Below are 55,840 nucleotides of genomic sequence, written 5' to 3'. Positions count from 1 at the left end.
CGTTCCGGTGCTCGCCTTGGCCTTGTAGCGGGCGTCCTCGAAGGGTGTCATCGAGGTGTCCGCACACAGATCGCCCGTGTAGGCGTAGCCCGCGAGGTCGGGGGCGGGCTCGGAGGAGAAGCCCCCGGTGGCGAACAACACCGAGGCCCAGATCGCGGACGCGGCGACCACCCCGCCGACGGCCCAGAGCCAGCCGGACGTGCCACCGCCCGCGCCACCGGGTGCGGCGACGGGAGCCCCCGCGGGTGGTCCCAGGGGCGGGGCGGGTACGCCGGGCGCCGGATAGCCGTAGCCGCCGGCCTGCCCTGGAGGTACGGCCTGCTGTGCGTAGGGATTCTGTGGTGTGGGCACCGGATTCTGGAGTGCGGGCACCTGACCGTATGGGTTCGGCTGCGGCTGGGCGTACGGATTGTTCTGGTCCCCCGAATGAGACATGGCCGCAGCGTAGCGGACCCCGCGGAAAGCGAACCCGGCTCTGCGGCACAGAATTTCCCCCATGGTGAGCAGGCCGAAATGCGGCCGATCTGCCCCACCGGCAAGCTCACGCCACGTCCGCCACCTTCGCCCCCTGTCGCGAGCCGGGGAGCTGCTGCCTCAACTGCCCCGAAGCGATATCCCCGCAGCAATGGCACCGCAAGTCATGGCCGCACATGGCCGCACAGTAAAGGCCCCACAGCAGGAGCCTGGCGAGGGAAAGCCGCAACACATTCCGCCGTCCACGCCTCTTTGCAACAGAATCCCACAAGCATTCCCGCAATGAATCCCGCAATGAATCCCGCAATGGAACTCCACAACGAAGGCCCCGTGGGAAAGCTCCCGCACCAAAAGCCCCACGCAAACCCGCCCCACGCAAACCCGCCCCGCACAAAACCCGCCCCACGCAAACCCGGCCCACGCAAAACCCGCCCCGCCCAAACCCACCCCGGCCAGGCCTGACGAAAGAGAGAAGGCCCCGCCTCACCCCTGGGGAAGGGGTGAGGCGGGGCCTTCGTATCAAGCTGTTGCGGCTTGGTCGGCGGGTTACGCCGAGTGGGCCGGGTGTGCCGCACCCGCGTGGCGAACGCAGGCCGTGTGCGGCACGGTGGTGCATCGGTCAGGGAGCGGAGAGAGGGGCCGCTGGGTCCCTGTCGACAGGGGTACTACGGATGCTGCGGTGGAGGAAGGTCAGACCGGGACCGGCCGATGACCTCCTCCGTAGGAAGGTCAGGCCTTGAGGGACGCGACCTTCTTCGCCAGCGCCGACTTCTTGTTGGCGGCGGCGTTCTTGTGGATGACACCCTTGCTGACGGCCTTGTCGAGCGTCTTGGCAGCGGCGGCCTGGGCGGTGGTGGCCTTCTGCAGGTCACCGGCCTCCACAGCCTCGCGGGTGCGACGGATCGCGGTCTTCAGAGTGGACTTGACAGCCTTGTTGCGCTGACGAGCCTTCTCGTTGGTCTTGATCCGCTTCATCTGGGACTTGATGTTCGCCACGAAAGAGCCTTTTCAGGTTCGTTGGAGTTTCGAGTGGCGCCTCGTACGTGAGAGGGCACGAAGCGCAGTGGACCAGGCTACCAGCAGGGTCTACGGCCGCCCAAACCGGACCGGAGCCCCCGCCCGCGCCGGACCACCCCGCCCGAGCCCCCGGACCCACCTCGCCCCGCCCAAACCGGACCGGGCCCCCGGGTCATGGGACGATGGGGGAGACGTCATATACCCGAGTCCCGCCTACCCGCGTTCACTGAATGGACCCTGCGTGCCCGCGACCCCTACGAACGTGCCGGAGCCGAGCCGTACCGATCCGGCCCTCCTCCGTAACTTCTGCATCATCGCGCACATCGACCACGGCAAGTCGACGCTCGCCGACCGGATGCTCCAGATCACCGGTGTCGTCGACCAGCGGCAGATGCGCGCGCAGTACCTCGACCGCATGGACATCGAGCGCGAGCGTGGCATCACGATCAAGTCCCAGGCGGTCCGGCTGCCCTGGGACCCCACCGAGGGTGAAGAGGCAAGTGGGACGACCCACATCCTCAACATGATCGACACCCCGGGCCACGTCGACTTCACCTACGAGGTCTCGCGCTCGCTCGCCGCGTGCGAGGGCTGCATCCTCCTCGTCGACGCCGCTCAGGGCATCGAGGCCCAGACCCTCGCCAACCTCTACCTGGCGATGGAGCACGAGCTCACGATCATTCCCGTCCTCAACAAGATCGACCTGCCGGCCGCCCAGCCCGAGAAGTTCGCCGCCGAGCTGGCCAACCTGGTCGGCTGCGAGCCCGAGGACGTGCTGCGGGTTTCCGCCAAGACGGGCGTCGGCGTGGCCGAGCTGCTGGACAAGGTCGTCCGCGAGGTGCCGGCCCCCGTCGGCGTCAAGGACGCCCCCGCCCGCGCGATGATCTTCGACTCGGTCTACGACGCCTACCGCGGCGTCGTGACCTACGTGAAGGTCGTCGACGGCACGCTCAGCAAGCGCGAGCGCATCAGGATGATGTCGACCGGCGCCGCACACGAGCTGCTGGAGATCGGTACGAACTCACCCGAGATGAAGGCGGCCGACGGGCTGTCCGTGGGCGAGGTGGGCTACCTGATCACCGGCGTGAAGGACGTCAGGCAGTCCAAGGTGGGTGACACGATCACCCAGCTGAACAAGGGTGCCGAGGAGCCGCTGGGCGGCTACAAGGACCCCAAGCCGATGGTGTTCTCGGGGCTGTATCCGCTGGACGGCTCCGACTACCCCGAGCTGCGTGACGCCCTCGACAAGCTGCAGCTCAACGACGCGGCGCTCGTCTACGAGCCCGAGACCTCCGCGGCCCTGGGCTTCGGCTTCCGCGTCGGCTTCCTGGGCCTGCTGCACCTGGAGGTCATCCGCGAGCGCCTGGAGCGCGAGTTCGGCCTCGACCTGATCGCCACCGCGCCGAACGTGGTCTACCGCGTCGACATGGAGGACGGGGTCGAGCACGAGGTCACCAACCCGAGCGAGTTCCCGACGGGCAAGATCGACAAGGTGCACGAGCCGGTCGTCCGGGCCACGATCCTGGCGCCCAGCGAGTTCATCGGCGCGATCATGGAACTGTGCCAGAACCGCCGCGGCAACCTCCTCGGCATGGACTACCTCTCCGAGGACCGGGTCGAGATCCGCTACACCCTCCCGCTCGCCGAGGTCGTCTTCGACTTCTTCGACCAGCTCAAGTCCAAGACCCGCGGCTATGCCTCGCTGGACTACGAGCCCACCGGCGAGCAGATCGCCGACCTGGTGAAGGTCGACATCCTGCTGCACGGCGACAAGGTCGACGCGTTCTCCGCGATCTGCCACAAGGACAAGGCGTACGCGTACGGCGTGCGGCTGGTCGCCAAGCTGCGGGAGCTGATCCCGCGGCAGAGCTTCGAGGTGCCGATCCAGGCCGCCATCGGCAGCCGGGTCATCGCCCGTGAGACGGTCCGCGCCATCCGCAAGGACGTCCTCGCCAAGTGCTACGGCGGTGACATCTCCCGTAAGCGGAAGCTGCTGGAGAAGCAGAAGGAAGGCAAGAAGCGGATGAAGATGGTCGGCAGCGTGGAGGTCCCCCAGGAGGCCTTCATCGCGGTGCTGTCCTCGGACTCCGACGGCGACGCGAAGACGAAGAAGTAGAGCGTCTCGCCCGCGAAGACGAAGAAGTAGAGCGCGTCGCCCGCGAAGATCAGGCGTGTCGCGCTGCGCCGTCCGTGACGGCCGCTGCGGAAGGCAGGGCGCCGGCCCCCGGGGAGGGGGTCGGCGCCCGCCGGCTTTCCCCGGTCGCCGGAGACAGGGAAGGCGAAGCACGGGGCGGGCGCGGCGGACGTGGCGGCCGGGGCGGACGCGGCGGCCGGTGCGGCCGGGGTGAGGAAGCTGTGATTCATCCCACCCGCAGCGATCCGGAGCGATCCGCAGCGATCCGGAGGGGGCCGTTCCGGAGTGGTTCGCAGTGGTCGCGGCGGGTCGCGGCGGTCGGTGGCGGGCCGGAGTGCCCCGGGGCGGCCCTGTGCGGGCGATCGGCGCGGCTCGCTATCGGGCGTTGCGCGTGCTACGTACACCTATCGCACTGGTCACATCCTTAACCAGTCGGCCGTAGCCTCTTACGCGTCGGCGTCTCGCGCCTTAGTCTGATCACTGCTCAAAGGTTACTCGCGAGTCACCAGCATCGAAGCGGGCCCCGGAGGACGCCGTGACGGACACCCACACGCTGATCGAAAACCGGCCGCCTTCGGTGGCGCATCTCTTCCTGGAACGGGTCGCGGCCACGCCCGATATCGAGGCCTATCGCTATCCGGTCCCTTCCCCCGGACCGGGACCGGACGACTGGAAGTCGATCAGCTGGGCGCAGGCCGCGGGACGGGTCTACGCCGTGGCCGCCGGGCTCATGGCGCTCGGCATACTGCCCGAGGAACGGGTGGCGCTGGCCGCCAATACCCGCGTCGAGTGGATCCTCGCCGACCTCGGTGTGCTCTGCTCGGGCGCCGCCACCACCACGGTCTACCCCAGCACCAACGCCGAGGAGACCGCCTACATCCTGGCCGACTCCGGAAGCCGGGTGCTGATCGCGGAGGACGCCGGACAGCTCGCCAAGGCGCGCGAGCGGCGCGCGGAGCTGCCCGGGCTGGCGCATGTCGTCGTCATCGACGAGGCGGGCGCGGAGCCCGCCGAGGGCGATCCGGAGGGCTGGGTGCTCACCCTGGCCGAGCTGGAGAAGCGCGGCACCGCCTATCTGGAGGACCACCCGGAGTGCGTCAAGGAGCGGGTCGCCGCACTGCGCGCCGACCAGCTGGCCACGCTGATCTACACCTCCGGGACCACAGGCCGCCCCAAGGGCGTACAGCTCCCGCACGACTGCTGGGCGTACATGGCGCGGGCCATCCCGTCGACCGGCATGGTCACCGAGGAGGACGTGCAGTACCTCTGGCTGCCGCTGGCGCATGTCTTCGGCAAGGTGCTCACCGCGGGCCAGATCGCGGCCGGCCATGTGATCGCCGTGGACGGCCGGGTCGACAAGATCATCGAGAATCTGCCGGTCGTCCGGCCCACGTACATGGCGGCGGTGCCGCGGATCTTCGAGAAGGTCTACAACGGTGTCGCGGCCAAGGCCCGGCAGGGCGGCGGCGCCAAGTACAAGATCTTCCAGTGGGCGGCCGAGGTGGCCCGCGAGTACGCCAAGGTCTCACAGGACAACTTCCGCCGCACCGGCAACGCCTCGGTGCCGTTCGCGCTCGGCGCCAAGCACAAGATCGCCGATGCCCTTGTCTACGCCAAGCTGCGGGAGGCGTTCGGCGGGCGGCTGCGCGCCGCGGTCTCCGGCTCGGCCGCGCTCTCGCCTGAGATCGGCTACTTCTTCTCCGGCGCCGGTATCCACATCCTGGAGGGCTACGGCCTGACGGAGTCCAGCGCCGCCAGCTTCGTCAACCCCGGCGAGGCCTACCGCACCGGAACGGTCGGCAAGCCGCTGCCCGGCACCGAGGTGCGGATCGCCGAGGACGGCGAGATCCTGCTGCGCGGCCCCGGCATCATGCAGGGCTACCACGGCCTGCCGGACAAGACCGCCGAGGTGCTGGAAGAGGACGGCTGGTTCCACACCGGTGACATCGGTGAGCTCTCCCCGGACGGCTATCTGCGGATCACCGACCGCAAGAAGGACCTGATCAAGACCTCGGGTGGTAAGTACATCGCGCCCGCCGAGGTCGAGGGTCAGTTCAAGGCGGTCTGCCCGTTCGTCTCCAATGTGCTGGTGCACGGCGCCAACCGGAACTTCTGTACCGCCCTGATCGCCCTCGACGAGCCGACGATCATGACCTGGGCCAAGGAGCACGGCCTGGAGGGCAGGACGTACGCCGAGGTCGTCGCGACCGCACAGGTCCGCGAGCTGATCGACGGCTATGTCGAGCGGGTCAACGAGGGACTGCAGCGCTGGCAGCAGATCCGCAAGTTCCGGCTGCTGCCGCGCGACCTGGACATCGAGCACGGCGAGGTGACCCCCAGCCTCAAGGTCAAGCGGCCGGTGGTGGAGCGGGTGTTCAAGGACCTGCTCGACGAGATGTACGCGGGGACGCGCGAGGCGTAGCCGCAAGGACACGGCGGTACGGGGCGGGTCGGCGCGTCCCGTACCGCCGCGCCCGTACGGGGCGGCGCGCACGCGGTCGCGTGGCGTCGCGCCCGTACGGGTGGGCGCGTCCTCGTATCGCACGCGCTCGTACGGGCCGGCGCGTCCCCGTATCGCCGCGTTCCTACGGGCCGCCGCGTCGCGTCGCATACCGCTGCGCCCGTACGGGTGAAGCCGGCGGGCGGCAGGGACCGCGGCTGCCGCCGGGATGGTCCGTACAGGCCCCCCGGGTGCCGCTTGGTGCCCGTCGGCCAACTCCCTCGGCGCGTCAGCCGAATTGGCCCCCGTGACCACCTACTTCTGTGACTCCGTGCTTATGTCCGCGCTCGTTCTGTCACTCTGTCGTTGGCGCATCCGGCGCTGTAGCGGAGCTGCTCGGGAGTTGCTCAATGCGGACGACAACTTCGTCTCCACGGGACGACGGCGTCACGGCGACGCGCATGGCGAGGGCGGGCGGGTCGCGTGGCGCGACCGCGGCCGGGCCCGCGACGGGACCCGCGGCCGGGACCGGCTCGGTGACCGGACCCGCTGCCGGGCCTGCCGAGGGGGCCGCGGACCGTTCCCGGTGTGCCAGCCTGCCCGGTGATCCGCAGGCCGCTGCCGCCGCCCGCCGCTTCGTCCGGGCCGCGTTCGCCGACTGGGCCGACCAGGGGCTGGCCGGCGCGGAGAGCCTGACCGGCCGGCTCGCGGACGAAGCCGTGCTGCTGGTCAGCGAGTTGGTGACGAACGCGGTCGTGCACGCGGGCACCACCGTCGAGCTGCGCTGCCGGCTGGAGCCGGAGCGGGAACCGGGCGCGGAATCCTCGGGGAGCGGGAACGGGGAGCCCCTGGAGGGCCGGAACGGGGAGCCCCCCGAGGGCCGGAACGGGGAGCCCCCCGAGGGCCGGAACGGGGAGCCCGACGGGAGCCGGAGCGGCCGGCCATACCCGGCGCCGCCCGCGTACGCCCCCGGCGCAGGCCTCGACCGCGCACCCGGTACCGGCCCCGACGGCGCACCCGGCACCGGTCCCGACGGCGCACCCGGCCCCTGCCCCGGCATCGTCATCGAGGTCTCCGACCACCACCCCGCCCAGCCGGTCCGCGCCCACGAGGACAGCGCCGCCTCCGAGAACGGCGGCCACGGCCTCCAGCTGATCAGCGCCGTCGCCGAATCCTGGGGCATCACCTACCGCCGGGCCATGAAGACCGTCTGGTTCCGGCTGCCCGTCGGCGCCCGGGACGGCGCCGGGCCCGAGCCGGAGCTCGCCTGCGACGACCAGTTGCTGCAGCGCGGGCTGCGGGCCGCCGAGCTCCTGGCCCCGGCGCCGCGCCGGTCCGCCCGGCCGGACCACGAGGCCGACCGGGTCGACAACGGCGCCCTCTCTTTCCTCGCCGAAGCGTCCGACCTGCTCTCCGGCCAGCTCGACGCCGATCAGGTCACCTCGCTCGCCGCCCAGTTGATCGTGCCGCGGCTCGCCGAATGGTGCGCGGTATGGCTCTACGACGGCGACAGCGGCGCCCCCGGCCGGGGCATCGCGGCCGACGGCGAGGAACAGCGGCTCGCCCGCGTCTGGCACACCTCAGAGAGCCGGATCGACGCGCTGCGTACGGCCCTGGAGAAGCAGCCGCCGGAGCTGCCGGCCGGCAGCTCGCCCAGCGGTGCGCCCGGCGCGGTCCCCTGGCCCTGGCCGTACGAACCGGGCGGCTACGGGCCGGGCGGCGCCGCGCTCGCCTGCCCCCTGGTCGCGGGGGGCCGCCGCCTCGGCACCCTGCTGCTCGGCCGGGGCGGGCTGCTGCGCTTCCCCGACGAGGTGGTCGGGCTGATCGAGGACCTGGGCCGCCGGGTCGCCCGCGCCGTCGCCACCGCCCGGGCCTACAGCCGCCAGGAGCGCATCAGCCAGGTCCTTCAGCGCCGGCTGCTGCCGCGGGGCCGGGCGCAGGTACCCGGCGTGGAGTCGGCGGTGGTCTACGAACCGCGCGAGGGCGCCTGGGCGGGCGGCGACTTCTGGGACCTCTTCGACGCCGGGGACGGCCGCTGGTGCTTCGCCCTCGGCGACGTCTGCGGCAGCGGGCCCGAGGCGGCCGCGGTGACGGGGCTGGCCCGCCCGGTGCTGCGGCTGCTGGCCCGGGACGGCTTCGGGGTGGCCGCGGTGCTCGACCGGCTCAACAAGACCATGGCACGGGAGGCCGCGGACTCGGTCGCGGCGGTCGCGGCGGCGGTCGCGGCGGCCGGCGCCGGGGCCGAGTCGCCGGTCGAGATCCGCGAGGAGGGCGAACAGGCCCGCTTCCTGTCCCTGCTCTACGGCGAGATCGTCCCGTACCCCGGCGGCTCCGGCGGCGCCCGCTGCACCCTCGCCAGCGCCGGCCACCCGCTGCCGCTGGTGCTGGGCACGGACGGCACGGTCCGGGTCGTCGCCGCGCCGCAGATGCTGCTGGGAGTGGTGGAGGACGCCGCGTACGTCAGCGAATCGTTCGACCTCTGCCCGGGGGAAACGCTTCTGTGCGTCACCGACGGGGTGACCGAGCGGCGCTCGGGGCGGCGGCTCTTCGACGACGAGGACGGCCTGGCCGTCACCCTCGCCGCGGGCGCGGGCCTGGGCGCCACCGCCCTCGCCGACCACATCCGCAACACCGTCCACGCCTTCGGACCGGTCCCGCCCGACGACGACCTGGCCCTGCTGGTCCTCCAGGCGGCGGCCGGGCCCGTGGCGCCGTAGGTGGCGCAGGTGGCGCAGGTGGCGCAGGTGCCGTAGGTGTCGCAGGTGCCGTAGGGCACACCGCGTCCGGACCGGCACCGCCCCGCCATGACGGACAATGGTTCCCATGCCTTCCGCACTGCCCGATGGTGAGCCGATGCCCGAGGACGGGGCGCTGCCCGGTCATACGCCGGCGGCCGCCGCCGGCCGGCCCCTGGGCTTCTACCTGCATGTGCCGTACTGCGCGACCCGCTGCGGCTACTGCGACTTCAACACCTACACCGCAAGCGAGCTGCGCGGCTCCGGCGGCGCCCTGGCCTCCCGCGACAACTACGCCGACACCGTCGTGGACGAGATCCGGCTGGCCCGCAAGGTGCTGGGCGACGACCCGCGTCCCGTCGAGACGGTCTTCGTCGGCGGCGGGACCCCGACCCTGCTGCCCGCCGCCGACCTCGCCCGGATGCTGGCGGCGATCCGCGAGGAGTTCGGCCTGGCGCCCGGCGCCGAGATCACCACCGAGGCCAACCCGGAGTCCGTCGGCCCCCGCTACCTCGACGGGCTGCTCGCGGGCGGCTTCAACCGGGTCTCCTTCGGCATGCAGAGCGCCAAGCAGCACGTCCTGAAGATCCTCGACCGTACGCACACCCCCGGCCGCCCCGAGGCCTGTGTCGCCGAGGCCCGCGCGGCCGGCTTCGACCACGTCAACCTCGACCTGATCTACGGCACCCCCGGTGAGACCGACGACGACTGGCGCGCCTCCCTCGACGCCGCGATCGGGGCCGGCCCCGACCATGTCTCCGCCTACGCCCTGATCGTCGAGGAGGGCACCCAGCTGGCCCGCCGGATCCGCCGCGGCGAGGTCCCGATGACCGACGACGACGTGCACGCCGACCGCTACCTCATCGCCGACGAACGCCTCGCCGCTGCCGGTTTCACCTGGTACGAGGTCTCCAACTGGGCCACCACCGACGCCGCCCGCTGCCGCCACAACGAGCTGTACTGGACCGGTGACGACTGGTGGGGCGCGGGCCCCGGCGCCCACAGCCACGTCGGCGGCGTGCGCTGGTGGAACGTCAAACACCCCGGCGCCTACGCGCAGGCCCTCTCCGAAGGCCGCTCCCCGGGCGCCGGCCGCGAACTCCTCTCGGACGAGGACCGCAGGGTCGAACGCATCCTCCTGGAACTGCGCCTCGCGGACGGCTGCCCCCTGGACATCCTCGCCCCGGCGGGCGCGCGGGCGGCGTCCAGCGCACTGGCCGACGGCCTCCTGCAGCCCGGTCCGTACGAGGCGGGCCGCGCCGTCCTGACCCTCCGCGGACGGCTGCTGGCGGACGCGGTGGTGCGGGATCTGGTGGACTGATCACTCGGCTGAGGGATCTCAGTCGCCCGCTGCGTACTGCTGACGGAACCGGCTGGTGCGGGAGAGGACGCCGACTACGAAGTGCGGCGCACCGTCCCCTTCGGTGTCCCTCTCCCCGTCGATGCCCTCGGCATCACGCCGGACACCTCCCGGTTCGGCACTCTTCCTGCCGTCACCCGTCACCCGTCACCCGCCACCGCCGGCCGTGACGAAGTCGATCAGCTCCTCCACCCTGCCCAGCAGCGCCGGCTCCAGGTCCTTGTAGGAGCGCACGCAGGACAGGATCCGCTGCCAGGCGGCGCCCGTGTTCTCCGGCCAGCCCAGCGCCCGGCACACCCCCGTCTTCCAGTCCTGTCCGTGCGGGACGGACGGCCAGGCCGCGATCCCGACCGAGGACGGCTTCACCGCCTCCCAGATGTCGATGTAGGGGTGGCCCACCACCAGCGCATGGTCCCCGGTCACTCCGGCCGCGATCCGCGACTCCTTCGAGCCGGGCACGAGATGGTCGACGAGGACGCCGAGACGGGCGTCCGGCCCGGGGGCGAAGCCGCGGACGATCGCGGGCAGGTCGTCGATGCCCTCCAGGTACTCCACGACCACGCCCTCGATGCGCAGGTCGTCGCCCCACACCCGCTCCACCAGCTCGGCGTCGTGCCGGCCCTCCACATAGATGCGCCCGGCGCGGGCGACCCGTGCGCGGGCGCCGGGCACGGCGAGTGATCCCGATGCCGTACGCGCCGGAGCGGTGGCCGCCGGCCTGTCCTGGGGGCGTACGAGGGTGACCACCCGCCCCTCCAGGAGGAAGCCGCGCGGCTCCATGGGGAAGACCCGGTGCTTGCCGAAGCGGTCCTCCAGGGTGACCGTCGGGCCCTGCGCCGTCTTCTCGCAGCGGATCACGGCGCCGCAGAAGCCCGAGGTGACCTCCTCGACGACCAGATCGGGATCGGCGGGCACCTCGGGAGCGGGCCGCTGCTTCTTCCAGGAGGGGGTGAGGTCGGGGCTGTAGCGCTTGCTCTGCATGGGGCCTGTTCCGTCGGGGAGGGCGGGCGGTGGTCAGGAGGGGGCGACGCCGAAGTGGGCGGTGGTCAGGAGGGGGCGACGCCGAAGTGGGCGGTGGTCAGGAGGGGGCGACGCCGAAACGGGCGGCCAGGGCGTCGCGTTGGGCCCGTACGAAGCCGGCGTCCACCACGGCGCCATGCCCGGGAACGTACCGCGCGTCCTCGCCGCCGAGGGCCAGCAGGCGGTCCAGCGCGCCGGGCCACTGCTGGGGCAGCGCGTCGGGGCCCGCCTGGGGTTCGCCCGACTCCTCGACCAGATCGCCGCAGAAGACGATCTCCGCCTCCCCGCGCCGGCCCGGTACCAGGACGGCCAGATCGTGGGCGGTGTGCCCGGGGCCGACGTTGGCGAGCAGCACCTGCCGGTCGCCCAGCTCGACGGTCAGCTGGCCGTGCACATGGTGGTGCGGGGCGACCAGCAGATCGGCGGCCTCCGCGGCGGCGTCCCGCGCGACGCCGTGCCGGATCGCGTCGTGCCGCAGCTCGTCCTTGCCGCGGCGCAGCAGCTCGCCCAGGCCGGCCGCCCCGAACACCTCGACGCCCGCGAAGGCGGCCGTGCCCAGCACATGATCGAAGTGGGGGTGGGTGAGCGCGATATGCGTCACTTCCCGGCCCAGCACACCGCGGATCGACCGGCGCAGGTCCGCGCCGTCGCGCAGGGTCGCGCCGGTGTCGACGATCATGACCCCGGTACTCCCCGCGATCACTCCGATCGTCTCGTCCCAGCCCGGCATCCGGCGCCTGGCGACACCGTCACCGAGTCGTTCCCAACCGGCCTCTTCCCAAGCAGTGTGCATACCGAGACGCTAGCGCCATCGCGATAGCGTTGCCCGGCAGATCGGCCGAACACGGTCATCGGGCGAGTACTCCGCGCGCCCGCCCTTGCCGCGCCCGTGCTACCCGGCCGTACACTGGCTCAAGGTCTGGCACTCGGCCCGTGTGAGTGCCAGGGAAGACGAAGCGGCGGACGGCCGGACTGGAGGTGCGCGGGATGCTCAGTGAACGCAGGCTGGAGGTGCTGCGCGCCATCGTCCAGGACTACGTCGGGACGGAGGAGCCGGTCGGCTCCAAGGCGCTCACCGAACGCCACCGGCTCGGGGTCTCCCCGGCCACCGTCCGCAACGACATGGCGGCCCTGGAGGACGAGGGGTTCATCGCCCAGCCGCACACCAGCGCCGGGCGGATCCCGACCGACAAGGGCTACCGCCTGTTCGTCGACAAGCTGGCCGGCGTCAAGCCGCTGTCCAGCCCGGAGCGGCGGGCGATCCAGAATTTCCTGGACGGCGCCGTCGACCTCGACGACGTGGTGGGCCGCACGGTCCGGCTGCTGGCGCAGCTGACCCGGCAGGTCGCCGTCGTGCAGTATCCGTCCCTGACCCGGTCCACGGTCCGGCATGTCGAGCTGCTGGCCCTGGCTCCGGCCCGGCTGATGCTCGTACTGATCACGGACACCGGCCGGGTCGAGCAGCGGCTCATCGACTGCCAGGCACCGTTCGGCGAAGCCTCCCTGGCGGACCTGCGGGCCCGGCTCAACAGCCGGGTCGTCGGCCGCCGGTTCGCGGATGTGCCGCAGTTGGTGCAGGATCTTCCGGAGTCCTTCGAGCAGGACGACCGCGGCACGGTCTCGACAGTGCTGTCGGTGTTGCTGGAAACTCTGGTGGAAGAGACCGAAGAGCGGCTGATGATCGGCGGCACCGCCAATCTCACGCGCTTCGGGCACGATTTCCCCCTGACCATCCGGCCGGTGCTGGAGGCCCTCGAGGAGCATGTGGTGATGCTCAAGCTGCTCGGGGAGGCCAAGGACTCGGGCATGACCGTACGCATCGGGCATGAGAATGCCCACGAAGGCCTGGCGTCCACATCGGTCGTCACGGTCGGCTACGGTTCGGGCGACGAGGCAGTCGCCAAACTCGGCGTGGTCGGACCGACCCGCATGGACTACCCCGGAACGATGGGAGCGGTACGCGCAGTGGCACGTTACGTCGGACAAATCCTCGCGGAGTCGTAAGTGGCCACGGATTACTACTCGGTCCTCGGCATCGGACGCGACGCCTCGCAGGACCAGATCAAGAAGGCTTTCCGCCGGCTGGCGCGCGAGCTGCACCCGGACGTGAACCCGGATCCGAAGACCCAGGAGCGGTTCAAGGAGATCAACGCCGCTTACGAGGTGCTGTCGGACCCGCAGAAGAAGCAGGTCTACGACCTCGGCGGGGACCCCCTCTCGCAGGCCGGCGGCGGCCAGGGCGCGGGCGGCTTCGGCGCGGGCTTCGGCAACTTCTCCGACATCATGGACGCCTTCTTCGGCACCGCGTCGCAGCGCGGACCGCGCTCGCGCACCCGCCGTGGCCAGGACGCCATGATCCGGCTCGACATCGAGCTCAACGAAGCCGCCTTCGGTACCACCAAGGACATCCAGGTCGACACCGCCGTCGTCTGTACGACCTGCAGCGGTGAGGGCGCGGCTCCCGGCACCTCGGCGCAGACCTGCGACATGTGCCGCGGCCGCGGTGAGGTCTCCCAGGTCACCCGGTCCTTCCTCGGCCAGGTCATGACGTCCAGGCCGTGCCCGCAGTGCCAGGGCTTCGGCACGGTCGTGCCGACGCCGTGCCACGAGTGCGCCGGCGACGGCCGGATCCGCTCGCGCCGCACGCTCACCGTCAAGATCCCGGCCGGTGTCGACAACGGCACCCGCATCCAGCTCGCGGGCGAGGGCGAGGTCGGCCCCGGTGGCGGCCCCGCCGGTGATCTCTATGTGGAGATCCACGAGGTGGCGCATCCGGTCTTCCAGCGGCGCGGCGACGATCTGCACTGCACGGTCACCATCCCGATGACGGCGGCGGCGCTGGGCACGAAGTGCCCGCTGGAGACGCTGGACGGGGTGGAGGAGATCGATGTCCGGCCCGGTACCCAGTCCGGCCAGTCGATTCCGCTGCACCAGCGCGGTGTGACCCATCTGCGGGGCGGCGGCCGGGGCGATCTCATCGTCCACGTCGAGGTGATGACGCCGTCCAAGCTCGACGCCGACCAGGAGGACCTGCTGCGGCGGCTGGCCAAGCTCCGCGGGGAGGAGCGGCCCACGGGGCAGTTCCAGCCGGGGCAGCAGGGTCTCTTCTCGCGTCTGAAAGATGCGTTCAACGGGCGATAGCCCCAGGTGAGCCCGGGGGCCGCAGCCGTTCCACCCGGCGGCGCGGCGGCCTCGGCCCCGGTTCAGAACGGCGCGGTGGGCGTGACACGATGTGCGCATGCCCACCGCACCGACCGATCTCTGCCGCCATCCGATCGTGCAGGCCCCGATGGCGGGAGGCGGCTCCGGACCCGAGCTGGCCGCCGCCGTCTGCGGCGCCGGCGGGCTCGGCTTCCTCGCCGCCGGCTACAAAACCGCCGACGGCATGTACCAGGAGATCAAACAGCTGCGGTCGCTGACCGACCGGCCCTTCGGCGTCAATCTCTTCATGCCGCAGCCCTCGCTGGCCGACGGCTCCGTCGTCGAGGTCTACCGCGAGCAACTCGCGGGCGAGGCCGCCTGGTACGAGACCGAGCTCGGTGACACCGACGGGCCCATCGACGACGGCTACGAGGCCAAGCTCGCGATCCTGCGGGACGATCCGGTGCCGGTGGTGTCCTTCACCTTCGGCTGCCCCTCGCGCGCCGTCCTGGACTCCTTCGCCGCGGTCGGCACGTACACCGTCGTCACGGTCACCACCGCCGCCGAGGCGCAGGCCGCCCAGTGGTCGGGCGCCGACGCGGTGTGCGTGCAGGGCGTGGAGGCCGGCGGCCACCAGGGCACCCACCGGGACGATCCGCATGCGGACGGCACCGGCTCGGGGCTGGGGCTGCTGGCACTGCTCGGCCAGGTCCGTGAGGCCGTGCAGATCCCGGTGATCGCCGCGGGCGGGCTGATGCGCGGGGCGCAGATCGCGTCGGTGCTGGCCGCCGGGGCGAGCATGGCGCAGCTGGGCACCGCCTTCCTGGCCACCCCCGAATCGGGCGCCAACCCGCTGCACAAGCAGGCGCTGACCAACCCGCTGTTCACGCATACGGAGTTGACCCGGGCGTTCTCCGGGCGGCCCGCCCGCGGACTGGTGAACCGCTTTTTGCGCGAGCACGGCCCGTACGCCCCGGCCGCCTACCCCGCCGTCCACTACCTCACCTCCACGGTGCGCAAGGCCGCGGCCAAGGCGGGCGACGCGCAGGGCATGAACCTGTGGGCGGGGCAGGGGCACCGGCTGGCGCGGGAGCTGCCCGCCGGGCGGCTGGTGGAAGTACTGGCGGGTGAACTGGACGCGGCGCGCGCCGCGCTGGGCCGGCCGGGCGCCGGTGGCGCCGCATGACCGCTCCGGTGTTCCTCGTCGACTCGCTCGCGGACGTACGGGCCGGCGGCACGCTGACCCTGGACGGTCCCGAGGGCCGGCACGCGGTGTCGGTGCGCCGGCTGCGGGCCGGTGAGGAGGTCGTCCTGACGGACGGCCACGGCGCCGGCGCGTACGGCGCGGTCGCCGCCGTCGAGGGCAAGGACCGGCTCACCGTCGCGGTCGCGGAACTGCGGACCGAGGCGTCGCCGGACCCCACCATCACCGTCGTCCAGGCGCTCCCCAAGGGCGACCGCGGCGAGCTGGCCGTCGAGACGATGACCGAGACCGGTGTGGACGGCATCGTGCCCTGGGCGGCGGCGCGTTGCGTCACCCAGTGGAAGGGCGAGCGGGCCGCCAAATCGCTGGGCAAATGGCGTGCCACGGCCCGTGAGGCGGGCAAGCAGTCGCGCCGGCTGACCTTCCCCGAGGTCGCGGACCCGCTGACGACCAAGCAGGTGGCCACCCTGCTCGCCGACGCCGACTTCGCCGCCGTCCTCCACGAGGAGGGCAGCTCCCCGCTCGCCACCGCCGAACTCCCCGCCGAGGGCAAGATCGTGCTCGTCGTCGGGCCGGAAGGCGGTGTCTCCCCGGAAGAGCTCGCCCTCTTCGCCGAGGCGGGTGCGGGGCCCTACCGCCTGGGGACGACCGTGCTGCGCACCTCCACGGCGGGCACCGCGGCCACGGCGCTGCTGCTGGGGCGCACGGGGCGCTGGAGCTAGGGGGTGTCTTTCCGGTCTCCGTGGGCCTCCGGCGCGCCCGGGCCCTCCCGTGCGGTGTGCGGCCGGGGCGGCGGGGACCGCGCGGCGTGGGGTGGGGTGGACGCCCGGCTACGGCCCGCCCGGTAGCATCCGAGGCCGTGCGCACCGTGCGCAGGACGGATGACCCGGGAGGAGCCACCGGTGGCGGGAGAACCGCAGGCCGACTGCCTGTTCTGCAAGATCGTGGCGAAGGAGGTTCCGGCGACGATCGTCCGGGAAACCGACACCACCGTCGCGTTCCGCGACATCAACCCCCAGGCGCCCACGCACGTCCTGGTGATCCCCAAGGTGCACTACCCGGACGCGGCGAGCCTGGCCGCCGCCGAACCGCAGATCATCGCCGACATACTGCGCGAGTCCCGCGAGGTCGCCGCCGAGGACAAGGCCGAGGACCGGGGCTACCGGGTTGTCTTCAACACCGGCGCCGGAGCCGGCCAGACCGTCTTCCACGCCCACCTGCACGTGCTCGGCGGCCGCGGCCTCCAGTGGCCCCCCGGATAACGCACCGTGTCCGTACGTGAATTGGTGGTCCTCGGTACCGCGAGCCAGGTCCCCACGCGGCACCGCAACCACAACGGCTACCTGCTGCGCTGGGACGGCCAGGGGCTGCTCTTCGACCCCGGCGAGGGGACCCAGCGGCAGATGCTGCGCGCCGGGGTCGCCGCCCACGACCTCCACCGGATCTGCATCACGCACTTCCACGGCGACCACTCGCTCGGCCTGGCCGGGGTGATCCAGCGGATCAACCTCGACCGGGTGCCGCACCCGGTCACCGCCCACTACCCGGCCAGCGGCGAGCACTTCTTCGACCGGCTGCGCTATGCCACCGCGTACCGGGAGACGGTCCGGCTGGTCCAGCGGCCGGTGGCCGTCGACGGTGAGCTGGAGCGCTCGGCGGCGTACGTCCTGGAGGCGCGCAAGCTCTCGCACCCGGTCGAGTCGTACGGCTACCGGCTCATCGAGCCGGACACGCGCCGGATGCTGCCGGAGCGGCTGGCCGCGCACGGCATCGCCGGACCGGACGTCGGGCGCCTCCGCCGGCTCGGCGAGCTGAACGGCGTCACCCTCGACGAGGTCAGCGAGCGGCGCCCCGGCCAGCGCTTCGCGTTCGTCATGGACACCCGCCTGTGCGACGGCGTCCATGCGCTCGCCGAGGGGGCGGACATGCTGGTGATCGAGTCGACGTTCCTGGACGAGGACGTCCAACTGGCCACCGATCACGGACACCTGACCGCCGGGCAGGCGGCGCAGGTCGCGGCGTCGGCGGGGGTGCGGCACCTCGTGCTGACGCACTTCTCGCAGCGCTACGACGACCCCACGGAGTTCGAGCGGCAGGCCCGTGCGGCGGGCTTCACGGGCGAGCTGACCATCGCCAAGGACCTGACGCGGGTGCCGGTGCCCAAGCGGCGCTGAACGCCCGGCGGAGATCCGTCCGCCGGGCGTGCGCCGCGCCGCTTCGGGCGTGCGCGCTGTGCTTCCGCGGGCGTGCGCCGCGCTCCTACGGCAGGTAGTACATCGGGTTCGGCAGCTTGAACGTCCGGTCCCCGGCGCCGCCGTTCAGATCGCTGTACTGGTCCCCGAAGTTGGCGACGAGGCGGTAGCCGAGGGATTCGATGTGCTTGCGGGTGCCCGACTTGTACTCGACCGTCGTGCAGGTGGCGCCGCAGGGCAGGTAGGCCGGCGGGTGTTCCTTGTTCTTCAGGTAGACGTGCCGGCTGTCCAGGGGCACGTCGTAGCCCACGTTCTTGAGGTTGCGCACGCTCCAGTCGCGCTGCGCCTCCTTGCGGCCGGTCAGGAAGAACACCTCGGCGCCCTTGGCGTGCGCCCAGTTCACGAGCCGGTTCATGCCGAAGACCGGGTCCATGTCGTGGTGGGCCAGGTACTTGTCCTGGCTCTCCTCGGTGTAGTGGAAGCCGACCTGGAGCTCGTAGTTGTAGGTGAGCAGGGTCGTGTCGTCCATGTCGAGGACGATGGCGGGCTTGGCTTGCTTGGCCTGCTTGCCCGTCCGGCCGTGCCGCGCAAGGGCCTTGGACAGGTAGCTGCGGGCCTTGGCCTCGATGCCGCGGACCTGACGGGCGTAGTTGCTGTGCGGGGAGGCGTAGTGCTCGCCGTCGGCCGTCACCGTGTCGCCGTAGTACGCCTTGATCTTGTCCTGCACCTGCGTGAGGTTGGGGATCTCTTTGTCGGTGCGCGGCACGGAGTGTTCGGCGGTGGCCTGGCCTATGCCGAAGACCGCGGTGCCGGTGACGAGGGCGGCGACCGTCGCGGCGCCGAGCCGGGCCCTTCTGGTGAGGGCGGGGCGGAAACGGGCGGGGCGGGGCATGCGCGGCTCCTCAGGAGACATGAGTGGACTCCGTAGGTCTAACAGAGCCTCAAGTCGCTCTCTACGCGCGAAGATTCAACCCTTGGCAAAGGCTCATGGGTACGGACTCCTGACGGCCATGACGCGGGCTCCCTGACCTCCAACTCCATCCGTAGACGTCAGCTGCACAGGTAACGGCCCTCGGTCCGGTACATAGGAAAACGGTCCTCGATCCGGGTGATCCAGCACCGGGCTGTGCTCCCTCCTGCGCTTCCCCCCCCGGCGCCGCGGAGGCGGAATTCTTCCCCGCGGCCATCCACTGCCTCGCCCGCGGGCACCACGAGCGGGCGCGTGCCGGCGGTGGCCCCGGACGGGAGATCACGGACCCGGCCGTGGTCCTGTGCCGGGTGGCCCGGCACGCGTACGGTGAGGCACGGATCGGTGGCGGCGCGCCACAGTGGTCCCCGTACGTGATCTTTGAAAGGGGCTGTCCCGATGGCACAGGAAGTGCGCGGCGTGATTGCGCCGGGGAAGAACGAACCGGTCCGGCTGGAGACCATCCTGGTGCCGGATCCGGGCCCCGGCGAGGCCGTGGTGAAGATTCAGACGTGCGGGGTGTGCCACACCGATCTGCACTACAAGCAGGGCGGCATCAACGACGACTTCCCGTTCCTGCTCGGGCACGAGGCCGCCGGCGTCGTGGAGTCGGTCGGCGCCGGCGTCACCGATGTGGCGCCGGGGGACTTCGTCGTCCTCAACTGGCGGGCGGTGTGCGGCCAGTGCCGCGCCTGTCTGCGCGGCCGCCCCCAGTACTGCTTCGACACCCACAACGCCCGCCAGAAGATGACGCTCAAGGACGGCACGGAGCTGACCCCGGCACTGGGCATCGGCGCCTTCGCCGACAAGACGCTGGTCGCCGCCGGACAGTGCACCAAGGTCGACCCCCGGGTGGCGCCCGAGGCGGCCGGGCTGCTGGGCTGCGGGGTGATGGCGGGCATCGGCGCCGCGATCAACACCGGCGGCGTCGGACGGGGCGACTCGGTCGCGGTCATCGGCTGCGGCGGCGTCGGCGATGCGGCCGTGGTGGGCGCACGGCTGGCCGGTGCGGTCACGATCGTCGCGGTGGACATCGACGACCGCAAGCTGGAGACCGCGCGCTCCATGGGCGCCACCCATACCGTCAACTCCCGTGACACCGACCCCGTCGAGGCGATCCGCGAACTGACCGGCGGCTTCGGCGCGGACGTCGTCATCGACGCGGTCGGCCGCCCCGAGACCTACCGGCAGGCGTTCTACGCCCGCGATCTGGCCGGCACCGTCGTCCTGGTCGGTGTCCCCACCCCGGACATGACCCTGGAACTCCCCCTCCTGGACGTCTTCGGCCGCGGCGGCGCCCTCAAATCCTCCTGGTACGGCGACTGCCTGCCCTCACGCGACTTCCCGATGCTGATCGACCTGCATCAGCAGGGCCGGATCGACCTGGGGGCGTTCGTCACGGAGACCATCGGCATCGAGGACGTGGAGCAGGCCTTCGAGCGGATGCACGCGGGCGACGTCCTGCGTTCGGTGGTGACGCTCTGATGGCGGCCCGTATCGACCACCTGGTCACCTCCGGAACCTTCTCCCTCGACGGCGGTACCTGGGACGTCGACAACAACGTATGGATCGTCGGTGACGACGACGAGGCGATCGTCATCGACGCCTCCCATGACGCCGACGCCATCCTCGAAGCCCTCGGCGGCCGGACGCTGCGGGCGATCGTCTGCACCCATGGGCACGACGACCACATCGACGCGGCCCCGGCACTGGCCTCCCGCACCGGCGCCCGGATCCATCTGCACCCCGCCGACCTGCCGTTGTGGAAGATGACCCACGCGGACACCGCGCCGGACGCGGAGCTGGCGGACGGCCAGGTGCTGACCATCGCCGGCACGGATCTGACGGTGCTGCACACCCCGGGCCATGCGCCCGGCGCGGTCTGCCTCCACGCCCCCGAGCTGGGGACCGTCTTCACCGGCGACACCCTTTTCCAGGGCGGCCCCGGCGCCACCGGCCGGTCCTTCTCGGACTTCCCGACGATCGTGGCCTCGATCCGGGACCGGCTGCTGACCCTGCCGCCCGCGACCCAGGTCCGTACCGGACACGGCGACCCGACGACGATCGGGGCGGAGGCCCCGCATCTGGAGGAGTGGATCAAGCGGGGGCACTGAGGGGCGCCAGCCGCTGAGGCGGCGCGGGCCGCTGGGGCCGAACGGGAGCGCGCGGCGGCCATTAGGGGCAGGGGCGTCCGCATCCCGTAAGGGGTGCGGGCGTCCCTTGCAGGCCACAACGCGGCGGGGGCGGAGGGGTATTCCCGCGGCGGGGGGTATTCCGGCGGCGGGGGGCATTCCGGCAGGGGCGGAGGATGCTCCCTCAGGGGCGGAGGTTGCTCCCTGCCCGGCCTCCGGCTCCTCACGCCTCCCTGGCCGCCCGCTCCAGGATGCGGGCGGCCACCGCGGGGGAGTCCACCAGCGGATGCAGCGCCAGCGCCCGCAGCGCGGCGTCCCTGTCCTTGTAGACCGCCGCGTCCACCGTCGCCCGCTCCACCGCCTTGACCTGCAGCATCAGCCCCAACTGGTCCTCCCGCAACGGCGCGCAGGGCAGTGGCACGGCGCCCTGCGACGTCACCTCGCACACCGTCTCCACGATCGCGTCCGGCGCCAGCTGCGGCACCGTCGTCCCGTTGCGGACGTTGAGGATCAGCCGGGTTCCGCTGTCGCCCACGATGGCGTGCATCAACGCCAGCGCCACCCGGTCGTAGCCACCGCCCTCCAGGTCGTGGCTGTCGCGCTGCCAGCCGCCGCCGGCCTCCCTGCTGTGCGCCATATACGTCTCCTCGCGCTCCAGCCGGGTGCGCTCCCACAGCTCGTACGCCCCCTTGGGGCCGCCGGCCGACGCGGCACGCTCGAAGAAGCCGCCCTGCTGCTGATCGAGGAATTCGCCGCGGGTCTCGGTGGTGTCCCGTACGGAGCCGAGGGTTTCGCGGCGGAAGTAGTAGTAGTGCAGATACTCGTTGGGCAGCGCGCCCAGGGTCCGCAGCCAGTCGGCGCCGAAGAGCCTGCCCTCCTCGAAGGAGCCCAGCGCGGCGTCGTCGGCGAGCAGCCCCGGCAGCAGCTCGGCGCCGTCCAGCGTCAACGACCGCAGCCAGCCGAGGTGGTTGAGGCCCACGTAGTCATAGCCGACCCGGCCGGCGGTGTCGAAGGCCGCCGGGTCCACGCCGGCCACCCGTGCCGCCCGGCGCACCAGCCCCACCGGCGAATCGCAGATCCCGATGACGCGGTCGCCCAGCACCTGGGACATCGCCTCGGTGACCGTGCCCGCGGGGTTGGTGAAGTTGATGACCCACGCGTCCGGGGCGAGCGCCGCGACCCGCTCGGCGATGTGCAGGGCCACCGGGACCGTCCGCAGGCCGTAGAGGACACCGCCCGCACCGACCGTCTCCTGGCCCAGCACCCCCTCGGACAGCGGGATCCGCTCGTCGCGGATCCGCCCTGCCGTGCCGCCCACCCGGATCGCGGAGAAGACGAAGCCGGCGCCGGCCAGCGCGTCGTCCAGCCGGCTCTCGACCCGTACGGGCACCGGCTCCGGATGCCCCCGTGCCAGCCGCTTCAGCACCTCGGCGATCACCCCCACCCGGCGTGGATCGGTGTCGTGCAGCACCACCTCGGAGACGGCGTGCGCCGGGTCGTCCAGCAGCGCGCGGTAGACCAGCGGCACCCGGAAGCCGCCCCCGCCCAGAATCGTCAGCCTCATGGGGCGGAACGTACCGCAGCATCAGGCACACTGGCGGCACGTGCCGATACGAGAGGAGCGAGCACGGTGAGCAGCCGACGCGATGATCATTTGCCCGCGGGACCGGCGGCAGTGCCACCGGCTCTCGATCCGCTGGCCGAGGTGCGCGCCGACGGCGATCCGCACACCGACGTCTACCTCACCGGCACCGTCTTCCTGGACATCATCTTCACCGGCCTGGACAGCGCCCCCGTCCGCGGCACCGAATCGTGGGCCCGCGGCATGGGCTCCAGCCCCGGCGGCGTCGCCAACATGGCCACCGCGCTGGCCCGGCTCGGCCTGCGCACCTCGCTCGCCGCCGCGTTCGGCGACGACCACTACGGCGAGTACTGCTGGGAGGCGCTCGAACAGGGCGAGGGCATCGACCTGGCGCTGTCCCGCACCGTCCCCGGCTGGCACTCCCCGGTCACCGTCTCGATGGCCTACGAGGGCGAGCGCACGATGGTCTCGCACGGCCACGAGGCGCCGCCGCCCGACTTCGCCTTCGACGGCAAGCACGCCCCGGGCTGCCCGCCGCCGTCCCGCGCCTGCATCGCCTCGCTGGTACCGGGCCGCAGGGAGGGCTGGCTGGGCTGCGCGGCCGGCCGCGGCAGCCGGATCTTCGCGGACGTGGGCTGGGACGACACCGGCCGCTGGGACCCGGCCGACCTCGCCGACCTCGAACACTGCGAGGCGTTCCTGCCCAACGCCGAGGAGGCGATGCGCTACACCCGTACGGACTGCCCGCGCGCCGCTGCCCGCAAGCTCGCCGACCGGGTGCCGCTGGCGGTGGTCACGCTGGGTGCCGAGGGCGCCTACGCGGTGGACGGGCGGACCGGCGAGAGCGCCGAGGTGCCCGCCATCGCCGTGGAGGCGCTGGATCCCACGGGCGCCGGCGATGTCTTCGTCGCCGGATTCGTCACCGGCACCCTCGCCGACTGGCCGCTCGCCGACCGGCTCGCCTTCGCGGGGCTGAGCGCCGCGCTGTCCGTACAGGAATTCGGCGGCTCGCTGTCCGCACCGGGTTGGGCGGAGATCGCCGGCTGGTGGCAGCAGGTGCGCGCCTACGAGGCGGGTGCGCCGGGCGCGCTGCGCCGTCAGTACGCCTTCCTCGACGAGGTGCTGCCCGCGGCCTACCGGCCCGCCCCGCTGGCCCGCGCCGTCCCCACGATCGGCTTCCGCCGCCCGGCCTGAGCGGCACCGGGCCGGGCCGGGGCCGATCGGGCCGGGCCCGGCGCGTCCCGGCAGCGCACCCGCCACCCCCCGGCCGCCTCCCCTCCCGGCAGGAAAAGGCCTCGGGCTTGTCGGTGCCCCGTCGTACTCTTGTATCCCAAGGAGTCGAGTGCCGGTCGAGTGCAGGCAGGCACCTCTTACGAGCAAAGGATGGGGGTTGAGCAGGCCACCGAGCCGCCCCATGACGCAGACACCCACGCAACCGCAGGCGCGCGCCCAGTTCACCGTTCCGGCCAAACACCCGATGGTCACGGTCCTGGGATCCGGAGACTCCCTTCTGCGCGTGATCGAAAAAGCCTTCCCGGCGACCGACATCCACGTCCGGGGCAACGAAGTCAGCGCTGTCGGCGACGCCGGCGAGGTCGCCCTCGTCCAGCGCCTTTTCGACGAGATGATGCTGGTGCTCCGCACCGGACAACCGATGACGGAGGACGCAGTGGAACGCTCCATCGCCATGCTGCGCGCGGCGGAGGACGGCGAGGGAGCGGCGAGTGAGACACCCGCCGAGGTGCTCACCCAGAACATCCTGTCCAACCGCGGCCGCACGATCCGGCCCAAGACCCTCAACCAGAAGCGCTACGTCGACGCCATCGACGAGCACACCGTGGTCTTCGGCATCGGGCCGGCCGGCACCGGCAAGACCTACCTCGCGATGGCGAAGGCCGTGCAGGCGCTGCAGGCCAAGCAGGTCAACCGCATCATCCTGACCCGCCCCGCGGTCGAGGCCGGCGAACGGCTCGGCTTCCTGCCCGGCACCCTCTACGAGAAGATCGACCCGTATCTGCGCCCGCTCTACGACGCGCTGCACGACATGCTCGACCCCGACTCCATCCCGCGCCTGATGGCCGCGGGCACGATCGAGGTCGCTCCGCTGGCGTATATGCGCGGAAGAACGCTCAACGACGCGTTCATCATCCTCGACGAGGCGCAGAACACGAACCCCGAGCAGATGAAGATGTTCCTCACCCGCCTCGGCTTCGAATCGAAGATCGTCATCACCGGCGATGTCACCCAGGTCGACCTCCCCGGCGGCACGAAGAGCGGTCTGCGCCAGGTCCGGGACATCCTGGAGGGCGTCGACGATGTGCATTTCTCCCTGCTCACCAGCCAGGATGTAGTCCGTCACAAGCTGGTCGGCCGTATCGTCGACGCCTACGAGCAGTACGACAGCCGCAACGGCACCTGAGCCCCGGCCGGCCGGGACCGCCGGCCGGCCCGCGCCCGGCACACAGAAGCGAGAAGCAACTCCCCCATGTCCATCGACGTCAACAACGAGTCCGGCACGGATATCGACGAGCAGGCCATCCTGGATGTCGCCCGCTACGCCGTCGCCCGGATGCGCATCCACCCGCTCTCCGAGCTGTCCGTGATCGTCGTGGACGCCGAGGCCATGGAACAGCTCCATCTCCAGTGGATGGACCTGCCGGGACCCACCGATGTCATGTCCTTCCCGATGGACGAACTGCGTCCGCCGGCCAAGGACGACGAGGAGCCCCCGCAGGGGCTCCTCGGTGACATCGTGCTCTGCCCCGAGGTCGCCAAGAAGCAGGGCGAAGAGGCCCCGACGGGGCACAGCATGGACGAAGAGCTCCAGCTGCTCACCGTCCACGGCGTGCTCCACCTCCTCGGCTACGACCACGAGGAGCCGGACGAGAAGGCCGAGATGTTCGGCCTGCAGGCGGCGATCATCGACGGCTGGCGGACCGAGCAGGGCCTGACCGGCCCCTCGCCGGCCCCCACCGTGACCTGACGGGACGCTGCGATGACCACCCAGCTGATCGCTGTCGCGGTCCTGCTCGTCGTGATCGCCTGGCTCGCCGCCTGCGCGGAGGCCGGTCTGGCCCGTACGACCAGCTTCCGGGCCGAGGAAGCCGTCCGCTCGGGGCGCCGCGGCAGCGCCAAGCTCGCCGCGGTCGCCGCCGACCCCACCCGCTACCTCAACGTCGCCCTGCTGGTGCGGGTCGGCTGCGAGATGGCCGCCGGTGTCCTGGTCACCTACGCCTGTCTGCGCTCCTTCGACAAGACGTGGCAGGCGCTGACCGTCGCCATCGCCGTGATGGTGCTGGTCTCCTATGTCGCCGTCGGCGTCTCGCCGCGGACCATCGGCCGCCAGCACCCGCTGAACACCGCGACCGCCGCCGCCTATGTGCTGCTGCCGCTGGCCCGCATCATGGGGCCTGTCCCGCAGCTGCTGATCCTCCTCGGCAACGCCCTCACCCCCGGCAAGGGCTTCCGCAAGGGCCCGTTCGCCTCCGAGGCCGAACTGCGCTCGCTGGTCGACCTCGCGGAGAAGGAGTCGCTGATCGAGGACGAGGAGCGCCGGATGGTGCACTCCGTCTTCCAGCTCGGCGACACCCTCGTCCGCGAGGTGATGGTGCCGCGCACCGACCTGGTCGCCGTCGAGCGCTTCAAGACCATCCGCCAGGCGCTCACCCTGGCCCTGCGCTCCGGCTTCTCGCGCATCCCGGTCACCGGCGAGAACGAGGACGACGTCGTCGGCGTGGTCTACCTCAAGGACCTCGCCCGCAAGGTCCACATCAGCCGCGACGCCGAGAACGAGCTGGTCTCCACGGCCATGCGCCCCGCCGTCTTCGTCCCCGACACCAAGAATGCCGGTGATCTGCTGCGCGAAATGCAGCAGGACCGCAATCATGTCGCGGTGGTCATCGACGAATACGGCGGCACCGCCGGCATTGTCACCATCGAGGACATTCTGGAAGAGATCGTCGGCGAGATCACCGACGAATACGACCGGGAACTGCCGCCCGTCGAAGACCTCGGCGACGGCCGCTATCGCGTCACCGCCCGGCTGGACATCGGCGACCTCGGTGAGCTGTACGGCCTGGCCGAGCTGGACGACGAGGATGTCGAAACGGTCGGCGGACTGCTCGCCAAGCTCCTCGGCCGGGTCCCGATCGCCGGCGCCACGGCCGAGGTCGACCTCTCCGAGGACGCGTCCGACCCGGGCCTGAAGGCGCTGCGGCTGACCGCGGAGTCCCCGGGCGGCCGCCGGAACAAGATCATCACGGTGGTCTGCGAGCCGGTGCGCAGCGAGGGCGCGAGCGCGTCCGGGGAACCGTGGGCGGGCGGCCGTTCCGCCGGTTGAACGTATGCGGAATTCACCGCGTAATTCCTTGTGACGGCGGGAATATTTTCCGCCATCGAACTCCACAAGGCTACTTATCTCCAGTGCACCGGAAATGTTCTGCAAGTCATTTCCGGTGGGGCTGGATTCTGCCGTGTGCCACATGGAAAGATCTTCGGGCGGTCGCGGGAAGCGCGACCGCCGTGCGTGAGAGAAATCGTCACAGAGATCTTCCCGCGCAGGCTGCCCCGGGGCGGGGGACCGGGGCAGCCACCTCTTCCTTCCGCCGGGGCGCCGCGCACGCATCGTCCGCGGCCCCGGGCCGGCCGCCCCCTTTCCCGCCGCCGTCCGCGGCCCCGCATATGCTCGCCCGTATGAGCGAAGCCGCACCGCTGGACCCGGAAGACCGCAAGATCATCACGCTTGCCCGCTCGGCGCGGGCCCGTAACGGCGTGCCCGAGGGCGCCGCCGTCCGCGACGAGACCGGCCGCACCTATGTCGCCGGCACCGTCGCCCTGGACTCGCTGCAGCTCAGCGCGCTGCAGACGGCCGTGGCGATGGCCGTCGCCAGCGGGGCCACGTCCCTGGAGGCCGCGGCCGTGGTCACCGACGCCGAGCGTGCCGCCGACGCGGACCGTGCGGCCGTACGGGACCTCGGCGGGCCCGCGACGCCCGTCCTGGTCGCCGGCCCCGACGGCACCCTGCGCAGTACCGTCCCGGCGGGCGACGCACCGGCCTGAGCGCGGAAGCGCCGGAGGGCGGTGTACGGGCGCCGTACGGGCGTCGTACGGACAGGGTGCGACCGGCGTGCGGGGGCGGCCCACCGGATGCGGCCCACCGGCCGCGGCGGGCCGTCCCGGACCGGTCGCGCGGACGGTCGCCCGGACCGGTCGCCCGGACCGGGCGGCCCCTGCAGGCCGCCTCCTCCCGGCCGTCCCGGACCGGGCGCCGCGGCCGTTTGGTCGGAGCCGCGCCCGGGATCGGGGAGAATGGGCGCCATGAGCGTTCGTACAGAGTCCTCCGCCGCGCACCGCGCCGGCTTCGCCTGCTTCGTCGGCCGCCCCAACGCGGGCAAGTCCACCCTCACGAACGCTCTCGTCGGCACGAAGGTGGCCATCACCTCCAACCGCCCGCAGACCACCCGCCACACGGTCCGCGGCATCGTGCACCGCCCCGAGGCACAGCTGGTCCTCGTCGACACCCCCGGTCTGCACAAGCCGCGCACGCTGCTGGGCGAGCGGCTGAACGACGTCGTGCGGACCACTTGGTCCGAGGTGGACGTCATCGGCTTCTGCCTGCCCGCCGACCAGAAGATCGGCCCCGGCGACCGCTATATCGCAGCGGAGCTGGCCGTGATCAAGAAGACCCCCAAGGTCGCCATCGTCACCAAGACCGATCTGGTCGACTCCAAGGCGCTGGCCGCCCAGCTGATCGCCATCGACCAGCTCGGCAAGGAGCTGGGCATCGAGTGGGCCGAGATCATCCCGGTCTCGGCGGTCGGGGACACCCAGGTGGCGCTCCTGGCGGACCTGCTCGTGCCGATGCTCCCGGAGAGCCCGCCGCTCTACCCCGAGGGCGACCTCACCGACGAGCCCGAGCAGGTCATGGTCGGCGAGCTGATCCGCGAGGCCGCGCTGGAAGGCGTCCGCGACGAGCTGCCGCACTCCATCGCGGTGGTCGTCGAGGAGATGCTGCCGCGCCAGGACCGCCCCGCCGACAAGCCCCTCCTCGACATCCACGCGAATGTCTACATCGAGCGCCCCAGCCAGAAGGGGATCATCATCGGCCCCAAGGGCAAGCGCCTGAAGGAGGTCGGCTCGAAGTCCCGCAAGCACATCGAGGCACTGCTCGGCACTCCCGTCTTCCTGGACCTGCACGTCAAGGTCGCCAAGGACTGGCAGCGCGACCCGAAGCAGCTGCGCAAACTGGGCTTCTGAGCCCGGCCGGGCCCGGCTTCCGGCCGCGGGGCGCCACGCCCCTCAGGCCACGCCCCTCGGGCCACGCCCCTCGGGCCACGCCCCTCGGGCCACGCCCCTCGGGCCACGCCCCTCAGGCCACACCCCGGATCCGGCGCACCAGCAGCGCCCCCACCAGCCCGACCGCCGCCGCGATGGCGTACAGCATCCGGTAGCCGCCGAGGTGGTGGACGATCGGCGCGGCCAGCGCGGGGGCGGCCACCTGCGGCAGCGCGTTGGCGATATTGATGACGCCCATGTCCTTGCCGCGGTGCGCGGCGGCCGGCAGCACCTGCGTCATCAGCGCGAAGTCGACGGAGGTGAAGACGCCGAAGCCGACCCCGAGCAGCGCCGCGGCGCACAGCGCGCCCGGCCAGGTCTGCCACCCGGCCAGCAGCCCGGTCGCCACCGTCATGATCACCCCGGACCACAGCACGAACGGCTGCCGCCGCCCGGCCCGGTCCGACCAAAGCCCCCCGATCACGACCGTGCCCAGCAGGGTCACGCCGTTGACCGCGGTCAGTATCAGCACCCCGTCGGCCGGGTCGGGACGGTGCAGCACATCGCGCAGGTAGTACAGCAGGTACAGCAGGGCCAGCGCGTTGCCCAGGTTGATCAGGAAGCGGGTCAGCCAGGCCCACCCCAGATCGGGATGGCGGCGCGGACTGATCCAGAGCCCGGCGGCCAGGGCCCGCACGCTCAGCGCCGGGCGCCGCCCGGCCGGCAGTACCGGGTCCCGGTGCAACAGCACATACGGGAGGGTGCCCAGCACCACGAAACCGGCGCAGGCCAGATAGCCCGCGGTCACTCCGCCCGCTGCCGCGCCCTCCGCGGCCACCCCTCCCGCCGCCGTCGCCAGCCCCGTGCCGGCCACCACCCCGAGGATCTGCGCGGCCCCCACCCAGCCGCCCACCGCCCCGCGCTGCCGCTGCGGCACCCGGTCCGGCACCGCCGCCGTGACCGCCGCGAACGCCGCGTTGAGGGTGAGCTGCACCAGACACCACCCCAGCGCCATCGCCGGCACCGTGTCCGCCCCGGCCAGCAGCACCAGCGCCCCGGCCCCGCCCAGCACCCCCACGAGGACCCACGGCGTACGCCGCCCGAACCGCGAGGCCGTACGGTCCGACAGCGCCCCGAACAGCGGGTTGGACACCATCGAGACGACGGCCCCCGCCCCCGTCACCCACGCCAGCACCGACTCCTTCGCGGTGCCCGGCGGCGCGAGCTGCGCGGCCTGCAGCGCCAGCAGGATCTGCAGCGGCCCGTACCACCCGACCCAGATCGCCCCGTTGGCCAGCGACAGCGCGGCGGTCCACGCCCGCCCGGCCTGCTGTGACGGCTCCGCAAGCGCCTCGGGAGCCGGGCCGCTCACCCCCGGGCCTGCTCCCGCAGCACGCCTTGCAGCCAGTGGTACGAGGCCTTGGGTGTCCGCTGCAGGGTCGTGTAGTCCACGTGCACCAGCCCGAACCGCCGGGCGTACCCCTCCGCCCACTCGAAGTTGTCCAGCAACGACCACACGAAGTAGCCCCGCACGTCCACCCCGGCCGCCATCGCCGCATGCAGCGCCCGCAGATGCCCGTCCAGGAACGCGATCCGCTCCCCGTCCTCGACGCCCTCGTACGAGCACCCGTTCTCGGTGATCATGACGGGCGGCAGCCGGTCCCCGTACCGCTCCCTGAAGGACACCAGCAGCTCGGTCAGTGCCCCGGGCACCACCGGCCATCCGAAGTCGGTGCGGGGGTAGCCCTCGATCTCCCGGGGAGCGAAGGGCAGTTCGGGCGGCAGCCGGATCCCGCCGAAGTCGGCCGCCGCGGTCCCTTCCGCCCCGGGGGCGCCCACCAGCGTCGGCTGGTAGTAGTTGATCCCGTACCAGTCCAGCGGCTGCCCGATCACCTTCAGGTCGTCGGCGACCGGCCCCGGCAGCAGCGCCGCCAGCCCCTCGTCCGGATACCGGCCCAGGAGCACCGGCTCCGCGAACAGCCGGTTGAGCAGCAGGTCGTACAGATCCGCCGCCGAGGTATCCGCCTCCGACGCACTCGCCGTCCAGGTCGGACCGTGCGAGTTGGCGATCCCGACGCTCCGCGCCCCGCGGGCCCGCAGCGCCTGCACGGCCAGCCCGTGTCCCAGCAGTTGATGGTGCGCGGCCGGCAGCGCCTCGAACAGCAGCTCCCGCCCCGGCGCGTGCTGTCCCAGCCCGTACCCCAGCAAGGTCACCTCGGCGGGCTCGTTGAGCGTGATCCACCGCTCGACCCGGTCCCCGAGCCGCCCCGCCACCACGTCCGCATACGCCGCGAAGCGCTCGGCGGTCTCCCGCCGGAGCCAGCCGCCGCGCTCTTCCAGCGCCTGCGGGGTGTCCCAGTGGAAGAGCGTCGGCACCGGCGCGACGCCCGCCGCCAGCAACGCGTCCACCAGCCGGTCGTAGAAGTCCAGCCCGGCGCCGTTGACCGCCCCGTCCCCGTCCGGCACCACCCGCGGCCAGGCCACCGAGAACCGGTACGCCCCGACCCCGAGCTCCCGGAGCAGCCCCACGTCCTCCCGGTACCGGTGGTAGTGACCGGTCGCCACCCGGGCGTCCGACCCGTCCTTGATCCGCCCCGCCTCCGCCGCGAACACATCCCACACGGACCGCCCGCGCCCCCCGTCCGCCACCGCCCCCTCGATCTGCGCGGCGGACGTGGACACCCCCCAGACGAAGTCACGGGGGAAGCGGGGCAGCGCGTCGGACACCGTTTCGCTCGTCATGCCACCGGATCTTTGTAACCGGCGGTAACGGTGTCAAGAGGCGGGCGGTGCAGGGAAGTTGGGACGCCGCACCGGCCGGCCGCGGCGGGGGCCGGGGGCGTGGCGGCGTCCGGGCCCTACGCCCCTTCCTTCATCACCTTGGTGATCAGCTTGCGCTGCTCGTCCGTGAGGCGGGGATCGGAGCAGTAGACCGTCCGGCCGTCGACCGTGATCTGGTAGCTGAAGCCGTCCGGCACTCCGACGGGGGGCTCGGTGCGGGCGGTGGCGACGGCGTCCTTGGCCAGTGCCTGCCAGTCCTCGGCGTCCGGGCGGTCCGAGGTGTCGACCTCGGCGCGGCGGTCGACGCCCGCAAAACCGCCGGTGCGATGTACGTGAATGCGCATAACGACTCCTCCGACGTCCTCCGACGGACTTCTACCCCGTACGGCCACGCTAACCGTGCGCGGGGCGGGCGCGCCTGCCGGCGCCGCCCGCCCCGCGGACCTCGTGGCGCCGCTACTTCGGGGTCACACCGACCTGTGTCCAGGCCTTGACCACGGCCTCGTGCTCGTCGCCGGCCCCGAAGCGGGCCTGGGCGGCCTTGATGGTCAGGGCCGCGAAGTCGGCGAACTGCGCGTCCGTGGAGAGCTTGCCGCCGGTCAGGACGTCGTACCAGACCTGCCCCGCCCGCTCCCAGGCCTTGCCGCCGAGGGCGGTGGCGGCCAGGTAGAAGGCGTGGTTGGGGATACCGGAGTTGATGTGGACGCCGCCGTTGTCGTCGGTGGTGCGGACATAGCCCTTCATCGTGGCGGGCTGCGGGTCCTTGCCCAGGACGTCGTCGTCGTACGCGGTGCCCGGGGCCTTCATGGAGCGCAGCGCCTTGCCGGTGACGTTCGGGCCGAGGAGGTCGGCGCCGATCAGCCAGTCGGCCTGGTCGGCGGTCTGGCCGAGGGCGTACTGCTTGATCAGCACGCCGAAGACGTCGGAGACGGACTCGTTGAGGGCGCCGGGCTGGCCCTCGTAGGTGAGGTTGGCGGTGTACTGGGTGACGCCGTGGGTGAGCTCGTGGCCGATGACGTCGACGGGGATGGTGAAGTCCTTGAACAGGTCGTTGTCGCCGTCGCCGAAGACCATCCGCTCGCCGTCCCAGAAGGCGTTGTCGTACTTCCGGCCATAGTGGACGGTCGCGTTGAGCGGCAGGCCGGCGCCGTCGATGGACTTCCGGCCGTAGATCTTGAGGTAGAGCTCGAAGGTGGCGCCGAGGCCGGCGTGGGCGCGGTTGACGGAGGCGTCCTTGACGGGGCCGTCCGCCTCCGCGTGCACCTTGTGACCGGGCAGGTTCTCCTTGTGCCGGGCGTCGTAGACGGTGCGGTTCGGCTTGTCGGGGGCGGCGCCGGGCTCTCCCGGGGTCAGTCCGCCGCGGGCGGCGAGCTCACGGCGTTCGGTGCGCCGTACGTGGTCGTGCTCCAGGGTGCGGCGGGCCGGCTCGTGCCGCTCCGGGTCGTCGGACTGTGCCAGGTTGTCGAGGATGTGCGGCGGGATGATCGTGCAGAAGACGGGCATGTGGCCGGTGGCGGGATCTGGCTGCGCGTCGTTGAGGTCCATGCACAAACGGTGGCACTGTGTAACGCAACTGTCACTGCCTGCGGCCGAAATTCCCGAAAAAGTGTGGTTGGTCGCATTTGGGGAACAAAGTCCGCCCGGTCCCGCATACTGATACGCGACCGCCCTCCAGGGCCGACCTCGGCTAAGGTGCTGTGCATCATGCGTTTCGGGCTGCTTCTCCTTAGCTGCCGCGGTGAGGGCCTGTAGTCGTAGGCCGACCCCCTCCCCGCGGAGTTCGGTGTTGCGATCTTTTCGCCCCGTCGGCCCTCCCTGACTCCCCAGGAGCAGGGGGACCCCAGCGGACACACGAGGAGCCCCACGCACCATGACGAATCCGTCGAGCCCCGCAGGCCATCCCGTCGGCCGGCCCACCCCGGTCACCAGCGCGACGCAGCTGCAGCGGCCCTCGGGCATGCCGGTCCACAAGTACGGCCGCTACGAAGCCGTCGACATCCCCGACCGCACCTGGCCCGACAACCGCATCACCGCCGCGCCCCGCTGGCTCTCGACCGACCTGCGCGACGGCAACCAGGCGCTGATCGACCCGATGTCGCCGGCCCGCAAGCGCGAGATGTTCGACCTGCTGGTACGCATGGGCTACAAGGAGATCGAGGTCGGCTTCCCGTCCTCCGGTGAGACCGACTTCGCCTTCGTCCGCTCCATCATCGAAGAGGGCGCGATCCCCGAGGACGTGACGATCTCCGTCCTGACGCAGGCCCGCGAAGAGCTGATCGAGCGCACCGTGGAGTCGCTGCGCGGCGCCCACCGGGCCACCGTGCACCTGTACAACGCCACCGCCCCGGTCTTCCGCCGGGTCGTCTTCCGCGGCTCGAAGGAGCAGGTCAAGCAGATCGCCGTGGACGGCACCCGGCTGGTCATGGAGTACGCCGACAAGATCCTCGGGGACGAGACGATCTTCGGCTACCAGTACAGCCCGGAGATCTTCACCGACACCGAGCTGGACTTCGCGCTGGAGGTCTGCGAGGCGGTGATGGACGTCTGGCAGCCCGAGGAGGGCCGCGAGATCATCCTGAACCTGCCCGCCACCGTGGAGCGTTCGACGCCGTCCACCCACGCCGACCGCTTCGAGTGGATGTCGCGCCACCTGTCCCGGCGCGAGCACGTCTGCCTGTCCGTGCACCCGCACAACGACCGGGGCACCGCCGTCGCCGCCGCCGAGCTGGCGGTCATGGCGGGCGCCGACCGTATCGAGGGCTGCCTGTTCGGCCAGGGCGAGCGCACCGGCAACGTCGACCTGGTGACGCTGGGCATGAACCTGTTCTCCCAGGGCGTCGACCCGCAGATCGACTTCTCGCAGATCGACGAGATCCGTCGCACCAGCGAGTACTGCAACCAGATGGAGATCCACCCGCGCCACCCCTACGCGGGCGATCTGGTCTACACCGCCTTCTCCGGCTCCCACCAGGACGCCATCAAGAAGGGCTTCGACGCCATGGAGGCCGAGGCCACCGCCGCCGGCAAGACCGTGGACGACATCGAGTGGGCGGTCCCGTACCTGCCCATCGACCCCAAGGACGTCGGCCGCTCCTACGAGGCGGTCATCCGCGTCAACTCGCAGTCCGGCAAGGGCGGCATCGCCTACGTCCTGAAGAACGACCACCACCTGGACCTGCCGCGCCGGATGCAGATCGAGTTCTCCCGGATCATCCAGGAGAAGACCGACACCGAGGGCGGCGAGATCACGCCCACCGCCATCTGGTCCGCCTTCCAGGACGAGTACCTGCCCAACCCGCACAACCCGTGGGGCCGTATCCAGGTCAAGAACGGCCAGACCACCACCGACAAGGACGGCATCGACACCCTCACCGTCGAGGCCGAGGTGGACGGCGCGGAGACGGTACTGACCGGCACCGGCAACGGCCCGATCTCCGCGTTCTTCCAGGCGCTGCAGGGCCTGGACATCGACGCGCGGCTGCTGGACTACCAGGAGCACACCATGAGCGAGGGCGCCTCCGCGCTGGCCGCCTCGTACATCGAGTGCGCGATCGGCGACAAGGTGCTGTGGGGCATCGGCATCGACGCGAACACCACGCGTGCCTCGCTGAAGGCCGTCGTCTCCGCCGTGAACCGCGCGGGCCGCTGACCCGGCAGCCGCACCGTTCCGCACCACCGTTCCGTACGCGCCCCCGTCGCTCTCCCCGAGCGGCGGGGGCGCCGTTGTGCGACCCCGCCACCTGAAGGTGGGGTTTGAACCCCCTTCACGTTACGGAAAGTAAGCGCATCGGTACTTTTGGTGACGGGCGTTCGCCGGACAGGCCGCGACGCCGGACACCAAGGACGTGCAGATGAGCAGACACGGCATGCCCGCACTCTCCCGGCTCCTCGTGGCGGCGGCCGCCTCGCTGGCCGTGGTGGCCGCCGCCCTCGCCCCGGCGGCCTCGGGCGCCCCGGCCCGGGCGGCGGACCGACCGGAGTATGTGGCGCTCGGCGACTCCTACAGCGCCGGGGTGTTCGTCCGCCCCTGGGAGGAGGACGACGGCTGCGGCCGCTCCGCGCGCAACTACCCGCACCAGGCCGCCCGTCAGCTCGGGCTCCACCTGACGGATGCGACCTGCGGGGCCGCCGAGGTGGTCGACGGAGTCCTGGGGCCCCAGCCGGCCGCCAAGATCTACGGACCGCCGTCGGTCCCGCCCCCGGGCGGCTGGTCCGATCTGCCCCCGCAGGTGGAGGCACTGTCCCCCACCACCGACTACGTCACCGTCGGTGTCGGCGGCAACTCCCTCGGCTTCGGGTCCATCGTGAGCACCTGCCTCGAACTGGGCATCACCAAGCCCCTGCAGACCAAGCCCTGCACCAACCACTACACCGGCACGGGTGCGGGCGCGAGCTGGCTGGAGGAACGGTTCGCACAGCTCGACGCCGACTTCGCGCACATGATGACGGTGATCCACCGGCGCGCACCGCAGGCGAGGGTCGCCGTCGTCGGCTACCCCGCCATCGTCCCGGACGGCTCCGGCTGTTCGTTCCTGCACTGGAACCAGCTCGGCAGCGTCAAGAAGGGCGACATGCCCTGGCTGGACGGGATCGAAAAGCGTCTGAACGGGCTGCTCCACCGGCACGCCGACCAGCACGCCGCGCTCTACGTCGACACCTACGGGCCCAGCGTGAACCACGGGGTGTGCCACAGCGGGGACGCCAAGTGGATGTACGGCGTCCGGGACAACCTCACCGGCGACGGCGACCAGACCGACACGCCGTCGGAGCTGTGCAAGACCATCCCCGGCTCCGGCGAGGCCTGCACCTTCGTCCACCCCAACGCCCGCGGCCTGGACAACCAGGCGCACCAGGTGGCCCGGGCCCTGATGACCTCGATGGGGTGACGGGGGACCCGGTGCGCTCCCGCCGCACCCTCACCGTTTTGGCCAAGCCCTGGCCGTGGCGCCACCGGGGCCCGCAACCGCCTCACCCGCCGCCCGCCTCCTCGTAGCCACGCAGTTCACAGCGCCCGCAGGCCTCTGCCCCGCCCGCACGGGGGGCGGAGGCCTTCGTCATCCGGCCAGTTGTCCGGTACGAGGTGCTGACGCCACATCACGTATGTGGCTAACATCACGTCCCATACGGCGAGGGCCACGGGGTAGTCCCCCAGGTACCGCTGGGGACCCCCACCCGTGCCCGGAGGGCTACGGGGGAGTTACGGAGGGCTGACGTGAGGCACAAGATGTGTGTGATGGGTGTGCGCACGTCCTGGCGCACGGTCGCCGATGGCGAGTTCTTCTGTCCGGACTGCGGCGGGGACCGCAACTACCTCCGCCGGGCAGGCCGCCGCCGGCTCACCGTCCTCGGTGTCCCGCTCGTGCCCCGCGGCGCCACCGGCCCGGTCCTGGAGTGCTCGGCCTGCCACGGCCACTTCGGCCCGGACGCCCTCGACCACCCCACGACCGTCCGCTTCTCCGCGATGCTCAGGGACGCCGTCCACACCGTCACCCTCGCGCTGCTCGCCGCCGGCGGCACGTCCTCCCGCGCCGTCCGTGACGCCGCCGTCGACACGGTCCGTGCGGCCGGCTTCGCGGACTGCTCCGAGGACGAACTGCTGACCCTGCTCGCCGCCCTCGCCGCCGACACCGGCCGGCTCACCGGCACCTACGGCGCGGTGACCGGCGGCCACTGCGCGCCCCAGGGCCTGGACCCGTGCGGCACCGCGCTGGCCATAGAGCTCCACGAGGCGCTGGAACCGCTCGCCCCGCACCTCGCCCCCGCCGGCCGGGAGGCGATCCTCCTCCAGGGCGCCCGTATCGCTCTCGCGGACGGCTCCTACACGCCCGCGGAGCGCGAGGTGCTGAGCACCGTCGGCAGCGCTCTGACGCTCCGCCCCGCCGACATCAACCGGCTGCTGGCGGCGGCGCGTACGCCGTCCTGAGGCACCGGCCCGGCACGGCCGGCCGGACACGCCGGCCACCTGCCCGACCGGCGCCGGGCCGCGCAGGCAGTGCGGGCAGTGCAGCCAGTGCGGGCCGCGCAGGCCGTGCGGTCCGTGCGGTCCGTGCCGGGCCGCGCGGGGGAGCCGACCCGGAAAGACCCCGTCACCACAGCAGGGCGACGGGGTCGGGCACCGGGAGCGGCCAGGCGGTTCAGCCCCGCGTCAGACGCACCGGAAGGCCGCGCAGACCGCCCGAGATGAAGCCGTCCGTCGGCGCCAACTCCTCGGACGGTACGGCCAGTTGGAGGCCAGGAAAACGGGCGAAGAGGGCCGGCAGCGCGATCCGCGCCTCCATGCGGGCCAGCGGGGCACCCAGGCAGTGGTGGACGCCGTGGCCGAACGCCAGATGCTCCTGGTGGGTGCGCCGGACGTCGAAGTCGCCGGCCGTCCCGCCGTGGAACGCGGGGTCACGGCCCGCCGCCGCGTACGCCGGGAGGATCGCCTCGCCCTTGCGGATGGTGGGGCCGCCCGGGATCTCGATGTCCGCCACGGCGAAGCGGAGCGGGAGCGCCGCGATGCTGGGGGCCCAGCGCAGCGTCTCCTCGATCACGTCGTTCCAGGGCACTTCGCCCGAGCGCACCAGCTCGAGCTGTTCGGGGTGGGTCAGCAGGGCGTGCACGGCGTTGCCGAGGAGGTCGACGGTGGTCTCGTGGCCGGCGCCGATGACGAGCAGGAGGGTGTCGAGCAGTTCCTGCTCGGTCATCCGCTCGCCCTCGTCGTCCCGCGCGGAGACCAGCAGGCTCGTCAGGTCGTCGGCAGGGTGCTCGCGCTTGGCGGCGACCAGCCCTGACAGCAGCGCATGGACGGCCGCGCCGGTGGCGGCGGCCTGCTCCGGGGTGGCCGTGGTGTCCATGATGGCCGAGACGAGGCGGGCGAGTTCGGCGCGCTGCTCGCCCTCGGGGAACCCGAACAGCTCGCAGATCACCTGCATCGGCAGCGGGTGGTTGAAGCGGGCACGCAGGTCCACGGGTTCGCCCGCGGGGTGGGCGGCCAGGTCGTCCAGGAGGGCCGTGGTGACGGCCTCCACGCGCGGGAGCATGGCGTCGGTGCGGCGGGCGGTGAACGCCGGGGCGATCAGCTTGCGCAGCCGGCGGTGGTCGGCTCCGTACGCGGTGAACATGTTCGTGACGCCGATCCACGACTGCAGCCAGCTGCCGCGGATGTCGTCGCGCTGCCACAGCGGCCAGTGCTCCCGGGGGTTCTTGGAGACCCGGTCGTCGGTCAGCAGCTGCTTGAGGAGCGTGTGGCTGGTGACCGACCAGGCCTCGATGCCGCCGGGGAGCTCGGTGCGCGCCAGCGGGCCTAGCGCGCGGAGGCGGGCTGCCTCTCCGTGGATGTCGCTTCCGACCGGGTCGATGACGTAGGGCTGCTGTCCCTGTTGTGCCATGGAGTGGCTCCTGCCTGGTCGGGGGTGATGGGGGTGAAGCGGGCCGGGAGCGCGGCCAGGGCCCGGTGGAACGCACCGTTGCGCCACTTCAACTCGCGTGCGTCCACGGCGAGTTCGATGTCCGAGAGCCAGGCGGTCAGCCGCTCGATCGCGGTGGTGGCGATCAGCAGCGCGTGCCGCTTCACGGGGCAGGCATGCGGTCCTGCCGCCCAGGACAGGTGCGAGCCGCCGCCCGAGCCGGGACCCGTCTGCCCGGTGGTGTCGAACTGGCTGTTGGCGGCCGCGTACGACACCATCACCAGCTGCCCCTTGCGCACCCAGGTGCCGTGGAAGAAGACGTCACGGACCGGGAAGTGCGCGGAGTAGTTGGCCAGCGGCGGGTCGTTCCACAGCACCTCGTTGAGCGCGTCGTGCGCGGTCAGCGCGCCACCGGAGAGGGTGTGGTAGTAGCGGTCGTCGGAGAGCATCCGCGACAGCGCGTTGCCGATGAGGTTGGCGAGCGGTTCGTGGCCCGCGCCCATCGTGAGGATGATGTTGTGGATCAGTTCCTCGTCGTTGAGCGCGTTCGGGTGGTCCATGAACCAGGAGGTCAGGTCCGGCCCGCGCTCGGCCTTCTTGGAGCCGACCAGCTCCATGATGTAGCTGGTGTAGGCCTCGTTGGCGGCCGCGGCCTCCTCGGGGGAGTTGCCTTCCAGCATGCCCCCGATGGCCGTGATGAGCCGGTCGCTGTACGAATCCGGCATGCCGAAGAGGTTGTTGAACATCAGCAGCGGGATCAGCCGCGCATAGTCGGCGATCAGATCGACCTCGCCGTGCGCGCCGAAGCGCCGGATCAGGGAGTCCGCGGCGTGGTGGACGCGGGCACGCAGCTCGTGCGGCTCGACGAGCTTGAAGCTGTCGACGACGACGTCCCGGTAGCGGACGTGCGCCGGACCGTCGGCGTAGAAGATGTTGGGGCGCCACATCAGCATCGGCATGACCGGCGAGTCCGGCGGGACCGTGGTCATCCACTCCCGCGAGTCCTTGGACCAGGTGGCGTCGTCGTGCAGCAGATCGAGGGCGGCCCGGTAGTCGGTGACCAGCATCGCGGTCACCTCCGGCGCGATCTCGACCGGGGCCAGCGCACCGAACTGGCGCAACCGGTCGTAGATGCGGTGCGGATCGGCGGCGAAGTCCGGTCCGTAGAGCTTCACCGGCGTCTGTGCGTCGGGCTGGGCCGGTGCCTGCTGGTACGGGGCGGCGGCGTGCGCCGGGCAGCCCGGTGGCGGTGCGGCTCCCGGCTGGTGCGGGGAAGTCACGGGTTCGGGTTCTCCTCGGGGGTGTGGGCCAGGACGTGCCCGACGAGCGCGATCAGCGCGTCGACGGACTGCTCCCGGTCGCGGGCGTCGCACAGCACCAGCGGCGTCTCGGGGTGCAGATCGAGCGCCTCGCGGAGTTTTCCGACGTCGTACTGGGGCGCGTCGGGGAAGGTGTTGACCGCCACCGCGTAGCGCAGCCCGGCCTCCTCGACGATGTCCATGACCTCGAAGGAGTCCGCCAGGCGGCGGGTGTCGGCGAGGACGAGGGCGCCCAGCGCGCCGCGGGCGATGTCCTGCCACAGGGGGCGGAACCGTTTCTGCCCGGGGGTGCCGAACAGATAGAGCACCAGGTCCCCGGGCAGCGTCAGCCGCCCGAAGTCGATGGCGACGGTGGTGGTGGTCTTCTCCCGGACGCCGGCGAGATCGTCGACGATCGCGCCGGTCTGGGTCATGACCTCTTCGGTGTGCAGCGGCGGGGTTTCGGACAACGCGCGGATGAGCGTGGTCTTGCCGACGCCGAACGGCCCCGCCACCAGGAGTTTGACCAGGGTCTGGTTCTCGCCGGAGAGGTACATGCTGCCGGTGCTCGCGTCGGCGTGGGCGCTAGGACTTGAGAGAGCGGAGTCCATCGAGAACCCTCTCCAGGATCTGTCGGTCGAATTGCTCGGCTTCGGGAATGGGGACACGGGCGTGCAGCCGCCCGGCATCGACGAGGTCGGCCACCAGCACCTTCACCACGCTCACCGGCAGGTGAAGGTGGGCGGCGACCTCGGCCAGAGACAGCGCCCCGGGCTGCAGCAGCTCCAGGATGCGGTGCTCCTCCGGGCGTACCTCGCTGGTGATCGGCATCCCGACGCTGTGCAGCAGGGTGAGCCGGTCCAGGGTGTTGCGGCTGGGGCGGGCGCGTCCGCCGGTGGCCAGATAGGCCGGTACGAGGCGCCTGCCGCTGCTCTGGCGCGGGGTCATACGGGGTTACCCGTATCCCGGGCCGGGCTGTTCATGACCTTGTTGCCCAGGGTCGTCACCTGGATCTGCATGTGGTGGGCGACGACGCCCATGTTCACCTCCGGACCGGCGAAGACGGCGAGGCAGGTGTTCTCGCCGGCGGGTATCGCGAAGACGAAGCCCTCGTCGGACTCGATGACCGTCTGCCGCAGCCGGGTGTCGTCCTTCTCGGCGAACGCCGCGGTCACGGCACGGCCCGCGCCCTGGAGCGCGGACATCATCGCGGCGACACCCTCGCCGGAGTCACGCTTGAGGCCCGGCGAGGCGCCCTCGATGAAACCGTCACCGGAGATCACGGCTGCGTGAATAACATGCGGCAACTCCATGAGGGGCGCCAGCACCCAGGACTTGTCCTCGGCGACGCGGCGGCGGGTGGGGCTGTTCATGACTGAGCGTTCCCTTCGGGACTGCGAGGGGGTTCTGACTGGGCGGCTGCCCGGCCGGTTTCGGTACCACGCTGGAGTGCGGCCCAGCGGGATCCGGTCTCTTCCGGGGAGCGCGGGGGAGACGACTCGGTGCGCGGGGCACTCTCGTCGAGTTCGGACACGGGCTTACGGCGGCGTCGGCGCGGGAGTTCCCCGTCGGCCTGCTGGGCGGGTGCCTCGTAGGAGGGGGCGGGCTGCGCGGCGGGCGCGGGCTGCGCGGCGGGTGCGGCGGCCGGGGGCGGCGTCGCGGAACCCGTGGGCAGTGCGGAGGAGGAACGATCCGGCACCCCGGAACGGTGCGGCGGAGGAGCCATCACGGACATCGGCTGGGCGCTCTCGTCGAGGACGGTGAGGAGGGGGTCACCCGGGATGTACACGACCGCCCGCACACCGCCGTACGGCGACGGCTCGACATGCACCCCGAAGCCGTACTGGCGCACCAGTTGCCCGGCCGCCGCGAACCCGGACCGCGGCGGGTCGCCGAGCTGGGTGAGCAGCAGGTCCTCGTCACCTGACAGCAGCTCCATCGCGGCCTTGATCTCGTCGTCGTGCATCCCGACGCCGTAGTCGTCGACGATCACCGACGCACCGCGGTTGCCCTGCTGGAGGGTGATGGTGACCGGAAGTTCACGGTGCGAGTGGTGCAGCGCGTTCGCCAGCAGCTCGGTGACCACGATCGCGACCGGCTCCACGGCCCGCGCCACCACGGCGACCGGGTCGCGCAACTGGTTGCTGACCTGCACCCGTTCGTAGCCGCGCAGCCGGGAGGTGGCACCGACGACCAGCTCGGCGAGGTAGGAGTCCTCGCGGGTCAGGCCCGGCCAGGCGCCGCAGACGACACCGGTGGCCTGGATGCGCCGCAGCGCCTGCTCGTTGAGGAAGTCGGCGTTCAGCAGGTCCTGGGCGACGTTCGGGTCGTCGTAGCGGTGCTGCATCTCCTGCAGCGCCGACTGGAGCTGGTAGAGCAGCGCCTGGATGGTGGTGGTCGCGCCGCGCAGGGTGGACTGGGCGGCGGCGTCGACGCGCGCCCGTTCCTTGGTGATCGCGTCGCTGACCTGCTCCAGTACGGCGCTCAGCGCCTGGTCGGTCTCCGTCCCGGCGAACCGGGCGTCCATCAGCCCCGGTACGGGCACATGCGGGTGGGCCAGCGCCAGCGTCAGGTCGGGGAGCCGGGTACCGGCCAGGTGCCGGATCTCGGCCTCGGTGGCGCGCAGCCGGGCCGACAGCTCCGTATTGCTGTGGAGCGTGGCGCTGTTCTGTTCCTCAGCGGCGGACAGGCGCGTTCTCAGACCGGCGCGCTGCCCGCGCGCGCGGATCGAGAGCGCCGCCAGGACCACGGCGGCGGCCGTACCTGCGCTGAGGCACCACAACAGCGCCTCCGGTATGGATGTCATCGAGATCCTCAATTGGGGTACTGACTGGGTCGGCCGGCCATCACGGCGTCGTGCTGCCGATCATCACGGGATGCTACCGGGCTGTTGACGTGCCGTGAGGGCCACTTCCCTTGGGGGACTGAGAAGTGCGGAAGGTCGCCTTCCGCCCGCGATGCCCCGGACCATAACGTGATGTGGCCCCGTCATCCAGTGGGATGGCGGGGCCTTTGTGTGGCTGGTGTGTACGCCTGGTGAAAGACGGTCAGGCGGCTGCGAATTTACCGTCTTTGACGGCGTCGACGAACGTGGTCCAGCGGGTGGCCGGGACGGTGAGCACCGGGCCGTGGGGGACCTTGCTGTCGCGGACGGGGACTACGCCGGGGTGGTTGTCGGAGACTTCAAGGCAACTGCCGCCGTTCTGGTCGCTGTAGCTGCTCTTACGCCAGCGGGCGGCGCTCAGGTCGTACTCACGCATCGTCTGAAGTCCTCCGCCGCCGACTCGATCAGGGCCCGGGACGCCTCCGGCGACAGCGCGGCGGCCCTGAGCAGATCGTAGCCCTCCTGTACGCGCTTCACTACGGCCGGATTGTCCAGCAGATTCCCCGAATACACGCCTTCCGTATAGACGGTTGGCGGGGCGTCGTCGAACTCCATCAGCGTCAGCATCTTGCCCATGACGGGGTACGCGCCTGCCGCGAACGGGACGACCTGCACCAGGATCTTCCGCTCACGGGCGAGCTGGGCAATGTGCTCCACCTGCTCCGCCATGACGGCCGGACCGCCTACCGGCACCCGGAGGAGCCCTTCATGGACTACGGCCCAATACGTCGGCCGCGTTCCTTCCTTGAGGATGACGGCCCGGTCCAGGCGAGCGCGGACCTTGTCCTCGATGTACTCGTCCGGGGCGAGTGGGTTTCCCGCGAGCAGGAGCGCCTGTGTGTACGCCGCAGTTTGCAGGAGCCCCGGCACAATCAGCGCCTCACAGTCGGAAATCCTCGTCGCCTGCCGCTCCAGCTCCGCCGCTGCCGCGAAGTAGTCCGGGTACCGCTGGTCATCGATCAGCTTTCGCCAGGTCCGCTCGAAAAAGCCATCGGTTTGTAGAACCTCGTCGATCCTCACCGCCACATCCAACTGCGGCTTCCGAAACGCCTGCTCGAACTGGCTGATGTAGCCGCCGGAGACGAAGACCATCCGCCCCAGGGCCTCCTGGGTTAAGTGCGCCTCCTCCCGGCGGCGCTTGAGTTCCGCGCCCCAGAATTCCCATGCTGCCTGTCGTGAAGCTTGGGCCATCGCTGACTCCCGTTCTCTTCCCGGCAGTTGTATTGCCGACCTCCTTGCCCAGCCTAGTTCCGCACCGTCACGCTCTGAATGCGAACAGTGAAACCCCTCACGGAAAGTGCGGACGCTCATGAGCCAGCCCAAGGAAGTGGAAACCGTGACGACGGATCTGCGGGAAGCCCTCGCCCGCGTCGGCGTCGTGCTGCCTTCCCTGCGCCCCGACCCCGTCTCGTACGAGCACCGGTATCTGCCGCCGCTCGTGGAGCTGGGGCGCTGCACGATGGACGTCGCCCGGCGGCTGACCCGCGCGCTGGACGGGTCCCCGCCGGAGCTCGCCGAGCCCGCACCGCACCCGCAGGACACCGTTGCCGAGCGGCTGAGCGTCGCGACCGCGTACGCCAATGCCCGCAGCCGGGGTGAACGGGCCTGAGAGACGCCCGCCCCCGCCCATGCGCGAGAATGGCGCCATGAGTCTGTTCCGCGACGACGGCATCGTGCTGCGCACCCAGAAGCTGGGTGAGGCGGACCGGATCATCACGCTGCTCACCCGGGGTCACGGCCGGGTCCGTGCGGTGGCGCGTGGGGTGCGGCGGACGAAGTCGAAGTTCGGGGCGCGGCTGGAGCCGTTCTCGCACGTCGATGTGCAGTTCTATGCGCGCGGCAGCGAGCTGATCGGGCGCGGGCTGCCGCTGTGCACGCAGAGCGAGACGATCGCGGCGTACGGCGGCGGGATCGTCACGGACTACGCCCGCTACACGGCCGGCACGGCCATGCTGGAAACCGCCGAGCGGTTCACCGACCACGAGGGCGAGCCCGCCGTACAGCAGTACCTGCTGCTGGTCGGGGGGCTGCGGACGCTGGCCAACGGCGAACACGAGCCGCATCTGGTGCTGGACGCCTTTCTGCTGCGCTCGCTCGCCGTCAACGGCTATGCGCCGAGTTTCGACAGCTGCGCACGGTGCGGGCTGCCCGGTCCCAACCGGTTCTTCTCCGTGGGGGCGGGTGGTGTGACCTGCGGCGACTGCCGGGTGCCGGGGAGCGTCGTACCCTCCTCTGAGGCCATCGGCCTCCTGAGCGCGCTGCTGACCGGCGACTGGGAGACCGCGGACGCCTGCGAGGCCCGTCATGCCCGGGAGGGCAGCGGCCTGGTCACGGCGTATCTGCACTGGCATCTGGAGCGGGGCCTGCGTTCCCTCCGGTACGTAGAGAAATAGCGAACACCACCCCAAAGACACATACGCTCCTCAAGGCACAACGCCCTCAAGACACAAACGCCCTCAAGACACATAGGAGACGTGGGCCGCATGGCACGACGCGGGATTCTGGGCCGTAATCGACGTGAGTACGTGACGCCCGAGCCGCACCCTTCCGGTGCGCGGCCGCCGAAGATCCCCGGTGAGCTCGTACCGAACCATGTGGCGGTCGTCATGGACGGCAACGGCCGGTGGGCCAAGGAGCGCGGGCTGCCGCGGACCGAGGGGCACAAGGTCGGCGAGGGCGTCGTCCTGGACGTCCTCAAGGGCTGCATCGAAATGGGCGTGAAGAATCTTTCGCTGTACGCCTTCTCGACGGAGAACTGGAAGCGGTCGCCCGACGAGGTCCGCTTCCTGATGAACTTCAACCGCGATGTGATCCGGCGGCGCCGGGACGAAATGGACGCGCTGGGTATTCGCATCCGGTGGGTCGGCCGGATGCCGAAGCTGTGGAAGTCCGTGGTGCAGGAACTCCAGATCGCCCAGGAGCAGACCAAGGACAATGACGCCATGACGCTGTATTTCTGCGTGAATTACGGCGGGCGGGCCGAGATCGCGGATGCGGCGGCGGCCATCGCGGCGGATGTGCGGGCCGGAAAGCTGGACCCGTCGAAGGTGAACGAGAAGACCATCGCGAAGTACATGTACTACCCGGACATGCCGGATGTGGATCTCTTCGTGCGGCCGTCCGGTGAGCAGCGGACCTCGAACTACCTGATCTGGCAGAGCGCCTATGCCGAGATGGTTTTCCAGGACATTCTGTGGCCGGATTTCGACCGCCGGAATCTGTGGCAGGCGTGCCTGGAGTACGCGAAGCGGGACCGCAGGTTCGGGGCTGCGCCGGAGGCGGAGGACCGGTCCGCGAGGTAAGGCGCCCAGGGGTGTGCCAAGGGGGCGGGCCAGGGGCCGGCGCTGTTCGGGCGAACGCCGCCGGCCCCTGGCCCCTCTGCGCCGTGTGCCGTGTGCCGTCAGGAGTGCCAGATCTCGCGGAGGTGCGAGACGGCGCCGGAGCCGTTCACGGTGATCTCGTAGATGTCTCCCGAGCAGGCGAGCGGCGGCTTGACCTGGTCGTGCTTCAGGCAGGCGGTGAGGTGCCGGGTGAGCGTGGCGAGGGGCACCGTGCGGTGGCCGGTCGCGCCGGTGCTCAGCTCGGCCGTGGCGCCCGGGGCCAGCGGCCGTCGGGCGGCCTTCCCCGTCCCCGCATAGCCTCCGCCGTTGGGATCGCAGGCGAACTCCGCGGCCCGGACGGACAGCGCGCCCTGCGACGGCGCGCTCATGACCTGCACCATCCGGTGCCCCTTGGCCACCGTGCCGGGGGTGCAGCCGGAGGACGGCTCCGGGTCGACCGGCAGGTCCTTCACCGGCGAGGCCGGGGCTGACGCCGGGGCGGAGGGAGCCGGTGAGCCGGATGGCGCGGCCGCCGGGGATGAGGCGTCCGGGGCCGCTGAGGCGGCCGAGGCGGTTGCTTCCCGGGAAGCGTCCGCGTCCTCGCCCTTGCAGGAGGTCAGTGTGGCCAGTGCCGCAGCGACAGCGGCTGCGGCGAGCAGGCGGCGGGTGAACATGCAGGAGTTCTCTCTCGTCCAGCGAAGCGGATGCTTCGTCAGCAGGGCTGCGACAGGCGACACGCGACCGGCGGCAGGCGGCAGGCGGCAGGCGGGTGGCCGACGTGCTCAGCGTGGAGAGCGGGTCGCCGCGAGGTGCGCGATCTCGGCCGGCGTCGTCATGACGTCCTTGCCGGTCGCGACCGCGTCGCCGGCCGGCTCGGTGCCGTCGTCCCGGAGTTCCCCGAGAACGTCCATGTTCTACCCCCGTGTACGCGTGTAGCTCCACGCTGATGCCGCGTAAGGCTAGCAGCGGCGTGTACCTGACAGGTGTCCCCTGGCGCGTTCGGCGGTCCGGACAGACGGAAGGGCCGCCTCCGTGTGGAGGCGGCCCGCTCGCGCGCTCGCTGCTGTCCTTGCCCCGCGGCTACGGCGATGCTGTCCTTGCCCCGCGGCTACGGCGATGCTGTTCTTGCCCCGCGGCTACGGCGATCGCTGCTTCCGCGCCGCTACTTCTGCTCCGCCGCGGACCGTGCCGCGCACTCCCCGCAGGTCCCGAAGATCTCGATGGTGTGCGCCACGTCCCGGAAGCCGTGCTCCGCGGCGATCTGGTCGGCCCACTTCTCCACCGCGGGGCCCTCGACCTCGACGGCCTTGCCGCAGGCCCGGCACACCAGATGGTGATGGTGATCGTCGGTGCTGCACCGGCGGTAGACGGCCTCGCCCTCGCTGGTGCGCAGTACGTCGACCTCACCGGCATCGGCGAGGGACTGCAGCGTCCGGTAAACGGTGGTCAGCCCGACCGAGTCGCCCTTGTGCTTGAGCATGTCGTGCAGCTCCTGCGCGCTGCGGAACTCGTCGACCTCGTCGAGTGCGGCCGACACCGCGGTCCGCTGCCGCGTCGACCGGCCGCGTACCGGAGATCCCGCGCTCGTCGCCACCGTTGCCTCCCTAGGACGTCAGGACTTCCCCCTGCACGTGCGTCCCGCCATTGTGCCAGGTGATGACCGGACCACCGGGGGGACGCTTACGCGTACGTCTTTGTGCTCACGCTACCTGCCGGCACCTGCCTGCCCGCGCTCATCCGGCCACGCTGACATCGTCCATGGCGGCGCGGCCGCCGGGTACCTCCAGGGTGCACCCCTCGGAGCCCTCCGCGGCAGCCCTGGCGCGCTTTTTCGCGAGCGGCGCGGCGAGCGCCGTGAAGAGCACGAACAGTCCGATGGCGAACAGCACGATCGTGGCGCCGGAGGGCACGTCCACGTAGAACGAGGTGGCGGTGCCCGTAAGGGTGACCGCGACACCGATCGCGACGGCCACCGCGAAGGTGAGGGCGAAGCTGCGGCTGATCTGCTGGGCGGCCGCGACCGGGATCACCATCAGGGCGCTGACCAGCAGCAGCCCGACGACCCGCATGGCGACGGTGACCGTGACCGCGGCGGTGATGGCGACCAGCAGATTGAGCAGCCGCACCGGCAGGCCCGTCACCCGGGCGAATTCCTCGTCCTGGCAGACGGCGAACAGCTGGCGGCGCAGGCCGATCGTGATCGCCAGCACCAGGGCGGCCAGGACGTAGATCGTCGTCATGTCCTGGGGCGAGACGGTGGTGATCGAGCCGAAGAGGTAGGTGCCGAGGTTGGCGTTGGAGCCGGCGTCGGAGAGGTTCATCAGCATCACGCCGCCCGCCATACCGCCGTAGAACAGCATGGCCAGCGCCAGGTCACCGCGGGTCTTGCCGTACCAGCGGATCAGCTCCATGACGACGGAGCCGGCGATGGCCACGGCGGTGGCGACCCACACCGGGCTGGTGTTGAGCAGGAAGCCGAGGCCGACGCCGGTGAGGGCGACATGGCCGATACCGTCGCCCATCAGGGCCTGGCGGCGCTGGACGAGGTAGATGCCGATGGCGGGGGCGGTGACGCCGACGATCAGGGCGGCGATCAGGGCCCGCTGCATGAAGGCGTAGCTCAGGATTTCCATGTCGGTCGTCCTCGCGAAAGGGAGCTGGCGCTCGGGTGTCGGCTGGGGGTGCGGGGAGTGTCCCCGGAAGATCGCGGCATCAGCTCAGCAGCCCCGTCCGGATCGGTTCCGCGGCCGCATCGGCGTGCGGGTGGACATGATCATGGCCGGGCAGCGCATGCTGGCCCACGGCCTCGGGCGGCGGGCCGTCGTGGACCACGCAGCCGTCCCGCAGCACCACCGCGCGGTCGATCAGCGGCTCCAGCGGGCCCAGCTCGTGCAGCACGAGCAGGACGGTGGTGCCGCGGCCGACCTGTTCGCGCAGTGCGGAGGCGAGCACTTCCTGGCTGGCCAGGTCGACGCCGGCCATCGGCTCGTCCATGATCAGCAGGTCCGGTTCGCCGGCCAGCGCGCGGGCGATCAGCACCCGCTGGTGCTGTCCGCCGGAGAGCGCGTTGACGGAGTCCTTGGCCCGGTCCGCCATGCCGACCAGTTCCAGGGCGTGGTGCACCGCGGCGCGGTCGGCCTTGCGCAGGATCCCCAGCTTCGTACGGGCGAGCCGGCCGGCCGTGACGACCTCGCGAACGGTGGCGGGGACGCCGCCGGCCGCGGTGGTGCGCTGCGGTACGTACCCGATCCGGGCCCAGTCCCGAAACCGCCGGAACGGCGTGCCGAAGAGGGCCAGCTCGCCGCCGGTGAGCGGGACCTGGCCGATCACCGAGCGGACGGCGGTGGACTTGCCGGAGCCGTTGGCGCCGAGGAGCGCGACGACCTCCCCGGTGCGCACCGTCAGGTCGACGCCGCGCAGGACGGGGCGGGCGCCCAGGGAGGCGGTGGCCCCGCGCAGGTCGATGACCGGCTGGCCGGGCGACTGGTTCATGGTGACCTCCGTCACGTGTGGTGCGGTGTCCGTCACTTGCGGGCGTCCGTCGGGTGTCCGGTCTTTGTCACTTGTCCGGTCTCCGTCACTTGCTGCCGAGCGCCTTCTGGAGCGCGGCGAGGTTGGCGCGCTGCACCCCGAAGTAGTCCCTGCCGCGGGACTTGTCGTTGATCCCTTCGAGCGGGTCGAGGACATCCGTCTTCAGGTGCAGGTCACCGGCCAGGGCCTTGGCGGTGGCCGGGTTGGCGATCGTCTCGAAGAAGACGGTCGAGACGTGGTGCTCCGCGGCGAGGGTGTGCAGATCCTTGATGCGGTGGGCGCTGGGCTCGGACTCGGGGTCGAGGCCGCTGATGGCCTCCTCGGTCAGGCCGTAGCGCTCGGCGAGGTAGCCGAAGGCCGCGTGGGTGGTGAGGAAGGTGTCCGAGGACCGCTTCTTCAGTCCGTCCCGGAAGTCCTTGTCCAGCCCGTCCAGCTTCTTCACCAGGGCATCGGTGTTCTTCTGGTAGGCGGCCCGGTGGTCCGGGTCGGCCTTGGCGAGGGTCTTGTTCACGCCCTTGGCGACCTCGGCGTACTTCACGGGGTCGAGCCAGATGTGCGGGTCGTTGCCGCCCTCGGCCTCGGAGTGCGAGTGGTTGTCGCCGGTGGTGTGGTGGTGACCGTCGACCTCGGTGCCGTGCTTTTCGAGGGAGGTCAGCGCGGCGGCGTCGGCGACGTGCTTGTTGCCGGACTGCGCGACGGCGTCGTCCACGGCGGGCTGCAGGCCCTTGAGGTAGACGATCGCGCCGGAGTCGCCGAGCCGGCCGGTCTGCCTCGGGGTGAGCTCCAGGTCGTGCGGCTCGGTGCCCGGCTTGGTGAGGTCGGTCACCTCGACGTGCTTCCCGCCGATCTGCCGGGCGAGGAATTCCATGGGGTAGAAGGACGCTGTCACCCGCAGCCTGCCGTCCTCGGTGCGGGCCCCGCCGGCGGGGGAGCAGGCGGAGAGGGCCAGCAGGCCGAGCACCGAGACTCCGGCGAGGGTCGCGGTGGATATGTGACGGCGTATGTTCATGACACTCATTTTCAACAAAGTTGGAAACGATTGTCAACAACAGGTGGGTGGGTGTGAGCGGGGCGACAACGGGGCCGGAACCGATTTGATCCAGAGGGTGCGGCCGCCGGTACCCTGAACTATTCGCCCACCCGTCTCCCGGCCTGCACCCCCCCCAGCGAGACGTTCGGGCGCCGCCCGTCCATCGTTCGTCGTCGTAATGAAGAGAGCACCGTGGCCGCCGACAAGATCGATACCATCGTCAGCCTGAGCAAGCGCCGTGGCTTCGTCTACCCCTGCAGTGAGATCTACGGCGGCTCCCGCGCTGCCTGGGACTACGGTCCGCTGGGCGTCGAGCTCAAGGAGAACATCAAGCGTCAGTGGTGGCGCGCCATGGTCACCTCCCGCGAAGACGTCGTCGGCCTCGACTCGTCGGTGATCCTGGCCCCCGAGGTCTGGCAGGCGTCCGGCCACGTCGCCACCTTCACCGACCCGCTCACCGAGTGCACCTCCTGCCACAAGCGCTTCCGCGCCGACCACCTGGAAGAGGCGTACGAGGCCAAGCACGGCCGGCTCCCCGAGAACGGCATGGCGGACATCAACTGCCCGCACTGCGGCAACAAGGGCGGCTTCACCGAGCCCAAGCAGTTCTCCGGCCTGCTCTCCACCCACCTCGGCCCCTCGCAGGACACCGCCTCGGTCGCCTACCTGCGCCCCGAGACCGCGCAGGGCATCTTCACCAACTTCGCCCAGGTGCAGCAGACGTCGCGCAAGAAGCCGCCGTTCGGCATCGCGCAGATGGGCAAGTCCTTCCGCAACGAGATCACGCCCGGCAACTTCATCTTCCGGACCCGTGAGTTCGAGCAGATGGAGATGGAGTTCTTCGTCAAGCCGGGCGAGGACGAGAAGTGGCAGGAGTACTGGATGGCCGAGCGGTGGAACTGGTACCGCGACCTCGGCATCCGCGAGGAGAACATCCGCTGGTTCGAGCACCCGGCCGAGAAGCTTTCGCACTACTCCAAGCGCACCGCCGACATCGAGTACCGCTTCAACTTCGGCGGCACCGAGTTCTCCGAGCTGGAGGGTGTGGCCAACCGCACCGACTACGACCTGTCCGCGCACGCCAAGGCGTCCGGCCAGGACCTCTCCTACTTCGACCAGGAGGCCGGCGAGCGCTGGACTCCGTACGTCATCGAGCCGGCCGCCGGTGTGAACCGCGCGATGCTCGCCTTCATGCTCGACGCGTACATCGAGGACGAGGCGCCCAACGCCAAGGGCAAGATGGAGAAGCGCACCGTCATGCAGCTCGACCCGCGCCTGGCGCCGGTCAAGGTCGCGGTGCTGCCGCTGTCCCGTAACCCGCAGCTGTCGCCGAAGGCGAAGGGGCTGGCCACGGACCTGCGCAAGAACTGGAACATCGAGTTCGACGACGCGGGCGCGATCGGCCGCCGCTACCGCCGCCAGGACGAGATCGGCACGCCGTTCTGCGTCACGGTCGACTTCGACACCCTCGACGACAACGCGGTGACCGTGCGCGAGCGCGACACCATGAAGCAGGAGCGGGTCAGCCTGGACCAGATCCAGGCCTACCTGGGCGCGCGGCTGCTCGGCTGCTAGTCCTTCGCGGGGCGGGCCGCCTCTCGCGGGGCGGCCGTTTCTCGCGGGGCTGCGGCCCTCGCTCGTGACCTCAGGCGCCGGTCGGGCTCGGATTTTCCGGGCCGGGCCGGCGCTTTTGTGCGGGGTGCCGGCGTTTTTGCCCAAGACCATCCCTCAGGCGTCTCGCGTCCGCCATGAGGCGAGCCGGGCGCACAGGCCCGCCAGGGGTAATTCCGCTCCGACGGCCATGGCGAGGGCGGTGGCCAGCTCTGCGCCGGGGGCGGCGGTGGCCAGGTCGAGGCAGGCGTCGGCGAGGAGCAGGACCGCCGCGGCGGCCGCGGGGGCGCGGTGGCGGGAGTCGCCGCGCAGCAGCCGGGTGCCGGCGGCGAGGAGGGCGGCGGCCTCCAGGGTGTCCAGGACGACCCAGGCGGCGGCCTCGGCGGGCGGGAGGGTGCCGGCGAGGTAGCCGAGCCAGGGGAGGAGCGCGAGCCCGGCGCCACTCAGGATCCTGCCCTGCAGGCGGCGCGCCGCGGTGAGCCGTACGGGGCCGCGGGCGCTGCCGGTGACAGGGCAACTGCCGCTCCCGGAGGGGACGTTGAAGGCGGTAAGAGTCATGGAAAGGGTCTCTTTCGAAGTCGCGAACCCGGCCGTCGGGCTCGGGATCAACACTCCGGTTTTCGCAGGCCACCGTCAGTAACGTCGCTGTCCGACTTGGGGTGGCACCAGCTGCACCCTCGCTGCGGATGCTGCCGTCATGGCCGCCGGGTGAACCCGCCCCATACGGTTGGATCATGACCGTCCCGCCCCGGCTGCGCCGGGCTCTCGTCCGTATGCGTCGTGACATCGCCTTCATAGCCGCCGGAATGACACTGCATCTCCTTCCGCTGGCGCTGCACGTCTGGGTGGTGGTGCTGTCGCTCTGCACCGCGCTCGACCCGGACCCCGAGACGCCGGTGATGCTGGGGCTCACGCTTCCCCTGGTGGCCGTCGCGGGCTGGGGGCTGACCGAGCCGCAGCGCTGGCGGTTCCGGGCGCTGTGCGGGGTGGAGCTGCCGCGGCTGCGGTTCAAGGAGGCCAAGCGGCAGTTCGGCTACAACTTGCTGATCGGTCCGCTGCTCGGCGTACTGGAATTCCTGCTGCTGGCAATGCTGTTGGCGGCACTGGCGGCGTCGCTGGTCCTGGTGTGGATCTGGGCGGTGTCGTGGCGGTGGCGGGTCGGTCACCCCGGCTACACCACCACGGCCTCGTACCTCACCGTGCTGGGGCTGGTGGCGCTCGCCGCGGTGCCGGTACTGGCCACCGGACTCGTCCGGCTGGAGATCCTGGTGGGGCGGGCCGTGCTGGGGGTGAGCCGGTCCGACGAGCTGGCGCGACGGGTCGAGGACCTTACCGAGAGCCGGGCCGGTGCGGTGGACGCCGCGGATGCCGAACGGCGGCGCATCGAGCGGGATCTGCACGACGGCGCGCAGCAGCGGCTGGTGTCGCTGGCGTTGAATCTGGGGCTGGCCAAGGCCACGCTCACGGATCTGCCCCCGGAGGCGCGGGAGGTCATCGACGTCGCGCACCGCGAGGCGAAGGACGCCATCGAGGAGCTCAACAACCTGGTGCGCGGGCTGCATCCGGCCGTTCTGGACGAGCTGGGGCTGGACGCCGCGCTGTCCGGACTCGCGGCCCGTGCCCCGCTGCCCGTCCGGCTGCGGGTGGATCTGCCGCCCCGCCTGCCGCAGCGTGCGGCACCGGCCATCGAGGCGGTCGCCTACTTCGTGGTCTCCGAGGCGCTGACGAATATCGCCAAGCACGCACGGGAGGCGACCCGGGCGGACGTGACGGTCACCCGGCTCGGCGAGATACTGCGGGTGGTGATCGCCGACGACGGTGTGGGTGGCGCCGATCCGTCCAAGGGGAGCGGTCTGAAGGGGCTCGCCCAGCGTGTGCGGTCCGTGGACGGAACCTTCCGGATGAGCAGCCCCGTGGGGGGCCCGACCATGATGAACGTGGAGCTGCCGTGCCCGATGTGAGGCGTGCCGTGCCCGATGTGAGGCGTGCCGTGATCGCCGAGGATTCCGTGCTGCTGCGGATCGGGCTGGTCAAGGTGGTGGAGATGGCCGGGTTCGAGGTGGTGGCCGAGGCGGGCGACGCGCAGGAGCTGCTGGCGGCGGTCGAGGAACACCGTCCCGGTCTCGCGGTGGTGGACGTCCGGATGCCGCCCGGCTTCACCGACGAGGGCGTACGTGCCGCACTGTCGATACGTCAGAAATATCCGAGCACGGCTGTGTTGATCCTCTCCCAGTACGTCGAGGAGCGCTACGCGGCCGATCTGCTCGCGACGAACACCAGCGGTGTCGGCTATCTGCTCAAACAACGGGTCGCGGATGTCGAGGAGTTCATCGAGGCGCTGCGGAGGGTGGCGGCCGGCGGGACGGCGCTGGACCCGCAGGTCGTCGCCCAGCTGCTGGTGCGGCGCTCCAGCGATCCGCTGGAGCGGCTGACGGACCGCGAACGGGACGTGCTCGCCCTGATGGCCGAGGGCCGCTCCAACGCGGGCATCGCCGCCCAGCTCGTGGTGAGCGAGAGCGCGGTCGCCAAGCACATCAACAACATCCTCGCCAAACTGGACCTTCCCAGGGCGGACGCCGATCACCGGCGGGTGCTGGCGGTGCTGCACTTCCTCGGGATGGGCGGCCAGGACGACAGGTCCTAGTACTCCAACCGTCACGGCAAACACCGGTGGAGTACCAGGGCCTGTCGTGAAAGTGGATCTTGCGCTGTGAGCTGGTCCTTGCCCACCTCAAGGACCTCTCCTCGACAGGGCGCACCCTGGAGGGCGTGCTGGCGCGCGAGGACATCCCCGCCAGGGAGCGAATCCTCGCACTGTTCGACCCGCCCCCGGCCGGCACGGATCCCGTGCGTGGATGCCCGTTCATCGACGCCGCCGTGGAATTCCCCGACCCGCAGAACGCGGTCCACTCCTACGCCCGCGAACGGAAACTGCTGATGGTGCGGCTGGTGGCCGACCTGATAGCGGAACTGGGCTGCCGCGAGCCCTCCGTCCTCGCCGGGCAGCTCGTGACCCTCGCGGACGGCGCCGCCAGCCGCGCCATGGTGCTGGACGAGGCGAACTACGGCCGGCACGCACGGGCAGCGGCGGAGATCCTCCTGAACAACGCGCTGCCGACCACAACCTGACCGGCCCCGCCTGGTTGCCCGGTATGCCTGGCGTCTGATGCGAAGATCCGTACGCTCGACCGGGAAAGGCAAGGCAGGCGGCGGGACTTTCCCCACAGGCCCTAGGCACTGTTTCTCGGATCTCCTGACGCGGGTGGAGTGTTGGCGTCAGGCTGGCTGTATGGGCCGTGGGGATCTGACGAATGCGGAGTGGGATC

The 55,840-nt window shown here is 71.3% G+C and carries 53 protein-coding genes (1 of these 53 cut by a window edge); 28 read left to right on the top strand and 25 right to left on the bottom strand.

Annotated features, from left to right (window positions below; translation table 11 throughout):
- Both ACGFR7_RS07535 and rpsT read right to left on the bottom strand, forming a co-directional pair.
- On the bottom strand, positions 1-435 hold the 5' portion of the coding sequence (locus tag ACGFR7_RS07535; RefSeq protein WP_393314383.1) for a hypothetical protein. 471 nt of this gene lie to the left of the window's left edge; only the first 435 of its 906 coding nucleotides appear in the window; it begins with the start codon at positions 433-435; its stop codon lies off the left edge, out of view.
- A 768-nt stretch (positions 436-1,203) separates the two neighbouring features.
- On the bottom strand, positions 1,204-1,470 hold the full coding sequence (gene rpsT / locus ACGFR7_RS07530; protein WP_327156985.1) for a 30S ribosomal protein S20: 267 nt from the start codon (positions 1,468-1,470) through the stop codon (positions 1,204-1,206).
- Positions 1,471-1,732: 262 nt separating this feature from the next.
- Between rpsT and lepA the strand changes: the two genes are divergently transcribed.
- The 4 genes from lepA (at position 1,733) to hemW (ending at position 10,121) form a co-directional block, all read left to right on the top strand.
- Positions 1,733-3,607 carry a translation elongation factor 4 gene (gene lepA / locus ACGFR7_RS07525; protein ID WP_393314379.1) on the top strand — a complete coding sequence of 625 codons (1,875 nt, stop codon included), beginning with the start codon at positions 1,733-1,735 and terminating at the stop codon, positions 3,605-3,607.
- A gap of 553 nt (positions 3,608-4,160) precedes the next feature.
- Positions 4,161-6,047: an AMP-dependent synthetase/ligase gene (locus ACGFR7_RS07520; RefSeq protein WP_393314376.1), complete on the top strand. Its 1,887-nt coding sequence runs from the start codon at positions 4,161-4,163 to the stop codon at positions 6,045-6,047.
- Between the two features lie 554 nt (positions 6,048-6,601).
- Positions 6,602-8,782: a SpoIIE family protein phosphatase gene (locus ACGFR7_RS07515; protein ID WP_393314373.1), complete on the top strand. Its 2,181-nt coding sequence runs from the start codon at positions 6,602-6,604 to the stop codon at positions 8,780-8,782.
- Positions 8,783-8,888: 106 nt separating this feature from the next.
- Positions 8,889-10,121, top strand: coding sequence for a radical SAM family heme chaperone HemW (gene hemW, locus ACGFR7_RS07510; RefSeq protein ID WP_393314370.1), 1,233 nt, complete (start codon positions 8,889-8,891; stop codon positions 10,119-10,121).
- 186 nt (positions 10,122-10,307) lie between these two features.
- On the opposite strand, the gene ACGFR7_RS07505 is transcribed toward hemW, so the two are convergent.
- Together ACGFR7_RS07505 and ACGFR7_RS07500 are read right to left on the bottom strand one after the other, a co-directional pair.
- Entirely contained in the window at positions 10,308-11,141 is an 834-nt protein-coding gene (locus ACGFR7_RS07505) for a DUF3097 domain-containing protein (protein ID WP_393314367.1), read from the bottom strand.
- Between the two features lie 97 nt (positions 11,142-11,238).
- Positions 11,239-11,973 carry an MBL fold metallo-hydrolase gene (locus ACGFR7_RS07500; RefSeq protein WP_393314365.1) on the bottom strand — a complete coding sequence of 245 codons (735 nt, stop codon included), beginning with the start codon at positions 11,971-11,973 and terminating at the stop codon, positions 11,239-11,241.
- Positions 11,974-12,167: 194 nt separating this feature from the next.
- On the opposite strand from ACGFR7_RS07500, the gene hrcA reads away from it, so the two are divergent.
- The 6 genes from hrcA (at position 12,168) to ACGFR7_RS07470 (ending at position 17,699) form a co-directional block, all read left to right on the top strand.
- The gene (hrcA, locus tag ACGFR7_RS07495; RefSeq protein WP_129296459.1) at positions 12,168-13,184 is read left to right on the top strand and encodes a heat-inducible transcriptional repressor HrcA; all 1,017 of its coding nucleotides are present in this window, start codon (positions 12,168-12,170) and stop codon (positions 13,182-13,184) included.
- Positions 13,185-14,321 (top strand): molecular chaperone DnaJ, encoded by a 1,137-nt coding sequence (gene dnaJ / locus ACGFR7_RS07490; RefSeq protein ID WP_088797607.1) that lies wholly within the window; start codon positions 13,185-13,187, stop codon positions 14,319-14,321. It begins immediately after the preceding gene.
- Between the two features lie 97 nt (positions 14,322-14,418).
- Positions 14,419-15,507: a nitronate monooxygenase gene (locus ACGFR7_RS07485; protein ID WP_393314361.1), complete on the top strand. Its 1,089-nt coding sequence runs from the start codon at positions 14,419-14,421 to the stop codon at positions 15,505-15,507.
- Entirely contained in the window at positions 15,504-16,247 is a 744-nt protein-coding gene (locus ACGFR7_RS07480; RefSeq protein ID WP_393314359.1) for a 16S rRNA (uracil(1498)-N(3))-methyltransferase, read from the top strand. The genes ACGFR7_RS07485 and ACGFR7_RS07480 overlap by 4 nt, the downstream gene beginning before the upstream one ends.
- Positions 16,248-16,427: 180 nt before the next feature.
- Entirely contained in the window at positions 16,428-16,787 is a 360-nt protein-coding gene (locus ACGFR7_RS07475; protein ID WP_393314356.1) for a histidine triad nucleotide-binding protein, read from the top strand.
- A 6-nt stretch (positions 16,788-16,793) separates the two neighbouring features.
- Positions 16,794-17,699 carry a ribonuclease Z gene (locus ACGFR7_RS07470; RefSeq protein WP_393314353.1) on the top strand — a complete coding sequence of 302 codons (906 nt, stop codon included), beginning with the start codon at positions 16,794-16,796 and terminating at the stop codon, positions 17,697-17,699.
- Positions 17,700-17,784: 85 nt separating this feature from the next.
- Here the strand turns inward: ACGFR7_RS07470 and ACGFR7_RS07465 are convergent, their stop codons facing one another.
- Complete coding sequence (locus ACGFR7_RS07465; protein WP_393314350.1) at positions 17,785-18,609, bottom strand: HAD family acid phosphatase; 825 nt, start codon at positions 18,607-18,609, stop codon at positions 17,785-17,787.
- 474 nt (positions 18,610-19,083) lie between these two features.
- Between ACGFR7_RS07465 and ACGFR7_RS07460 the strand changes: the two genes are divergently transcribed.
- A complete protein-coding gene (locus ACGFR7_RS07460; RefSeq protein ID WP_393314347.1) occupies positions 19,084-20,169 on the top strand; it encodes an S-(hydroxymethyl)mycothiol dehydrogenase in 1,086 nt (361 codons plus the stop codon).
- The gene (locus ACGFR7_RS07455) at positions 20,169-20,798 is read left to right on the top strand and encodes an MBL fold metallo-hydrolase (RefSeq protein WP_393314345.1); all 630 of its coding nucleotides are present in this window, start codon (positions 20,169-20,171) and stop codon (positions 20,796-20,798) included. Before ACGFR7_RS07460 ends, ACGFR7_RS07455 begins: the two co-directional genes overlap by 1 nt.
- Positions 20,799-21,039: 241 nt before the next feature.
- Here ACGFR7_RS07455 and ACGFR7_RS07450 read toward each other — a convergent pair whose 3' ends face one another.
- Positions 21,040-22,380, bottom strand: a complete 1,341-nt coding sequence (locus tag ACGFR7_RS07450; RefSeq protein WP_393314342.1) for a 6-phospho-beta-glucosidase — start codon at positions 22,378-22,380, stop codon at positions 21,040-21,042.
- A gap of 66 nt (positions 22,381-22,446) precedes the next feature.
- Here ACGFR7_RS07450 and ACGFR7_RS07445 point away from each other — a divergent pair, with 66 nt between their 5' ends.
- The 6 genes from ACGFR7_RS07445 (at position 22,447) to era (ending at position 28,653) form a co-directional block, all read left to right on the top strand.
- The gene (locus ACGFR7_RS07445) at positions 22,447-23,592 is read left to right on the top strand and encodes a carbohydrate kinase family protein (protein ID WP_393314339.1); all 1,146 of its coding nucleotides are present in this window, start codon (positions 22,447-22,449) and stop codon (positions 23,590-23,592) included.
- Positions 23,593-23,812: 220 nt separating this feature from the next.
- Complete coding sequence (locus tag ACGFR7_RS07440) at positions 23,813-24,817, top strand: PhoH family protein (protein WP_393314337.1); 1,005 nt, start codon at positions 23,813-23,815, stop codon at positions 24,815-24,817.
- A gap of 66 nt (positions 24,818-24,883) precedes the next feature.
- A complete protein-coding gene (gene ybeY / locus ACGFR7_RS07435) occupies positions 24,884-25,381 on the top strand; it encodes an rRNA maturation RNase YbeY (protein WP_086719383.1) in 498 nt (165 codons plus the stop codon).
- 12 nt (positions 25,382-25,393) lie between these two features.
- Positions 25,394-26,737 carry a hemolysin family protein gene (locus ACGFR7_RS07430; protein WP_393314334.1) on the top strand — a complete coding sequence of 448 codons (1,344 nt, stop codon included), beginning with the start codon at positions 25,394-25,396 and terminating at the stop codon, positions 26,735-26,737.
- A 353-nt stretch (positions 26,738-27,090) separates the two neighbouring features.
- Positions 27,091-27,456, top strand: coding sequence for a cytidine deaminase (locus tag ACGFR7_RS07425; RefSeq protein WP_088802040.1), 366 nt, complete (start codon positions 27,091-27,093; stop codon positions 27,454-27,456).
- 249 nt (positions 27,457-27,705) lie between these two features.
- On the top strand, positions 27,706-28,653 hold the full coding sequence (gene era / locus ACGFR7_RS07420) for a GTPase Era (protein ID WP_393314331.1): 948 nt from the start codon (positions 27,706-27,708) through the stop codon (positions 28,651-28,653).
- Between the two features lie 112 nt (positions 28,654-28,765).
- Here the strand turns inward: era and ACGFR7_RS07415 are convergent, their stop codons facing one another.
- The 4 genes from ACGFR7_RS07415 to ACGFR7_RS07400 all read right to left on the bottom strand — a co-directional run bounded on the left by ACGFR7_RS07415 (position 28,766) and on the right by ACGFR7_RS07400 (position 32,997).
- Positions 28,766-30,043: an MFS transporter gene (locus tag ACGFR7_RS07415; RefSeq protein ID WP_393314328.1), complete on the bottom strand. Its 1,278-nt coding sequence runs from the start codon at positions 30,041-30,043 to the stop codon at positions 28,766-28,768.
- Positions 30,040-31,413 (bottom strand): GH1 family beta-glucosidase, encoded by a 1,374-nt coding sequence (locus tag ACGFR7_RS07410; RefSeq protein WP_393314325.1) that lies wholly within the window; start codon positions 31,411-31,413, stop codon positions 30,040-30,042. The genes ACGFR7_RS07415 and ACGFR7_RS07410 overlap by 4 nt, the downstream gene beginning before the upstream one ends.
- Positions 31,414-31,529: 116 nt before the next feature.
- Positions 31,530-31,796 (bottom strand): protealysin inhibitor emfourin, encoded by a 267-nt coding sequence (locus tag ACGFR7_RS07405; protein WP_392376940.1) that lies wholly within the window; start codon positions 31,794-31,796, stop codon positions 31,530-31,532.
- Between the two features lie 112 nt (positions 31,797-31,908).
- Positions 31,909-32,997 (bottom strand): M4 family metallopeptidase, encoded by a 1,089-nt coding sequence (locus tag ACGFR7_RS07400; RefSeq protein WP_393314322.1) that lies wholly within the window; start codon positions 32,995-32,997, stop codon positions 31,909-31,911.
- A gap of 325 nt (positions 32,998-33,322) precedes the next feature.
- On the opposite strand from ACGFR7_RS07400, the gene leuA reads away from it, so the two are divergent.
- The 3 genes from leuA (at position 33,323) to ACGFR7_RS07385 (ending at position 37,375) form a co-directional block, all read left to right on the top strand.
- Positions 33,323-35,101, top strand: a complete 1,779-nt coding sequence (leuA, locus tag ACGFR7_RS07395) for a 2-isopropylmalate synthase (protein WP_393314319.1) — start codon at positions 33,323-33,325, stop codon at positions 35,099-35,101.
- A gap of 202 nt (positions 35,102-35,303) precedes the next feature.
- A complete protein-coding gene (locus ACGFR7_RS07390) occupies positions 35,304-36,338 on the top strand; it encodes an SGNH/GDSL hydrolase family protein (RefSeq protein WP_393314316.1) in 1,035 nt (344 codons plus the stop codon).
- A 338-nt stretch (positions 36,339-36,676) separates the two neighbouring features.
- Positions 36,677-37,375 (top strand): TerB family tellurite resistance protein, encoded by a 699-nt coding sequence (locus tag ACGFR7_RS07385; protein WP_393315333.1) that lies wholly within the window; start codon positions 36,677-36,679, stop codon positions 37,373-37,375.
- Positions 37,376-37,586: 211 nt separating this feature from the next.
- On the opposite strand, the gene ACGFR7_RS07380 is transcribed toward ACGFR7_RS07385, so the two are convergent.
- The 8 genes from ACGFR7_RS07380 to ACGFR7_RS07345 form a co-directional block, all read right to left on the bottom strand.
- Positions 37,587-38,822, bottom strand: coding sequence for a cytochrome P450 (locus ACGFR7_RS07380; protein ID WP_393314313.1), 1,236 nt, complete (start codon positions 38,820-38,822; stop codon positions 37,587-37,589).
- Positions 38,738-40,120, bottom strand: a complete 1,383-nt coding sequence (locus ACGFR7_RS07375; RefSeq protein ID WP_393314310.1) for a cytochrome P450 — start codon at positions 40,118-40,120, stop codon at positions 38,738-38,740. Before ACGFR7_RS07375 ends, ACGFR7_RS07380 begins: the two co-directional genes overlap by 85 nt.
- A complete protein-coding gene (locus tag ACGFR7_RS07370; protein ID WP_393315330.1) occupies positions 40,117-40,695 on the bottom strand; it encodes an ATP/GTP-binding protein in 579 nt (192 codons plus the stop codon). The genes ACGFR7_RS07375 and ACGFR7_RS07370 overlap by 4 nt, the downstream gene beginning before the upstream one ends.
- Positions 40,696-40,723: 28 nt before the next feature.
- Positions 40,724-41,086, bottom strand: coding sequence for a DUF742 domain-containing protein (locus tag ACGFR7_RS07365; protein WP_030413708.1), 363 nt, complete (start codon positions 41,084-41,086; stop codon positions 40,724-40,726).
- A complete protein-coding gene (locus tag ACGFR7_RS07360; RefSeq protein ID WP_328386909.1) occupies positions 41,083-41,511 on the bottom strand; it encodes a roadblock/LC7 domain-containing protein in 429 nt (142 codons plus the stop codon). The genes ACGFR7_RS07365 and ACGFR7_RS07360 overlap by 4 nt, the downstream gene beginning before the upstream one ends.
- Positions 41,508-42,944 (bottom strand): ATP-binding protein, encoded by a 1,437-nt coding sequence (locus ACGFR7_RS07355; protein ID WP_393314306.1) that lies wholly within the window; start codon positions 42,942-42,944, stop codon positions 41,508-41,510. Before ACGFR7_RS07355 ends, ACGFR7_RS07360 begins: the two co-directional genes overlap by 4 nt.
- A gap of 241 nt (positions 42,945-43,185) precedes the next feature.
- Positions 43,186-43,398, bottom strand: coding sequence for a DUF397 domain-containing protein (locus ACGFR7_RS07350; RefSeq protein ID WP_393314303.1), 213 nt, complete (start codon positions 43,396-43,398; stop codon positions 43,186-43,188).
- Complete coding sequence (locus ACGFR7_RS07345; RefSeq protein ID WP_393314301.1) at positions 43,380-44,213, bottom strand: helix-turn-helix domain-containing protein; 834 nt, start codon at positions 44,211-44,213, stop codon at positions 43,380-43,382. The genes ACGFR7_RS07350 and ACGFR7_RS07345 overlap by 19 nt, the downstream gene beginning before the upstream one ends.
- A gap of 118 nt (positions 44,214-44,331) precedes the next feature.
- On the opposite strand from ACGFR7_RS07345, the gene ACGFR7_RS07340 reads away from it, so the two are divergent.
- From ACGFR7_RS07340 to ACGFR7_RS07330, 3 genes are all read left to right on the top strand, one after another.
- Positions 44,332-44,631: a hypothetical protein gene (locus tag ACGFR7_RS07340; protein ID WP_393314298.1), complete on the top strand. Its 300-nt coding sequence runs from the start codon at positions 44,332-44,334 to the stop codon at positions 44,629-44,631.
- Positions 44,632-44,668: 37 nt separating this feature from the next.
- On the top strand, positions 44,669-45,415 hold the full coding sequence (recO, locus tag ACGFR7_RS07335; protein ID WP_350250842.1) for a DNA repair protein RecO: 747 nt from the start codon (positions 44,669-44,671) through the stop codon (positions 45,413-45,415).
- Between the two features lie 90 nt (positions 45,416-45,505).
- On the top strand, positions 45,506-46,324 hold the full coding sequence (locus tag ACGFR7_RS07330; protein ID WP_393314295.1) for an isoprenyl transferase: 819 nt from the start codon (positions 45,506-45,508) through the stop codon (positions 46,322-46,324).
- A gap of 98 nt (positions 46,325-46,422) precedes the next feature.
- Here ACGFR7_RS07330 and ACGFR7_RS07325 read toward each other — a convergent pair whose 3' ends face one another.
- The 6 genes from ACGFR7_RS07325 to ACGFR7_RS07300 all read right to left on the bottom strand — a co-directional run bounded on the left by ACGFR7_RS07325 (position 46,423) and on the right by ACGFR7_RS07300 (position 50,882).
- Positions 46,423-47,016, bottom strand: a complete 594-nt coding sequence (locus ACGFR7_RS07325; RefSeq protein WP_393314292.1) for a hypothetical protein — start codon at positions 47,014-47,016, stop codon at positions 46,423-46,425.
- A 108-nt stretch (positions 47,017-47,124) separates the two neighbouring features.
- Complete coding sequence (locus ACGFR7_RS07320; RefSeq protein ID WP_393314289.1) at positions 47,125-47,253, bottom strand: hypothetical protein; 129 nt, start codon at positions 47,251-47,253, stop codon at positions 47,125-47,127.
- Positions 47,254-47,504: 251 nt separating this feature from the next.
- Positions 47,505-47,936: a transcriptional repressor gene (locus ACGFR7_RS07315; RefSeq protein WP_328386914.1), complete on the bottom strand. Its 432-nt coding sequence runs from the start codon at positions 47,934-47,936 to the stop codon at positions 47,505-47,507.
- Between the two features lie 139 nt (positions 47,937-48,075).
- On the bottom strand, positions 48,076-48,975 hold the full coding sequence (locus tag ACGFR7_RS07310) for a metal ABC transporter permease (protein WP_393314285.1): 900 nt from the start codon (positions 48,973-48,975) through the stop codon (positions 48,076-48,078).
- A gap of 79 nt (positions 48,976-49,054) precedes the next feature.
- Positions 49,055-49,834: a metal ABC transporter ATP-binding protein gene (locus ACGFR7_RS07305; protein ID WP_393314282.1), complete on the bottom strand. Its 780-nt coding sequence runs from the start codon at positions 49,832-49,834 to the stop codon at positions 49,055-49,057.
- A gap of 85 nt (positions 49,835-49,919) precedes the next feature.
- On the bottom strand, positions 49,920-50,882 hold the full coding sequence (locus ACGFR7_RS07300) for a metal ABC transporter substrate-binding protein (RefSeq protein ID WP_393314279.1): 963 nt from the start codon (positions 50,880-50,882) through the stop codon (positions 49,920-49,922).
- 213 nt (positions 50,883-51,095) lie between these two features.
- On the opposite strand from ACGFR7_RS07300, the gene ACGFR7_RS07295 reads away from it, so the two are divergent.
- Positions 51,096-52,478: a glycine--tRNA ligase gene (locus tag ACGFR7_RS07295; protein WP_393314276.1), complete on the top strand. Its 1,383-nt coding sequence runs from the start codon at positions 51,096-51,098 to the stop codon at positions 52,476-52,478.
- A 153-nt stretch (positions 52,479-52,631) separates the two neighbouring features.
- Here the strand turns inward: ACGFR7_RS07295 and ACGFR7_RS07290 are convergent, their stop codons facing one another.
- Positions 52,632-53,072 carry a hypothetical protein gene (locus ACGFR7_RS07290; RefSeq protein WP_393314273.1) on the bottom strand — a complete coding sequence of 147 codons (441 nt, stop codon included), beginning with the start codon at positions 53,070-53,072 and terminating at the stop codon, positions 52,632-52,634.
- Between the two features lie 176 nt (positions 53,073-53,248).
- Between ACGFR7_RS07290 and ACGFR7_RS07285 the strand changes: the two genes are divergently transcribed.
- From ACGFR7_RS07285 to ACGFR7_RS07275, 3 genes are read left to right on the top strand one after another with little or no spacing between them, the layout of a single operon-like run.
- Positions 53,249-54,475: a sensor histidine kinase gene (locus ACGFR7_RS07285; RefSeq protein ID WP_393314270.1), complete on the top strand. Its 1,227-nt coding sequence runs from the start codon at positions 53,249-53,251 to the stop codon at positions 54,473-54,475.
- Between the two features lie 29 nt (positions 54,476-54,504).
- On the top strand, positions 54,505-55,158 hold the full coding sequence (locus tag ACGFR7_RS07280) for a response regulator (protein ID WP_393315327.1): 654 nt from the start codon (positions 54,505-54,507) through the stop codon (positions 55,156-55,158).
- A 59-nt stretch (positions 55,159-55,217) separates the two neighbouring features.
- Positions 55,218-55,643, top strand: coding sequence for a hypothetical protein (locus ACGFR7_RS07275; protein ID WP_393314267.1), 426 nt, complete (start codon positions 55,218-55,220; stop codon positions 55,641-55,643).
- Positions 55,644-55,840: the final 197 nt, after the last annotated feature.

This window comes from Streptomyces sp. NPDC048516 (assembly GCF_043199875.1).
Lineage (GTDB): Bacteria > Actinomycetota > Actinomycetes > Streptomycetales > Streptomycetaceae > Streptomyces.
This window is presented reverse-complemented; position numbering and strand designations above follow the sequence as displayed.

Coding starts and splice junctions, on each gene's coding strand:
- hemW (WP_393314370.1), top strand. CDS start 8,889: ATGCCTTCCGCACTGCCCGATGGTGAGCCGATGCCCGAGGACGGGGCG.
- ACGFR7_RS07505 (WP_393314367.1), bottom strand. CDS start 11,141: ATGCAGAGCAAGCGCTACAGCCCCGACCTCACCCCCTCCTGGAAGAAG.
- ACGFR7_RS07500 (WP_393314365.1), bottom strand. CDS start 11,973: ATGCACACTGCTTGGGAAGAGGCCGGTTGGGAACGACTCGGTGACGGT.
- hrcA (WP_129296459.1), top strand. CDS start 12,168: ATGCTCAGTGAACGCAGGCTGGAGGTGCTGCGCGCCATCGTCCAGGAC.
- ACGFR7_RS07485 (WP_393314361.1), top strand. CDS start 14,419: ATGCCCACCGCACCGACCGATCTCTGCCGCCATCCGATCGTGCAGGCC.
- ACGFR7_RS07480 (WP_393314359.1), top strand. CDS start 15,504: ATGACCGCTCCGGTGTTCCTCGTCGACTCGCTCGCGGACGTACGGGCC.
- ACGFR7_RS07465 (WP_393314350.1), bottom strand. CDS start 18,609: ATGCCCCGCCCCGCCCGTTTCCGCCCCGCCCTCACCAGAAGGGCCCGG.
- ACGFR7_RS07460 (WP_393314347.1), top strand. CDS start 19,084: ATGGCACAGGAAGTGCGCGGCGTGATTGCGCCGGGGAAGAACGAACCG.
- ACGFR7_RS07455 (WP_393314345.1), top strand. CDS start 20,169: ATGGCGGCCCGTATCGACCACCTGGTCACCTCCGGAACCTTCTCCCTC.
- ACGFR7_RS07450 (WP_393314342.1), bottom strand. CDS start 22,380: ATGAGGCTGACGATTCTGGGCGGGGGCGGCTTCCGGGTGCCGCTGGTC.
- ACGFR7_RS07440 (WP_393314337.1), top strand. CDS start 23,813: ATGACGCAGACACCCACGCAACCGCAGGCGCGCGCCCAGTTCACCGTT.
- ybeY (WP_086719383.1), top strand. CDS start 24,884: ATGTCCATCGACGTCAACAACGAGTCCGGCACGGATATCGACGAGCAG.
- ACGFR7_RS07430 (WP_393314334.1), top strand. CDS start 25,394: ATGACCACCCAGCTGATCGCTGTCGCGGTCCTGCTCGTCGTGATCGCC.
- ACGFR7_RS07425 (WP_088802040.1), top strand. CDS start 27,091: ATGAGCGAAGCCGCACCGCTGGACCCGGAAGACCGCAAGATCATCACG.
- era (WP_393314331.1), top strand. CDS start 27,706: ATGGGCGCCATGAGCGTTCGTACAGAGTCCTCCGCCGCGCACCGCGCC.
- ACGFR7_RS07410 (WP_393314325.1), bottom strand. CDS start 31,413: ATGACGAGCGAAACGGTGTCCGACGCGCTGCCCCGCTTCCCCCGTGAC.
- ACGFR7_RS07405 (WP_392376940.1), bottom strand. CDS start 31,796: ATGCGCATTCACGTACATCGCACCGGCGGTTTTGCGGGCGTCGACCGC.
- ACGFR7_RS07400 (WP_393314322.1), bottom strand. CDS start 32,997: ATGGACCTCAACGACGCGCAGCCAGATCCCGCCACCGGCCACATGCCC.
- leuA (WP_393314319.1), top strand. CDS start 33,323: ATGACGAATCCGTCGAGCCCCGCAGGCCATCCCGTCGGCCGGCCCACC.
- ACGFR7_RS07390 (WP_393314316.1), top strand. CDS start 35,304: ATGAGCAGACACGGCATGCCCGCACTCTCCCGGCTCCTCGTGGCGGCG.
- ACGFR7_RS07385 (WP_393315333.1), top strand. CDS start 36,677: ATGTGTGTGATGGGTGTGCGCACGTCCTGGCGCACGGTCGCCGATGGC.
- ACGFR7_RS07380 (WP_393314313.1), bottom strand. CDS start 38,822: ATGGCACAACAGGGACAGCAGCCCTACGTCATCGACCCGGTCGGAAGC.
- ACGFR7_RS07370 (WP_393315330.1), bottom strand. CDS start 40,695: ATGTACCTCTCCGGCGAGAACCAGACCCTGGTCAAACTCCTGGTGGCG.
- ACGFR7_RS07365 (WP_030413708.1), bottom strand. CDS start 41,086: ATGACCCCGCGCCAGAGCAGCGGCAGGCGCCTCGTACCGGCCTATCTG.
- ACGFR7_RS07360 (WP_328386909.1), bottom strand. CDS start 41,511: ATGAACAGCCCCACCCGCCGCCGCGTCGCCGAGGACAAGTCCTGGGTG.
- ACGFR7_RS07355 (WP_393314306.1), bottom strand. CDS start 42,944: ATGACATCCATACCGGAGGCGCTGTTGTGGTGCCTCAGCGCAGGTACG.
- ACGFR7_RS07350 (WP_393314303.1), bottom strand. CDS start 43,398: ATGCGTGAGTACGACCTGAGCGCCGCCCGCTGGCGTAAGAGCAGCTAC.
- ACGFR7_RS07345 (WP_393314301.1), bottom strand. CDS start 44,213: ATGGCCCAAGCTTCACGACAGGCAGCATGGGAATTCTGGGGCGCGGAA.
- ACGFR7_RS07340 (WP_393314298.1), top strand. CDS start 44,332: ATGAGCCAGCCCAAGGAAGTGGAAACCGTGACGACGGATCTGCGGGAA.
- recO (WP_350250842.1), top strand. CDS start 44,669: ATGAGTCTGTTCCGCGACGACGGCATCGTGCTGCGCACCCAGAAGCTG.
- ACGFR7_RS07330 (WP_393314295.1), top strand. CDS start 45,506: ATGGCACGACGCGGGATTCTGGGCCGTAATCGACGTGAGTACGTGACG.
- ACGFR7_RS07325 (WP_393314292.1), bottom strand. CDS start 47,016: ATGTTCACCCGCCGCCTGCTCGCCGCAGCCGCTGTCGCTGCGGCACTG.
- ACGFR7_RS07320 (WP_393314289.1), bottom strand. CDS start 47,253: ATGGACGTTCTCGGGGAACTCCGGGACGACGGCACCGAGCCGGCCGGC.
- ACGFR7_RS07310 (WP_393314285.1), bottom strand. CDS start 48,975: ATGGAAATCCTGAGCTACGCCTTCATGCAGCGGGCCCTGATCGCCGCC.
- ACGFR7_RS07305 (WP_393314282.1), bottom strand. CDS start 49,834: ATGAACCAGTCGCCCGGCCAGCCGGTCATCGACCTGCGCGGGGCCACC.
- ACGFR7_RS07300 (WP_393314279.1), bottom strand. CDS start 50,882: ATGAACATACGCCGTCACATATCCACCGCGACCCTCGCCGGAGTCTCG.
- ACGFR7_RS07290 (WP_393314273.1), bottom strand. CDS start 53,072: ATGACTCTTACCGCCTTCAACGTCCCCTCCGGGAGCGGCAGTTGCCCT.
- ACGFR7_RS07285 (WP_393314270.1), top strand. CDS start 53,249: ATGACCGTCCCGCCCCGGCTGCGCCGGGCTCTCGTCCGTATGCGTCGT.